Consider the following 56638-nt stretch of genomic DNA (forward strand, 5'->3'; position numbering starts at 1 on the left):
AGGGTCTTACGCTTCACACGGCAATCACGTGACCCATGTTCGTTGCCAACGCTCTTGCGCTGCGCCTCACCCGCTTCATATGTCCGCGTTACAGCACGCCTTGCCAGGTAGTCCACGGCCGCCCAGGTGGCAAACTGTGTGTCGGCCCCTTGTGCTCCACACGCATCACTTCGGACGATAGCGCATGCGTCCCACCCTGTAAGAGCGCAACCCTGTACGCTGCGACAACCTACACACAGTTTGCCACCTGGGCGGCACATACCATTCGCTGCCGCTTGCCCGGGTACGGGTATTCGAAGTGGGTGAGGCATTCATTCAAACCGTTGGCAACCAACGCGAACAGGAACGCTGCCGTGTGAAGTGAGGGACCGGTTGGGGGCCCTCAGGCAGGGAGAAAGGTTGGCGGTGTTAGCCGCTTTCTTTTGCCTACTTTTCTTTGCGGCGGCAAAGAAAAGTAGGTGCCGCCCCGCACAGGGGCGACGCGTGAAGCAAGCTAACGCATCGCGGATGCCAGCGAAAACCCAGGCAAACCAAACCGCTGGCGCAGCAAACACCTCCCTCCGGATGCCAGCGCAATACACAAAACACCGCCCGGCAACGCCTGAATCGCGAAGGCAAACCGCGGATACCAGCGCAAAGGCAAAAAGAAACAAACCAACCGCGCCGCGTAGGCGCCAACGCGGAATGCCGGAAAAAGACCCAAAACCCCGACCAACAACTCTCGCGCCGCACGGCCCCTCTCCGATTCACTTTTGTTATCACCCCATCCAACACTCGAATTGTTCCCGTATCACCCCCCGATTTATATTCCGTACACCGAGGGTCCGTGACCGAACACCAACCCAAACCCAAAAAACAATAAATGCGCGAGCAACATCCCGCGCATCAGGAGCAAAACAAGGAGCGCAGCGATGAATCAGATCGATCTGAAGGGCCGTGTCGTCGTCATTACGGGCGGCGCGCGGGGAATCGGCTATGCGGTAGCGCAGCGCGCGCTGCGCTCGGGCGCGGCCGTCGCGCTCTGGGATGTCGACACCGAGCGGCTCGAGCGCAGCGCGAAAGAGCTAAGCGAACTCGGCAAGGTCGCAGCCGTCACCGTCGATCAAACCAAAGAGGCTGAGATTGACGCCGCCGTCAGCCAGACGCTCGCCGCCCACGGCGCCATCGACGTACTGATCAACTGCGCCGGCATCACGGGCGGCAACGGCACGACGTGGGAACTCGAACCGGACATGTGGCGCCGCGTGATCGACGTCAACCTGATCGGCCCGTATCTCGCGTGCCGCGCGGTCGTGCCGCAGATGCTGAAGCAGGGTTACGGGCGCATCGTCAATATTGCTTCCGTGGCGGGCAAGGAAGGCAATCCGAACGCATCGCATTACAGCGCATCGAAAGCAGGGCTGATCGGCCTGACCAAATCACTAGGCAAGGAACTCGCGACGAAGAACATCCTCGTCAACGCCGTCACGCCCGCAGCCGCGAAAACCGAAATCTTCGATTCGATGAAGCAGGAGCACATCGACTACATGCTGTCGAAGATTCCGATGAACCGCTTCCTGCTGCCGGACGAGGCAGCGTCGCTGATCCTGTGGCTCGCGTCTGAAGACTGCGCGTTCAGCACGGGCGCCGTGTTCGATCTGTCGGGCGGCCGCGCGACGTACTAGACCCGTCGCACCCAACCGATAGCAATCAAGAGCGAAAGCGACGAACGAAGGCGGCACACGCATGCCGCTTGCGCCTTCGCACGAAGGCGACACGGAGACATGATGAACGGGACCTCGTCCGAAACCCGCGACACCCTCGACGGCATCGTCAGCCAGGTCATGCGGCGGCTGTTGCCGTTCCTGCTGCTGATGTACGTGCTCGCGTTCCTCGATCGCGCGAATATCGGCTTTGCACAAAAGGCCTTGCAGCACGACACGGGCATTTCGAACGCCGCGTTCGCGTTCGGCGCGGGCGTGTTCTTCGTCGGCTATGCGCTGTTCGAAGTGCCGAGCAACCTGCTGCTGCATCGCGTCGGCGCGCGGCTATGGATGTGCCGGATCATGGTCACGTGGGGCCTCGTGTCGGCGGCGATGAGTCTCGCGCACACGGCCACCACGTTTTATGCGCTGCGCTTTTTGCTCGGCGTCGCTGAAGCGGGCTTCTTTCCGGGCGTCATCTATTACCTGACACGCTGGTTTCCGCAATCGGCGCGTGCGCGAGCTGTCGGCGTGTTTTATTTCGGCGCGCCGCTTGCCTTCATGTTCGGCAGTCCGCTGTCGGGCTTTCTGCTCGAGCTGCACGGCGCGTTGAATCTCGCGGGCTGGCAGTGGCTGTTTCTGATCGAAGGCGGACTGGCTTCGGTGGTCGGCGTGTGGGCGTTCTTCTATCTCGACGATCGGCCCGAAGACGCCAGCTGGCTCACGCCGCAAGCGCGCAAGAACTTGAGCGCGGCGCTCGACGACGACGCGCGCGCCGCGTCCGCGCACGGCCCGCGCAACCTGCTTGCGGCGCTCGTCGATAAACGCGTGCTGCTGTTCTCCGCGATCTATCTGCTGATCCAGATGAGCGTGTACGGCGTGATCTTCTATCTGCCGCAGCAGGTCGCGGCGCTGATGGGCGAGTCGGTCGGCTTGCGGGTCGGCATGGTGGCGGCCGTGCCGTGGATCTGCGCGCTCTCGCTGACCTGGTTCGTGCCGCGCCGCGCCGACGCGACGGGCACGCACCGGCGCTGGGCTGTCGCGCTGCTGGTGCTCGCCGGATGCGGGATCGGCGTATCGGGCGCGACGCACAGTCCGCTGCTGGCGATGGCCGCGCTGTGCTGCGCGGCAAGCGGCTTCATCGCCGCGCAGCCGCTCTTCTGGACGTTTCCGACGCGCTACCTGACGGGCCCGGCGGCCGCAGGCGGCATCGCGTTGATCAACTCGCTCGGCAGTCTGGGTGGCTTCATCGCGCCGACGCTGCGCACGAGCGCCGAGCATGCGTTCCAGTCGACGTCGGCGGGTCTGCTGCTGCTCGGCGCGGCGAGTCTGCTGGCTGCGCTGCTGATCGGCACGCTGGTGCGCCGCGACGCGACGCGCGACAGGCCCGCTTTCCCGCAACCCATTCATCGCGCCCGCTGACATGCGAGGCGCACGCAACCCACGAACGGAGCTCTAGAACATGGCGATGCCCACTATCCGGCACGTGCGTGCCTTCGTCGTCCGCGGCGGCGGCGCGGACTATCACGATCAGGCCGACGGACACTGGATCGACGATCACATCTCGACGCCGATGGCGCGTTATCCGCAGTACCGGCAAAGCCGGCAGTCGTTCGGCATCAACGTGCTGGGGACGCTGGTTGTCGAAATCGAGGCGAGCGACGGCACGGTCGGCTTCGCGGTGACGACGGGCGGCGAGATCGGCGCGTTCATCGTCGAGAAGCATCTGGCGCGCTTCCTCGAAGGACAACTCGTGACGGACATCGAGAAGATGTGGGATCAGATGTACTTCTCGACGCTCTATTACGGACGCAAGGGCGTGGTGCTCAACACGATTTCGGGCGTCGATCTCGCACTGTGGGATCTGCTCGCGAAAGTGCGCAAGGAGCCCGTGTACCAGCTATTGGGCGGCCCGGTGCGCGACGAACTGCAGTTCTACGCGACGGGCGCGCGGCCTGACCTTGCGAAGGAAATGGGCTTTATCGGCGGCAAGCTGCCGTTGCAGCACAATCCGGCCGAAGGTGAGGAGGGACTCAGAAAGAACATCGACAAGCTCGCGGAAATGCGCAGCCGCGTCGGCGACGATTTCTGGTTGATGTACGACTGCTGGATGAGCCTCGACGTCACGTACGCGACGAAGCTTGCGAAGGCCGCGCACGAATATGGGCTCAAGTGGATCGAAGAAGCGCTGTCACCCGACGACTACTGGGGTTACGCCGAACTGCGCCGCAACGTGCCGCGCGGCATGATGGTGTCGACGGGCGAGCACGAGGCGACGCGCTGGGGCTTCAGGATGCTGCTCGAAATGAACTGCTGCGATCTGATCCAGCCGGACGTCGGCTGGTGCGGGGGCATCACCGAACTCATCAAGATTTCCGCGCTCGCCGATGCGCATAATGTGATGGTCGTGCCGCATGGCTCGTCGGTGTACAGCTATCACTTCGTCGTCACGCGTCACAACTCGCCATTCGCCGAGTTCTTGATGATGGCGCCGAAGGCCGACCAGGTGGTGCCGATGTTCACGCCGTTGCTGCTCGACGAGCCGGTGCCAGTCAATGGCCGCATGAAGGTGCCTGACACGCCGGGCTTCGGTGTGCGGTTGAATCCCGAGTGTGCGCTCGAGCGGCCTTATCAACATTGAACGGAGAAGCCAGTGCTGCTGAAAGACAAGGCGGTGATCGTTACGGGTGGCTCGCGCGGCATTGGTCGGGCGATTGCCGTGGCGTGTGCGAAAGAGGGCGCCGATGTTGCGATCAACTACTGGGGCGACAACGATGCGTCGTATAACCGGCGCTCCGCGGTCGAAGAAGTGGTGGGTGAAATCGAATTGCTTGGGCGGCGGGTGATTGCCGTCGAGGGCAATGTCGCGTTGAAGGAGACGGGGCCTGAGCTTGTGCGGCGTACGGTCGAGGCGTTCGGGAAGGTTGATGTGCTGGCCAGCAATGCGGGCATTTGTCCGTTTCATGCGTTTCTTGATATGCCTGCCGATGTGTTGGAGACGACTGTTGCTGTAAATCTCAATGGGGCGTTCTTTGTCACGCAGGCTGTTGCGCAGCAGATGAAGGCCCAAGGCACTGGCGGTGCGATCGTCGCGACGAGTTCGATCAGTGCGCTCGTTGGGGGTGGGATGCAGACGCATTACACGCCGACGAAAGCGGGTGTGCATTCGCTGATGCAGTCTTGTGCTATTGCGCTTGGGCCTTACGGCATACGGTGTAATTCTGTTATGCCTGGGACGATTGCTACTGATCTGAATGCCGAAGATCTCGGCGATGATGCCAAGAAGGCTTACTTCGAGAAGCGCATTCCGCTTGGACGGCTGGGGCAGCCGGAGGATGTGGCGGATTGTGTTGTGTTTCTTGCTTCTGATCGGGCAAGGTATGTTACTGGCGCGGCGTTGTTGGTGGATGGTGGGTTGTTTGTGAATTTGCAGTGAGGGTTTTTTGGTTGTCTGCGACGCTGGGTGGTTTGCTTGTTTTTGCTGTTGGCATCCGCGATGCGTTAGCGTGCTTCACGCGTCGCCCCTGTGCGGGGCGGCACCTACTTTTCTTTGCCGCCGCAAAGAAAAGTAGGCAAAAGAAAGCGGCTAACACCGCCAGCCCTTGTTCTTGCCTGAGGGCCCCTAACCGGTCTTACGCTTCACACGGCAGTGCCCCGGTTGGTGCTCGTTGCCAACGCTTCGAATGAACGCCTCACCCGCTTCGAATACCCGTACTCGGGCCAGCGGCAGCGAATGGTCTGTGCCGCCCAGGTGGCAAACTGTGTGTAGGTTGTTGCGTCGTATAGCCTGGCGCTCTTACAGGGTGGAACGCGTGCGCTATCGGTCCGGAGTGAGGCGGGTGAGGCACTACGGCCGACACACAGTTTGCCACCTGGGCGGCGGTGGACTATCCAGCACGGCATGCTGTAACGCGGGGGCGTGAAGCGGGTGATGAGCATTGCAAGAGCGCTGGCAACGAGTATGGGTCACTTGATTGCCGTGTGAAGCGTAAGACCCGCTGGGGGCCCTCAGGCAGGAAGAAAAATTGGCGGTGTTAGCCGCTTTCTTTTGCCTACTTTTCTTTGCGGCGGCAAAGAAAAGTAGGTGCCGCCCCGCACAGGGGCGACGCTTGAAGCACGCTAACGCATCGCGGATGCCAGCGGCAAAACAAGCAAACCACCCAGCGTCGCAGACACCCAAAAAACCCTAAACCCCGACCACCAGGTTATCCTCAGTAGCCAGTCGATGCGAATAAACCCGAAGCAAATCGACAAACCGCTGCGCGGGCTCAGCCAGAGCCTCTTCCTTCCGGGTAAGGATTCCAAACCCGGCAAGGCTCTTGCCAATCTCCACAGGCAACGCAACGAGCAACTTGCCGCGCACATGATCGCGCACAACAGACTCAGGCAACATCGCCACAGCATCATAATTCTCAAGCAACTGCAGCGTAGCAAATATAGAAGCACACTCGGTGAGATTAGCCGGCGTCCCAAGCCCCGCCCGGGCGAGTTCCTCTTCAAACAAAACACGAGCCGGACTAGTAATAGGCTGCGCCACCCAAGGCCACTCCATCAACTCGCGAAGCGAAACAGCACTCCGCCCGGCAATGGGATGCACAGCCCGCACAACCAGCACCAAAGTCTCCCGCGCCAGCGGCTCAAAACTGAAATCGTTATGCTGCAACGGATTAGTCAACCGCCCCAGCGCGAGATCGACTTCGCGGCGATGCAGCAATTGCACCACCTGATCGCTGGTTTCCCCGAGAATGCATACATGCAACAACGGCCGTTCGGTCTTCAGCGCGGCGACGGCCATCGCCAGCAGGTCGGGCGCGGCGCCCATGATCGCGCCAACGGTCAGTTGCCCATGCCCGCCCTTGCGCTTCGCGTCCAGGTCTTCGGCAAAACGTGTAAGGTCCGCCAGCGCACGCCGCGCATACGCAAGCGTAACGACGCCCAGCGGCGTCGGCTGCATGCCGCGCGCGTTGCGCTCGAACAGCAAAAAGCCGAGCGCCTCTTCGATGTCGCCGAGCATGCGGCTCGCGCTGGGCTGCGCGACATTGATGGCATCGGCGGCTTGATGAACGTTGCGCGCGTCGTCGAGCGCGACAAGCAGCGCAAGATGCTTGAACTTGAGCCGGTTGACGAGGGGAATGCTGGCAGCGTTCTGGCTCATGGAGGATCAGCGGTGCGATTCGGTTTGAGTATCGCCCAATCCCAACAACGGATTGAGATGCTATCGACGCCCGAATTATAGTCGCATCAAGACGCTACCTTAGAGAGCGGCAAGAACAAGTGATCAAAGACACTGGAGACAAGCCCGGCATGGAGACAATCGCTTTCCGGATGGTGCTGAACCCCGGCATGCGCGACGAGTACGAGCACCGGCATCGGGCAATCTGGCCGGAACTCGTCGATGCGCTGCACAACGCAGGCGTGCGCGATTACCGGATCTTTCTCGACGAAGACACGCACCATCTGTTCGCAATACTGACGCGCAACGCCGATCATTCGATGGAGCGCCTGCCCGAACTCGCCGTGATGCGCAAATGGTGGGATTACATGGCCGACATCATGCAGACGGCGCCCGACCATACGCCGCTCCAGCAAGCGCTGGTTCCAGTATTTGAACTGCAGCATCCCTTCCACTGATTCGCGACGCTCGCCGCGCACGCGCGCCGGCGACGAAGGACGCGCCATGAAAGTTGTCGACCCGCACATTCACCTGTGGGATCTGAAAACGCATCATTACCCTTGGCTCGCCAATCCCGGCGTGTCGTTCGTCGGCGATGCGCGTGTGCTCAAGCACGACTACCTGATCGCCGATCTGCTGAAGGACGCGGGCGATATCGAGTTGCTCAAGTGCGTGCATGTCGAGGCGAATCACGATCCGAAAGATCCCGTCGAAGAAACGCGCTGGCTGCAAAGCGTCGCGGACGCTGCGGGTTCACGCTCGATGCCGAACGGAATCGTCGCCGCCATCGATCTCGCTGCAGATAACGCAGCCGAAGTGCTCGAAGCACACGCCGCATTCGCCAACACGCGCGGCGTGCGGCAAATCCTCAACGTGCATCACGACAAACTGTACGACTACGTAGCCCGCCACTTCATGCGAGACGCGGCCTGGCGCGAGAACTTCCGGCTGCTGCATAAGCACGGCATGTCGTTCGACATGCAGCTTTACCCGTCGCAGATGGAAGAAGCGGCCTCACTCGCGAACGCGCATCACGACACGCAGTTCATCGTCAATCACACGGGCATGTTCGTCGATCGCAACAGCGTTGCCGGATATCGCGCGTGGCGCGACGGGATGAAGACGCTCGCGCAATGTCCGAACGTCGCCGTGAAGATCAGCGGTCTCGCAATGTTCGATCACAAGTGGACCGTCGAAAGCCTGCGGCCTTACGTGCTCGAAACGATCGACACGTTCGGCGTCGAGCGCTCGATGTTCGCATCGAACTTTCCGGTGGACCGGCAGTTCGGCTCGTATGGCGACTTGTGGCGCGCGTATGCGTCGATCGTCGGCGACGCGAGCGATGCGGAGAAAGACGCGCTCTTCGTGCGCAATGCCGAACGCTTCTACCGCATCTGAAGAAGCCTCGAACAACATGCAGTCGCAGCATGAAGGAGAACAGGGTGGAGCAACACACTGAAAGCGTGCCGAGGCTGGAACTGCGGCACGCCAGCAAAACGTTCGGGCGCGTGCGCGCGCTATCGGATGGCGAACTCGTGCTGTGGCCCGGCGAAGTGCATGCGCTGCTCGGCGAGAACGGCGCGGGCAAGTCGACGCTCGTGAAGATACTCGCGGGCGTGCATCAGCCCGATACGGGCGAGCTTCGCATCGATGGCGTCGAGCGCCGTTTCGCCACACCCGCCGAAGCGCGCGACGCGGGCCTCGCCGTCATCTATCAGGAACCGACGCTGTTCTTCGATCTGTCGATTGCCGAGAACATCTTCATGGGACGGCAGCCCGTCGATCGCTTCGGCCGCATTCAGCACGATGCGATGCGCCGCGAAGTCGATGGATTGCTCGCGTCGCTGGGCGTCGATCTGCGCGCGGATCGTCTCGTGCGCGGTCTGTCGATCGCCGATCAGCAGGTCATCGAGATTGCGAAGGCGCTGTCGCTGAACGCGAACGTGCTGATCATGGACGAGCCGACGGCGGCGCTGTCGCTGCCCGAAGTCGAGCGGCTCTTTACGATCGTGCGCAAGCTGCGCGAGCGTGACGTCGCGATCCTGTTCATCACGCATCGGCTCGATGAAGTGTTTGCATTGACGCAACACGTCACGATCATGCGTGACGGCGCGAAGGTGTTCGATGCGCCGACGTCAGAAATGACGACGGAATCGGTGGTCGCGAAGATGGTTGGACGCGATCTGGAAACGTTCTATCCGAAGGCCGATGTGAAGCCCGGCGACGTGCGTCTGTCGGTGCGCAATCTGACGCGTGTCGGCGTGTTCAAGGACGTGTCGTTCGATGTGCGCGCAGGCGAAATCGTCGCGCTCGCGGGTTTGGTCGGCGCGGGCCGCAGCGAAGTGGCGCGCGCGATCTTCGGCATCGACCCGATCGATTCGGGCGAAGTGCAGATCGCGGGCAAGCGTCTCAAGACGGGCAATCCCGCCGCGGCTGTGCGCGCGGGCCTTGCGCTCGTGCCGGAAGATCGCCGCCAACAAGGTCTGGCGCTGGAGTTGAGCATCGCGCGTAATGCGTCGATGACGGTGCTCGGCCGTCTTGTGCGCCACGGTCTGATCTCGACGCGCAGCGAGACCCAACTCGCGACGCGCTGGGGCACGCGGCTGCGCTTGAAGGCAAGTGATCCTTCAGCGCCCGTCGGCACGCTATCCGGCGGCAACCAGCAGAAAGTGGTGCTCGGCAAATGGCTCGCGACGGGCCCGAAAGTGCTGATCATCGACGAGCCGACGCGCGGCATCGATGTCGGCGCGAAAGCGGAAGTGTATGGCGCGCTCTCCGAACTCGTTCAGGAAGGCATGGCTGTGTTGATGATTTCGAGCGAACTCCCCGAAGTGCTCGGCATGGCGGACCGCGTACTCGTGATGCACGAAGGCCGCATCAGTGCCGACATTTCACGCGCCGATGCGAGCGAGGAGCGCATCATGAGCGCGGCACTCGGGCAATCGGCGGCATTACTGGGGCGCGCAGCATGATCCGGCATTCGACTCATTCACACGCGGCGTCGATCGAACATGCGCCGCTGCAACGCACACGCTCCGGCCCCGGCGGCATCGTCGGGACGATCGCGAAGAGCCGCGAGACGACGCTCTTCGTCGTGCTGATCCTGCTGATACTCGGCACGTCACTCGCGCGGCCGCAGTTTCTGAACCTGCAGAATCTGCGCGACGTGCTGCTCAACGTGTCGATCGTGAGCTTGCTGACGGCTGGCATGACGGTCGTGATCCTGATGCGGCACATCGATCTGTCGATTGGCTCGACGGTCGGCATCAGCGCATATGCCGTCGGCAGTCTGTACGTTGCGTTTCCGCAGATGCCCGTGCTGGTCGCGCTGGTTGCGGGCGTCGCGATCGGGCTCGTTGCGGGCGGCATCAATGCGCTGTTGATCGCGGTGGGGCGCGTGCCTTCGCTGGTGGCGACGCTATCGACACTCTATATCTTCCGTGGCGCCGACTACGCGTGGGTGCATGGCGGCCAGATCAACGCGACGAGTTTGCCCGAAGCGTACTCGCGTCTCGCGACGGGCACCGTGCTAGGCATCCCGACGCTTGCGCTGATCGCCGCCGCCGTGCTGTTGGCGCTGTCGTTCTATCTGAAGCACTTCCGTGCGGGCCGCGAGCACTACGCGATCGGTTCGAACCCCGAGGCGGCGCGCCTGGCGGGCGTCAACGTCGAGCGGCGCGTGATGTCGGGCTTCCTGCTGTCGGGCGCGATTGCGGGCTTTGCGGGCGCGCTGTGGCTCGCGCGCTTCGGCACCGTCGACGCGAGCACCGCGAAGGGCATCGAGCTGCAAGTGGTAGCGGCGGCCGTGGTCGGCAGCGTCGCGATCACGGGCGGCGTCGGCACGATACTCGGCGCGGCGCTCGGCGCACTTGTGCTCGGCGTGATCAGCATCGCGCTCGTCGTGCTGCACGTGTCACCGTTCTGGGAACAGGCTATCGAAGGCGCGCTGATCGTCGCGGCAATTGCCGCCGACACGCTGCTGGCCCGCTCCGTCGCCAAACGCATGATGAGGAAACGCGATCATGGCTAAACCCGATTCCGCGCTGCTCACGCGCAAGCGCGAAACGCCGCTGCGCTGGGAAACCTTGCTGGTCGTCGTGCTGATCCTGTCGCTCGGGCTAGGGCGTGTGCTGTCGCCCGTGTTCCTGACGGGCGCGAACCTCAGCAACGTGCTCGCCGACCTCACCGAGATCGCGTTGATGGCGTTGCCGATGACGCTGATCATTGTCGCGGCGGAGATCGATCTGTCCGTGGCGTCGGTGCTCGGCGCGTCGAGCGCGCTGATGGGCGTGCTGTGGCACATGGGCCTGCCGATGCCCGTTGTGATCGTGCTCGTGCTGCTGTTCGGCATGATCGCGGGGCTGTTCAACGGGCTCGTGATCGTCAAGCTGAATCTGCCGTCGCTCGCCGTCACGATCGGCACGCTCGCGCTGTTTCGCGGCTTGTCGTATGTGCTGCTCGGCGATCAGGCAGTCGCGGATTTTCCGGCGGGCTACACGGCCTTCGGTATGGACACGCTGTTCGGCACGTTCATTCCGCTGCCGTTCGTGATCGTCATTGTTTGCGCCGTGCTGTTCACCGTGCTCTTGCAGGCGACGGCGTTCGGCCGCGGCCTCTATGCGATCGGCGCGAACTCGACGGCGGCGGCGTTCTCCGGTATCGAGGTCGCGAAAGTGCGGATGCGTCTTTTCATGCTGTCGGGCTTCATGAGCGCGCTTGCGGGCATCGTCTACACGCTGCGCTTCACGAGCGCGCGTGGCGACAACGGCGAAGGCTTCGAACTGTCGGTGATTGCCGCAGTGCTGTTCGGCGGCGTGAGCATCTTCGGCGGACGCGGGTCGATGGTCGGCGTGCTGCTGTCGCTGCTGATCATCGGCGTGTTGAAGAATGCGCTCACGCTCGATGATGTCTCCAGCGAAACGCTGACCATCGTGACGGGCGCGCTGCTGCTCGCATCGGTGCTGATTCCGAACCTGGTCGCGCGCTGGCGAGCGATGCGCGACCGCAAGCTGATCGCCGCTCAAACGTTGACAAAGCCGAGTGCGTCGTAAGTCATGTGAACCCGCCGTACGTGATGCCGTTTAATTCAACCGGACGCCAAAAGTCCGATCCACCACCAGGAGACAACAGATGAACAAACCACTGCGTCACGCGGGAGCGATGATGCTCTGCGCGGCCTTGCTGGGCGTGAGCGTCGCCGCGTCCGCAGCAGGCATCAAGCCGGATCTGAAGATCGCGTTCGTGCCCAAGCAGATCAACAACCCGTATGAAGTGATTGCCGACGACGGCGGCATGGCCGCGATCAAGGAGTTCAAGGGGCAGGGCAAGGTGGTGGGGCCGTCGGACGCGGGCGCGTCGTCGCAGGTGTCGTACATCAATACGCTGACCACGCAGCGTCAGGATGCCATCGTCATCGCGGCGAATGACGCGAATGCGCTCGTGCCGTATCTGAAGAAGGCGATGTCGCAAGGCATCAAGGTCGTGACGTTCGATTCCGACACGGCGCCCGATGGCCGTCAGCTGTTCGTGAATCAGGCCAACGCGGAGAGCATTGGGCGCGGGCAGATTCAACTCGTGTCGAAGCTGATGGGCGGCGAGGGCGAGTTCGCTATTCTGTCGGCCACGCCGAACGCGACGAACCAGAATACGTGGATCAAGTGGATGCAGGAAGAACTGAAGAAGCCCGAGTATTCGAAGTTGAAGCTCGTGAAGATCGCTTACGGCAACGACGATGACCAGAAGTCGTTCGTCGAGACGCAGGGGCTGTTGCAGGCGTATCCGAACCTGAAGGCGATCGTGGCGCCTACATCCGTCGGCATTGCGGCGGCAGCGCGCTATATCTCGACGTCGTCGAGCAAGGGCAAGGTCGCGGTGACGGGTCTCGGCACGCCCAACCAGATGCGTGCGTTCGTGAAGAACGGCACCGTGAAGGCGTTCCAGTTGTGGGATCCGGGTCAGTTGGGCTATCTCGCGGCATATGCGGCGGCAAGCCTCGCATCGGGCGCGATCACGGGCAAGGAAGGCGAATCGTTCGACGCGGGCAAGCTCGGCAAGCGCACCATCGGCGCGCAAGGCGAAATCATTCTTGGACCGCCGACTACGTTTGACGCAAGCAATATCGATAACTTCAACTTCTGAGGTTCATCAAGTCACTTGCTGGAAGCGGGCCGCTCGCGCGATGCGAGCGGCTTTTTTCTTTCAATGCAAACTGGCGTCGCGCGTCAGACCAGGCCATTGACCTGCGAGTACTTGACGAGATCCGCGTTCGTCTCCAGATGAAGTTTCTTCATTGCGGTGCTTTTTTGCGTCGCTACGGTCGAGACCGAGCGGTTCACCTGTCGCGCGATTTCGGTCAACGACGCGCCGGAAGCGAACAGCCGGATCACGTTCATTTCCTTTTTCGTCAGCGCGGGCTTACCGCCGTTCTTTTCATTGCCGTCAGGCCGATGAAGGCGCGCACGGATCTTCGCGGAGAAATAAGGCCGGCGATGCTGCATGACCTCGCGCGCGGCGATACGGAATTCTTCGATGCCCTCGCGTTTGTCAACGATGCCCGCGACACCTGAACGGGATACGCGGATCAGGACGTCATCGTTAGCGAGCATCGTGAAGACGACGACAGGAATGTCGGGATAGCGCTTGCGAAGTCGCGCAATGAGGTCGAGTCCGTCGATATCGTCCTGCGCCGTTCCCATCGTCAAGTCCGTGATGATCAGATCCCAGGTGCCCTCGGACAGCAGTTGCAGCAGTTCGCTGCCCGACTTGACGGCGGCATCGACGATAAAGCCGGGCATGCCCGTCAACGCGCTGATGACAGCGTGCCGGATAACGGGGTGGTCGTCTGCAATGGCAATCCGGAAATCGCGAATGGCATTCATGATGGGAAGGCTGGACAGCGTCGGTGGAACGCCCATGGGGCGTCGGAACGGGTTGGCGCGATGCACGCCATTTCCGCATTGACGCGGGGTTCGTCCTGCGGGTTGAAGGAAAAATGAACGGAAGACGTAAGGATAACGAACAGACTGGCAATTGAGTTGCGTTTTATGAAACTACTGAATATTTTCGAACAAATCCGACGTAGTACACGTGTGTGATTTGCAACACTTCTTCGCTTCGCAGACCCAATCGCTTTGCAGGTCGTGTTCGACCGGTTGATTCTTTCCGATGCATTTCTTTAAAAAAAGATAAATCTGCGCGCCAGAACTCAGGCGGCAAAAAGGGCAGTGGAGAGGCCGTCATTGATGCGCGAATTGCAGTTCCTGTAAAGAACTGTCAAGAATGAAGATTGCCAGCAGAAACGCGTCAACGCTTCATGAACCTGCGCGTTTAGTGCGATGACCCCTATCAGGTCGGACGGCCAGCGAGCCGTCAGTCAACAACCCAAGGTTTAAGGATTCAAGCAATGAACAAGCACATCATCGCCGCCGCTCTGGCAGGTCTGTTCTCGATCGCCGCATTCGCGCAGGCATCGGCTCCCGCAGCAACGGAAGAGGCGCCCGCAGCAGCATCGGCACCCGCTGCCAAGCACCACGCAAAGAAGCACAGCACGAAGAAGAAGCACGCACACAAGAAGGCAGCGCCCGCAAAGGCAGCCAGCGACGAAGCAGCGTCGGCAGCACAGTAAGGCTTAGCGCTCGACGCTGATGTCGAAGGAGGAAGCGAGGTTGTGAAACCGGCTTCCTCTTTTTTGTTTCAACGGGCCGTGTTGCGCTGATCTGCGAACGGACCCAGCGCCGTGGCAAAACGGCGCGCGCATGACAGACCAAATGCAGTCGGACGCATGCCCCGGTCGTGTGCGACATCGAAACCCATGCGCCACGCCGCGATTCGTTTGCCGTAGCAGGTCAACGCATCGAGCGATTGCATCACGAAGACGATGGATGGCAGGATGCATTCGTAGAGCGCTTGCGCGCTCGCCTGATCGTCTTCGATGAAAGCGCTGTACGTCGCGGCTTGCCAGTCGAATGAATCGGGTGCGACGATCAGGCCCGCGCAACCGGCGCGCAGATTGTCGATCAGTTCCTGGCCGCCGCGCCCATTGAACACGGGTAACGGACTGCCATGCTCGCGCAGCCGTTCGATCGTCGAATGAATGATCGTGGCCGGGCCTTCGCCTTTAAGCCACTGAAACTGCCCGCATTGCGCGGTGAGCGCGACCAGCGATTGAATCGTGAGCCCGACGCCGAGATATTCCGGCGCATTCTGGATACCGACAGGCACGCGTACGCGCTGCATGACGTCGGCGAAAAAATCGAAGTAAAACGATTCGGGCTTGTCGCGAACCGATGGCGGTTGCAGGATCAGCGACGACGCGCCGTGATCGACGGCATGATCTGCCAGCGCAAGTTGCGCATCGGTCGTATCACCCGTGATCGTGACGGCGAACGGCACGCGACCGCCGATGTGCTCGCCTGTCCATTCGATAAAACGCTGCTTCTCTTCAAGCGACAAACGGTTCACTTCCGTCGCCAGACCGAGAATCACGATGCCGCTTGCGCCCGCATCGATCGTTGCGTCGATCTGCGCGTGGATCGCTTGACGGTCGAGCGTGTTGTTCGCGTCGAAGTAAGCGTAGAGCACGGGCCACATGCCGCGCGGCGAGAACGAAGATAGTCGCGTCATGATCAATGCGAATCGCGCGGCACAGGTGCGCCGCTCGCGCCCACCAGGAAGTCGAGATCGGCGCCCTGATCGGCCTGCAACACGTGCTCGACGTAGAGCCGGTAATAGCCGCGTGCAGGCAGTTCGGGTGCGTGCCACGCGGCGCGGCGCCGTTCGAGTTCATCGTCGGATACGTCCAGATGCAAACGCCGCGCGGCGACGTCGAGTTCGATCATGTCGCCCGTCTGCACGAGGGCGAGCGGTCCGCCTGCCGCTGCTTCGGGCGATATGTGCAGCACCACCGCGCCATATGCCGTGCCGCTCATGCGGCCATCGGAGATGCGCACCATGTCGGTAATGCCTTTTTGCAGGACCTTTTTCGGCAGCGGCATGTTGCCGACCTCGGCGAAGCCGGGATAGCCCTTCGGCCCCGCGCCCTTGAGCACCATCACGCAATGCTCGTCGATATCGAGTGAGTCATCGTCGACCTTCGCGTGCAGTTCTTCGACGTTCTCGAACACCACCGCGCGCCCTCGATGCTTCAACAGCGAAGCCGTGGCCGCTGACGGCTTGATGACCGCGCCACTCGGCGCGAGATTGCCGCGCAGCACGGCGATGCCCGCTTGCGGTTTGAACGGCTCGGCGAAAGTGGTGATGACCTTCTGATCGTAGTTGGGTGCATCGCAGACGTTGTCCCAGATGGTCTTGCCATTGACGGTCAACGCGTCACGATGCAGCAGCCCTTGCTCGCCCAGTTGCCGCAGCACGGCGGGCAAGCCGCCCGCGTAGTAGAAATCTTCCATCAGGTACTCGCCCGATGGCTGCAGGTTCACGAGGCACGGCACATCCGAGCCGAGTTCCCAGTCGTCGAGCGCGAGATCCACACCGATGCGCCGCGCGAGCGCGATCAGATGCACGACGGCATTCGTCGATCCGCCGATCGCGGCGTTCGTGCGGATCGCGTTTTCGAAGGCCTGGCGCGTGAGGATCTTGTCCATCGTCACATCGTCGCGGACCATCTCGACGATGCGCCGTCCGGCGAGATGCGCGAGCACCTGGCGGCGCGCATCGACGGCGGGAATCGCCGCGTTGTGCGGCAAACCGATGCCGAGCGATTCGACCATCGACGCCATCGTCGATGCCGTGCCCATCGTCATGCAATGGCCGCGCGAGCGGTTCATGCACGATTCGGCGTCGATGAATTCCTGCTGGCTCATCGTGCCCGCGCGTACCTCCTCGGACATCTGCCATACACCCGTGCCCGAGCCGATCGTGCGGCCGCGAAAGCGGCCATTGAGCATCGGGCCGCCCGACACGGCGAGCGCGGGCAGGTTGCAGGAGGCCGCGCCCATCAACAGCGCCGGCGTGGTCTTGTCACAGCCGACCAGCAGGATCACGCCGTCGAGCGGATTGCCGCGTATCGACTCCTCGACATCCATCGAAGCGAGATTGCGAAACAGCATCGCCGTGGGCCGCAGGTTCGATTCGCCGAGCGACATCACGGGGAATTCGAGCGGCAGGCCGCCGGCCTCGCGCACGCCGCGTTTCACGTACTCGGCAAGCTCGCGGAAGTGCGCGTTGCAGGGCGTCAGCTCCGACCATGTATTGCAGATGCCGACCACGGGACGGCCGTCGAATTCATCGTGCGGAATGCCCTGGTTTTTCATCCACGAACGATGGATGAAGCCGTCCTTGTCGTTGCGGCCGAACCAGCTTTGCGAGCGGAGTTTGCGCATGAGGTCTCCTGTTTTGGTGTCGTTTTTCGTGCATCGGTGCAGATCAGCTTAGCCCATTCGTTGCACGAGATGGCGTTCGTCGGAAGCGCTGCGAGGATCACGACGCGACGCGGTTGCAGTGCAACAGACGCGATGGAAGGACGAGTTTGCGCGGCACGGCAGGCAGAACCCTTGACGGCGCTTGTGGAAACGCGCCGCGAATGTGTCATTCGTTGAACGCCGACCTTCCAATAAGCGACACGCGCAGTCGCTCATCACGCACTGCAGCATCCTCATAAAGCCTTGCTGCACAAGGGCTGCAAGCATCCGCTAACGCCCGTTCGTTTTTCCTCGTGTCGCATTTCCGCAAGCGTCTGTCGCAATTAGTCGGCTAGGCGGGGTTTTTTCTGGCAACTATGTAGTCACACATGTGCAGGCCGGCGCCTGCACCACGAGGAGATGGACTCGATGAAATCCCCAAAGGTCGTGGTCGAAGGATTATGTAAGGTTTTCGGGCCTAACCCGAAGTTGGCGCAGGACATGCTCTCGCGAGGCGCGTCGAAGGACGAGGTATTCGCCAAGACGGGGCATGTGGTGGGCGTCCACAATGTCTCCTTCGATGTGCAGGAAGGCGAGATTTTCGTGCTGATGGGCCTGTCCGGCTCCGGCAAGTCCACGCTGATCCGTCTCATCAACCGGCTCGTCGAACCGACGGCGGGCAAGGTGATTATCGATGGCCGCGATGTCGCCGCCATCAAGCGCTCGGAGTTGACGTCGCTGCGTCGCACCGACATGAGCATGGTGTTCCAGTCGTTCGCGCTGATGCCGCAACGCACGGTGCTGTCGAATGCGGCGTTCGGCCTCGAAGTCGGCGGCATGGGACGCAAGCAACGCGAGAAGCGCGCGCTCGAAGTGCTCGAACAGGTGGGCCTCGCGACGTTCGCGGGCAAGCTGCCTTCCGAGCTGTCGGGCGGCATGCAGCAGCGCGTAGGTCTCGCGCGTGCGCTCGCGGTGAACCCCTCGCTGATGATCATGGACGAGGCTTTCTCGGCGCTCGACCCGCTCAAGCGCAAGGAAATGCAGAACGTGCTGCTCGAACTGCAGAAGAACCAGCAGCGCACGATTCTGTTCGTGTCCCACGATCTGGAAGAGGCACTGCGTATCGGCACTCGCATCGCGATCATGGAAGGCGGGCGCGTTGTGCAGATCGGCACGCCGCAGGACATCATCGCGAACCCGGCGGACGACTACGTGCGCGCGTTCTTCGAAGGCGTCGATACGAGCCGCTATCTGACGGCGGGCGATCTGATGCAGGCGAACGGCGTGCCGCTGGTGCGCAATCTCGATCAGACGAGCGTTGCCGAGTCGCTGAACGGCAGCGCTGAATACGCGTTCGTGCTGGATGCCGAGCGCCGCATCCGCGGCTTCGTCACACGCGAGGCGATCGGCAACTCGACGCCGTCACTGAACAAGGTCGAATGCATTTCGCGCGGCGCGCCGCTCGAACATGTCGTGTCGCGCGTGTGCGCGAGCGCGACGGCTCTGCCCGTGGTCGACGACGAGGACCGCTATTGCGGTTCCGTCGATCAGGCCGCGGTCCTGAAGGTCATTACGCGTAACAGAGGTGGCGCCCATGTCTGAGATGATTCCACTCGGCCGCTGGGTCGATCAGTCCGTTCACTATCTGCTCGATCACGATGCGAGCACGTTCGATTCGATCGGCAAGGCGATCGAGAGCTTCGCCGCGATGATCGAGCATGGCCTGCAGGCCATTCCGATGTGGGCGCTGATGGCGTTCTTTATCGGCATCGGCTTGTGGCGCGTGGGCTGGCGTTTTGCAATTTTCGCCACCGCTTCGCTATTGCTGATTTACGCAACCGGCTTCTGGGACCAAACGGTCATCACGCTTGGCCTCACGCTGTCCTCGACGCTGATCAGTCTCGTGTTGGGCATTCCACTCGGCATCTGGACCGCGAAGAACAAGCATGTGCATATGATCGTGCGCCCGATTCTCGATCTGATGCAGACGATGCCCGCCTTCGTCTACCTGATTCCCGCTGCGATGCTGTTCGGGCTTGGCCGCGTGCCGGGGATTCTCTCCACGGTGATCTTCGCGATGCCGCCTGCCGTGCGTCTGACGAGCCTCGGCATCAAGCATGTGAACCGCGAGATCGTCGAAGCGGGGCAGGCCTTCGGCTGCACGCCGTGGCAGCTGCTGTACAAGGTGCAATTCCCGAACGCCTTGCCGTCGATCATGCAGGGCGTGAACCAGACCATCATGATGGCGCTGTCGATGGTGATCATCGCGTCGATGGTGGGCGCGGGCGGTCTCGGCAACGATGTGCTTGCGAGTATTCAGCGCCTCGATATCGGGCTGGGTTTCGAAAGCGGTCTGTCCGTCGTGTTGCTGGCGATTATTCTGGACCGCATTACCGAGAGCTTCGGCCGCTCTCCTGGTTCGGCCACCGCGCCGCGCTTTGCGGGCCTGCGCAATGTGATGCGCGTGCGCCGCGAGCAGCAGGCTGTCGCGCAAAGCTAGGTCTCTGTCGTTTTCACTCAAGCGCCGTATTTCCGGCGCGTCTGAAATAGAACCAATAGTGGTTGCCCCGCGAGAGCCTTTGGGCTTTCGCGGTGGCCAAACACATTCTTCTTTGTGCATCACGGAGCGCGACGTGACGTCTATCAGGGCTGAAGCGCCGTTGTCGAATCTTGCGCATGTGGGCTTTCTGACCTTGCCCAGTTTTTCGATGATCGCGTTTACGAGCGCGGTCGAGGTGCTGCGGATGGCGAACTACGTTTCGCGCGCGCAGCACTATCGCTGGTCTGTGATCACGACGGACGGCGTGCCCGTGCGGGCGAGTAACGGTCTTACCGTCAAGCCGACACGCACGCTCGAAGAGGCGGGCATGCCGGATGTGCTGATCGTGTGCGGCGGCACGCAGATACGAAATGCAGTCGATAGCAACGTGAAGACGCTGCTCGCGGATGCCGCGTCGCAGGGCGTGCCGCTGGGCGGTATTTGCACGGGCGCTTATGCGTTGATGGCGGCGGGAATGCTCGACGGTTATCGCTGTTCGGTGCATTGGGAAGACCTGTCGGCGCTGCACAAGGAATATCCGCATGTGCAATTCGCCGACGAGCTGTTCGTGATCGATCGCGATCGGCTGACGTGTACGGGTGGCACCGCGCCGCTCGATCTGATGCTCGATCTCGTCAGTTCCCGCTTCGGGCAGAACCTCGCGGCGCAAGTGTCCGAGCAGTTCATTCTCGAGCGCATTCGCAGTGCAAGCGATCCGCAACCGATTCCCGTCGATGCGCGCGTCGGTTTCTCGCGTGCCGAACTGATCGAAGTGGTGCGGCTGATGGAAGCGAATATTGAAGAGCCTTTGTCGCTCGAAGAACTCGCGCGGCTCGTGCAATTGTCGCAACGCCATTTGCAGCGGATGTTCAAGGTTTATCTGAGCGTGTCGCCGACGCATTACTACCTGTCGCTGCGATTGCGGCGAGCGCGCGATCTGCTGCGCACGACGGACGCATCGATTGCGCGCGTGACGGCTGTGTGCGGATTTCATTCGCCGTGTCATTTCAGCAAGGCCTATCGCGCTCAGTTCGGACATGCGCCGAGTGTCGAGCGCCGCCATGCGAACTAGCGAGTCGGACCGAAGCAAAATTATTCCGAGGAGAATCTGATGAAACGCAAGCTGATGATGGTGGCCGCGCTGTGCGCGACGGCTGCCGCGACCGCGCACGCCGCCGATCCCGCCGTGTGCCGCAACGTCCGATTCGCCGACGTCGGCTGGACCGACATTGCGGCGACGACGGGGCTGGCATCGACGATCTTCCAGGGTCTTGGCTATAACCCGACGAAGACGATTGCTTCCGTGCCGATTACGTTTGCGGGCATCAAGAGCAAGCAGATCGACGTGTTCCTGGGTTATTGGGCGCCGACGATGGACCCGATCATCCAGCCGTTCGTGAAGTCCGGCACGATCAAGGTGTTGGCGACGCCGAACCTGACGGGCGCGAAGTATACGCTTGCTGTGCCGGAGTATGTGTACAACGGCGGGCTGAAGAACTTTAGCGATATTGCGAAGTACGCGGACAAGCTCGATGGAAAGATCTATGGCATCGAGCCGGGTAATGATGGCAATGCGTTGATCAAGAAGATGATCGATGGCAATCAGTTTGGGCTTGGCAAGTTCAAGCTGGTTGAGTCGAGCGAGGCGGGCATGCTGGTGGAAGTGAACCGTGCGGTTCGGGACAAGAAGTGGATTGTGTTTCTCGGCTGGGAGCCGCATCCGATGAACGTGCAGATGAAGATCGATTATCTGTCTGGCGGGGATGATGTGTTCGGGCCTAATTATGGCGAGGCTAAGGTGTTTACGGCTACGCCGCCCGATTACGCTGCGCGGTGTCCGAATGCGGCGAAGTTTGTGTCGAACTTGCAGTTCACGACGGCTATCGAGAATCATGTGATGGTGCCTATCATGAACAAGGAAGATGCAAATAAGGCTGCGCTGGCATGGTTGAAGGCTAATCCGCAGGCTTTGGATAAGTGGCTGGCAGGGGTGCAGACAATTGATGGCAAGGACGGCTTGCCGGCCGTTAAGGCTTATATTGCGGGGCATTGAGGGGCTTGTTTTTTTGTCTGCGACGGCTCTTTTTGTTTTTGACTTTGCGCTGGCATCCGCGCTATGCCTTCGTGCTTCAAGCGTCGCCCCTGTGCGGGGCGGCACCTACTTTTCTTTGCCGCCGCAAAGAAAAGTAGGCAAAAGAAAGCGGCTAACACCGCCAGTTCTTGTGTTTGCCTGAGGGCCCCCAACCGGTCTTACGCTTCACACGGCAACGCGCTGATTTTATGTTAGTTGCCAACGCTATAAATGAACGCCTCACCCGCTTCGAGTACCCGTACTCAGGCAAGCGGCAGCGAATGGTATGTGCCGCCCAGGTGGCAAACTGTGTGTAGGTTGTCGCGTCGTATGCGTAAGCGCTCTTACAAGGTGGGACGCGTGTGCTATTGGTCCGAAGTGAGGCGCGCGAGGCACTACGGCCTACACACAGTTTGCCACCTGGGCGGCGGTGGAATATCTGGAACGGTGTGCCGTAACGCGGGAGCGTGAAGCCGGTGAGGCGCAGCGCAAGAGCGCTGGCAACGAACATGGGTCACGTGATTGCCGTGCGAAGTGTAAGACCCTGTGGGGGCCCTCAGGCAAGAAGAAATGTTGGCGGTGTTAGCCGCTTTCTTTTGCCTACTTTTCTTTGCGGTGTGGGGGCCCTCAGGCAAGAAGAAATGTTGGCGGTGTTAGCCGCTTTCTTTTGCCTACTTTTCTTTGCGGCGGCAAAGAAAAGTAGGTGTGTAGTGGTCAAGCCTCTTTGGACACCCCCAAAGGGGCTTTTCGATAAATCGAAGTTTCGTACCGCACTGGCGGCAGACCGCTTGCCGCTGAATGTATGCGCCTGTAGTTATAAAAATCAGCAATGTAGTCTGCGATATCACGTTCGGCGTGTTCGTGACTGGCGTACTCCTGCTCGCCGATCCATTCACTCTTCAGGCTTCTGAAGAAGCGCTCGACCACCGCGTTGTCCCAGCAATTTCCCTTTCTGCTCATACTCTGGACGATCCCGTTTGCCTTCAGATCGTTCACGAAGCGCTCGCTGGTGTACTGGCAGCCCTGATCTGAATGGAACATCAGTCCCGCTGCCGGGCGCCGGCTGCGTCGGGCCTGTTCCAGCGCCAGGATGACCAGGTCGGTGTCTGCCTGCGTGGCAAACGCCCAACCGACGATTCGACGCGAGTGCAGATCCATCACGATAGCCAGATAAGACCAGCCCTGCCGCGTTCTGATGTACGTGATATCGCCTGCCCACACCCGGTTCACAGCGCCCGGTGCAAACTGCCGATCAAGCCGGTTCGGCGCGACCAGTGCATCGCCTTCGGCCTTGCGGTACCGGTGTGTGCGTCGACGCGTAACCACCAGTTGCGCCTCGCGCATCAGCGAGCGCGCCCGGTGCCGTCCGATCGCATGGCCTTGCTGCTGCAACGCCTGCGCCATCCTGCGGCTGCCGTAACTGCGCCGGGTTTCAATGTGAATCTGGCGCATGGCCTTGAGCACAGTAGGTGATGTTCCGGGCCTGACGCGTCGGCCCGCAAAGGCGTAATAGCTGCTTCGCGGCACCTCCAGCAACCGGCACATCAGACTCACTGGCCAGGCCTTCTTCAGCGAACGGATCACTTCGAGAAGCGATCCATTTCCTTGACGAAGAAGGCCGTGGACTTTTTTAGTATCTCGCGCTCCCTTTCGAGCTCTGTCACGCGCGCTTCGAGTTCACGGATACGGCGCTGGTCGGCCATGACCTCCAGCTCACTACGCGGCGGCTCGGCCTGCTGGGCACGCCATTGCGCCACCCAGCGTCGCAGCGCCGTATCGCCGACACCCATCGCTTCACAGGCCTTCGAATATGAATAGCCTTGTGTCACAACCAGCTTTATCGCATCAGCCTTGAATTCTTCTGTCAGCTTCCGTCTGCTCATCTCTCACCTCAGTTGGGGATTATCCCCTTTAGAGGTGTCCAGGAGTATTGGACCACTGCAGTGCCGCCCCGCACAGGGGCGACGCGTGAAGCGCGAAGGCATAGCGCGGATGCCAGCGCAGAGGCCCAAAACACCGAACGGCAACGCATGAAACACGAAGCCAAACCGCGACTGCCAGAGCAAGAACAAAAACCTTAACAGCGTCGCAGACGAAAAAAAACCTTCAGGCCCTGATCGAAAACCCCTGCATATAAGCCTGATCGGCCTTCCCATCCCAAACCCGCCCATCAACAAGCACTGCCGACGGCGTATCGGCATACACGCTCACACCAACATTACCGGCAGCCTGGCAATAAAGCTCAACCTGATTAACCTCACCCGCAATCCGCGCAAAATCATCCCGCCACTCGGCCATCCCCCACCGCGCATACTGCGCAAAAAACCAAACCCCTTCCGCAGGATGCGGAAAATTCACCGCACCGCCAGCAAAAAACTTCACAGCCCGCCGCTTCTCATCAGAACCCGCAGCAATCAACCGTGGCGCAATCAACCCGGCGGGCACGCCAACAAACTCATCCGCAGCGAGCCGCGCCGAAATCTCCACCCGATGCACGTCATCATCGAGCCATCGACACGCCTCGAGCATCGTCTGCACGAGCGCCCGAGCAGTATTTGGATATCGCGTAACAAAATCGCGCCGGCTCGCCAGCACCTTCTCGGGATGATCGGGCCACACCTCACTCGTATAGGCAATCGTTCTGCCAACACCGCGCTCCTGCGCAACCGCATTCCACGGCTCGCCAACACACAGCCCGTCGAGCCGGTCCTGCGCAAGCGCATCGACCATCTGCGGCGGCGGAATCACCACGCCCTCGATATCGCGCAAAGGATGCACGCCCTGCGAAGCGAGCCAGTAATACAGCCACATCGCATGCGTACCCGTCGGAAAAGTCTGTGCGAACACGGGCTTGCGCCCGAGCGTCGCCAGCGCGGCAGGCAGCGTCTTGTGCTCGTCGAGCGCAGCAGCAAGACGGTTCGATACCGTGATCGCCTGGCCGTTGCGGTTCAGCACCATCAGCACGGCCATATCGGTTTGCGGGCCGCCTATGCCGAGCTGCACGCCATACACGAGGCCGTAAAGCGAATGCGCGGCGTCGAGATCGCCCGACAACAGCTTGTCGCGTATCGCGGCCCACGACGGCTGCTTCAGCAGTTCGATCGTCAGTCCGTGCGCATGGCCGAATTCGAGCAGCTTCGCCGCGACCAGCGGCGCGGCATCGCTGAGCGCGACGAACCCGAGGCGCAAGTGCGTCTTCTCGAGCTTGCCGGATTCGTCGGAGGAAGAGGTGTAGGCAGGTGAGTTCATGGGCAACGCATCAATCTGGCAAGTCGGCTGCGGCGACGATCTGGCGCGCGACTTCGGCGAGCTTCACGCCCTGGTTCATCGCGCGCTTGCGCATCGTCGCGTAGGCGGCATGTTCGGTCATCTTTTGAGAATCCATCAGCATCCGCTTCGCGCGGTCGATCAGCTTGCGCTCGGCCAGTTCGTTCTCGGCCTGCGCGAGCCGCTCGCGCAGTTGCGATTCCTGCGCGAAACGCGCCAGCGCCACTTCAAGGATCGGCGCGAGGCGTTCCGTCGCCAGACCTTCGACGAGATACGCCGTCACGCCCGCGCCGACGGCGTCGCGTATCAGTTGCTGATTCGCGTCGTTGCTGAACATCAGCACCGGGCGCGGCGCCGTCGCGTTCATCACGGCCAGCTGTTCGAGCGTGTCGCGCGAAGGCGATTCCGTGTCGACGATGATCACGTCGGGTCGTTCGCTCTCGACAGCTTTGTGCAACGCTTGCGGCGACGCCGTGGCGGCGAGCATCTCGTAGCCGAGCCGCGCAAGCGTATCGCGCAACTCGCCGATCGGCTTGTCGGTATCGGTTACGAGCAAAACACGCAGCATGGATTGCCCGGTATGGAGTAGGGGGAGTTACGCAGCTTCATTCGTCGGATTGCGGGTTCTGCATTGCGCTTCGCGGCGGACTGTTGACCTGTCGGAAAGCATGCAGTAACACTGCAACTTGTATGCCATCAATCGACAATCGCTGTCACGTTTGCTGCGCACAGCTTCGAGCCGTCAGGGCAGCATGCCGCCGTTGCACCGTGGCAGTGCGTGCTCCGGTGTGCTGCACCTGTTTGGCGCGAAGAAGTGAATGCGGAGCCAGTCGTGAATGACCGGCTCGCGTAGAGCGCTTACCGCGCGCCGAGCCAGCGCGCGTAACTGTGCGGCGAGAAAGCGAAGGTCAAGGCGATCATCGCGGCGATGCAAGCCGCGAGCATGATCCACGCGGCCGTGAAGCTGCCCGTCAGGTCGCGCAAGCGTCCGGCGATGATCGGCGAGATCGCCGCCACGATGAAACCGACGCCCTGCACGAACGCAACGAGCCTTCCGGCGAGTCGATGATCGTCGGCATGATCGAGTGCCGTCACGAGCGTCAGCGAGAACGTGCCGCCGAGTCCCGCGCCTGCAATCGCGACCCACGCGAGCGGCAACGCATCCGGATACGCAAGCAGCCCGACTATGCCGATGAGTTGCGCGGACAGGCCGGCGACGAGCCACGGCCGGCGGTCGCGGAACGACGCTGCCGCGAGCGGCAGCAGCAGCGCCGACGCGGCCTGGAAGACGGTCATCGCGGCGAGCAGCGAGCCGCTGTGTGCAACGCTCGCGCCGCGCTGCTGGTAGTAAGCGGGCAGCCACGCAACCAGCGTGGTGTAGCCGCCATTGACGAGGCCGAAGTGCAGGCCCAAGGCCCATGCGCGGCGCTTCTTCCAGATCGGCACAGGCGGGTGCGTCGGGATCGCCGCAAGGTGTGCGGAGGCTCGTCCATCGAACGCCGATGCACGCCGTTGCAACGCGAGCCAGCACGCGCAGGCGAGCGCGGCAGGCACGGCCCACATCGCGAGGCCCGCGTGCCACGAACCGGATGCTTTCGCGACATAGGGGCTCAGACTCGCGCCCAGCCCGCCGCCACCCATGATCGACGCGGAGAACAGGCCCATCGCAAGCGGCACGCGTGCATGAAAGCGCTGCTTCATCACGCCCGGCAGCAGCGCCTGAATGACGGCGACGCCCATGCCCGCCACGAGCGCCGTCATCAGCAACGCCGTGCCGCTCGACGCCGCCAGCCGCGCGCTGCACGCGACGGCAATCGCCAGCAGCCCCAGCGCGACGCCGCGCGCTTCGCCGGCCACGCGCGTCAGCAGGCCGGCGCCGAACGCGCCGAATCCCATCGCGACGACGGGCAGGCTCGTCAGCAGCGAGGCGCCCGAGAAACTGAGGCCCGTGGCCGCGCGGATCGTCCCCATCAACGGGCTCACGGACGTCAGCAGCGGCCGCAAATTGACGCCGATCGCGACGATGACCGCGAGCCAGAGCCCGTCCTGCCACGATAAAGCCGAGGATGTCGTGCGACGCGCAATGCGCGGGGAATCGATGCCGGGAGTCTGGTTCACGGGGTGTCCTGCGGATGGATCGAAAGCTTTTGGTTAACCATAATAACGTAAAATGGTTAACCATTCGATGGGAATCCGCTATCGCCGGTATTTGGAGGATGCTGTCGACGCTTCATGCGTACAAGGCCGCGCGCCGCTAAAATACGGCCGCCGCCGCAACCTTCTCAATCGCAAAACATGGCCACACGCCCGAACACACCGCCGCCCGCTTCGGAAGAAGACAACGTCGAGGACCGCATCTACGCGTCGATTACCACGGCGCTGCTCGAAGGCCGCCTGCGCCCGGGCGCGCAGCTCGTCGAGCGCGATCTCGCGGCCGCGTTCAACTGCACGCGCGGCGCGCTGCGCAAGGTGTTGGCGCGGCTCGGGTTCGAAGGCAAGCTGGTGCTGGAAGCGAATCGCGGCGCGTTCGTGCCGGCGCCATCGGAAGAGGATGTGCGGCAGGTTTATCGCGCGCGGCAAATCGTCGAGGCGGGCATCGTGACCGCGCTATGCGGCGCGCTGACGTCGCAGGACAGGCGTGTGCTGAAGGCGCATATCGCCAGCGAGAAAAAGGCGCTGAAGGATGGGCGCGTCGATGAGCAGGTGCGGCTCGCGGGGCACTTTCATGTGCTGCTGACGCAGATTGCGGGGAGCGCGGAGTTGCAGGGCTTCGTCGCGCAACTGGTCGCGAAGACGGAGCTGTACAAGGCGCTTTACGACCCTTCGAAAGGCACGACATGCTCCGCCGACGAACACGCGCAGCTCATCGAGGCTCTGGATGATGGTGACTTGAGCGCGGCGCTCGAAGCGATGCGCGCGCATCTCGCGGAACTGGAAGAGCGCGTCGTGACGCGCATGCAGACCAGTGCGAGCGACGATCCGCGTGCGGTGTTTCGCGGATGAATCGATCGGCATGCGTTGCACATGCCGCATCTTTTGCTGTGATCGACGACTGCCCTGTACGTCGATTCACGATTGCGTCGCGCCGGTTTCAGGCGCGGGACGCTTCAGTGGATTGCCGCTACATTAGCGGCGGCGCATTGGTGCGCTACGCGGGCCGCTGCTACGTTCGTCCTTGTGACGGAAATTGATGCGCCCTTTGGTCAGGTCATAGACCGACAGTTCGAGCGTGACGCGGTCGCCCGCGAGGATACGGATGTGATTCTTGCGCATGCGTCCCGACGCGTACGCGCCCACGACCACGCCGTTATCCAGCGTGACGCGATAGCGGCTATCGGGTAGTACTTCGTCGACGATGCCGTCCAGTTCAAGCAGTTCTTCTTTCGCCATGCATTACTCCTGGTCGATGAGGGAAGGGTGCCGCGCGTGCCGCGCAGCGTAACTTTTGCGCGGCAGCGCGAAGGCTGCCGCGGCGATGCGGTGAGACAGTAATACGCGCCTTTTGCGGCGCGCGTGTGATCAGAGATCGGAGACGGTCTGTCCGTCAATCCGGCCGTCGATCACTTGTGCTGCATGCTCCATGCAGGCCATGCGTGCCTTGCCCGCGCCTTCGAACGGACGGAAATACGACAGGCGGAACACGCGGCCATCGGCGGCGGCGTTCGCGCCGACGCGGCAGATGCGTACCGACGCGTCGTAGCCGCTGTCGATCGAATTGCGGTGCGCCACGCCGTTCGCCGTGCGGCGCGGATAGATCAGCGGATGAATTTCGTAGCCCTTGTAGGTCTTGGTGCCTTGAGTCGTCATATACAAAGTCCTGTGATGCGGCTGCCGGCGCGCGTCACTGCAACGGGCAGGCGCGGCGAATAGGCAGCGGGCGGCGCAGCGCCATCGGGCGCGCCGCAATGGAAAAAGTCTCGCGCGAGCCGTATGCGCTGGCTCGAACGCAACCGCGATCAACGCGGAACGGATGGAGAAAAATACGCTGATGCCGCGCGGGCAACGAACGTAGCGAATGTCACCCCGTCGGGTTCAGGCGTGCAGCGCGTGGCCGGAGTGACGAAGACCGCCGGGTTGCCGCTGCATGATGTTGCGCGATAACGGGACGGCTGGGATGCAATGCAACGCGGCGAAGACGTTGACGCGTTACGGTGAAGAAGTTGACGGGTGGTGCGGGCAGAGCGCTGCGTTAAATATATTATGCCCTAAAAACAGGGCTTTGGGTAGCAGAAACTTTCCCTCCACCGCTTTCGTGGAGCATGCTCGTCTGGCGCGCGGCGCCCGTGCATGGCCGCTGCTCGAGCTCAGTCCGTCGTCTGCGTCAGGCGTTTTTGCAGCTCCCGGCTGGCGGCGAGCGGTATGCGCGCGTCGTCCCACTTCGCGAGCCATTCGACTTCCTTCGACGTGAAAACCTGGCCATGGTTGCGCAGCGCGTACTGCAGCGAATCGATGATGTGATTGCGGATGATCTCGGGCGTGCGTGCATCGTCGAGCACGGTACGAAACGCTTCGAGCGTAGCCATCGGTTGCCTCTTTTCAGTGAAAGCTGGTGAAAGACCTGACTCTTATCGCACATCAAAAAACCCGGTGCCACGCGGTCAAAATTCACGTCGCTTCACCTCAGCGGGCCGTGCTGGGTATGCGCTTTGCAACGCGCATAAGGCTCCATGAGGCCCGCCATTCCAGACGACACGAGGTTCACCATGACACTCAGAACAATCGCGCCGCTCGCGCTATGGACCGTCGCGCAACTGGCGATCGCGGCAACGGGCGATGCGTCCTGCGGCGTGCTGGCGGCCGCGGGTGGCGGGGCTGGCGTGTCGGGAGCGTCGGGGGCATCGAGCGTGTCGGCCGCGAGCGGCTTCGCGTTGCGCGACGGCGAGCCCGTCGATTTCATCGCGGGCGGCAAAACGGTTCCCGGCACGCTGCATGTGTTGAAGGACGACGGCATCTATCGCGCGTATTGGCAGCCGCAAGGCCGCCCCGAGCGCTACGTACTCGCGAACGCGGGAACGGATGCCGTGCGCCTGATCGCGACGCCGGCGCAGGGCACGCCCGCCACCGATGGCATGCCGGGCACGACGCTCAATCCGCAGCAGGTGTTGTCGTGTCCGACGCTGTGAGCGCGCGTGGGCGTCTCAGGTTTGACGGTCAGGCGGCGGGCCACCACGCCCAGCCGCGCTCGCTACGTTGCAGCTCGACGACGGAAAGGGGCGGAACCTCGATGCGCGCGAATGTCGCGGACGGCGCTTGCAGCACATGCATGAGCGCCGCGCGGATCACGCTCGCATGGGTGACGGCGATGACCGTGCCGCGATGCTCGAACGCATCGAGCCAGCCGCCGACGCGCAAGGTCAGCGCATCGAACGATTCGCCGCCATGCGGCGCGGATGACGGATCGCGCGTCCACGTGTCGAGCGCGTCCGTTTCTTCGTTTGCCACGTCGAGCAAACGGCGGCCACGCCAGCGGCCGAAATCGGCATCGGCGAGATCCGGCACGGTCGTCGCCACGAGTCCAAGTGCCTGCGCCGTTTCCAGCGCGCACGCAGCGGGGCTGCTGAGCGCGGCATCGGCGTTCAGCAGGGCGGCATGCGATGCGCGGAACGCGGTCACTTCTTCGGCCGCGCGCGCATCGAGGGGATCGTCGGCGGGGAACGTGCCCTTACGCTGCGCGGCCGTCGCCGGGTGGCTGATCAACAACAGGCGTGTGCGCATCGAAGGCCTTGGGTCCGGGAAATGGGAAGAAAGAAGAGAGCGTTCCGCAGTTTAGCCGTAGAATAGTCGCCACTCGAAGCGCGGAAGCCGGTGCAAGCCCGGCGCGGTCGCGCCACTGTAATCGGCAGCAAATGCGTACACAACAGGCTGTACACAAGCCGGAAGCCAGACCCAAGCTTCGACCTCTCTTATCATTCGACTATCGGGGCGCGTAACCCCCAGGAGATGTCCGTCATGAACGACGCTGTTCTCGACCAGGCCGGTCAGACCGATCAACCCGCTATCACCCCAATCCCGCTGCGCGAGCTGATGCCGTGGATCGTCTTCGGCGGTCTGCTGATGCTGCTTGCGCTCTATTTCGTCGGTGCCGAAGAAGGCGCGACGTCGCTGATTCCCGGCATGTACGTGCATGAATTCGTGCATGACGGCCGTCATCTGCTCGGCTTTCCTTGCCACTGATCGCGTAAGGGAGTCATCACCATGGTTGGTAAGTTATTGATGCGAGGGATGCTCGCAGGCATTGTCGCGGGTCTGCTCACGTTCGCGTTCGCGCGGGTCGCAGGCGAGCCGCTCGTCGATACGGCAATCTCGTTCGAAGAAAAGATGCAGGCCGCGCACGATCACGGCGACGCGAGCGGCGGTCACGATCACGAAGAGGAACTCGTCAGCCGCGGCACCCAGGCGGGCCTCGGTCTGCTGACGGGCGTCGTCGCGTATGGCATGGCGTTCGGCGGGCTGTTCGCGCTGACGTTCGCGTATCTGCACGGACGCGTCGGCCGGCTCGGCGCGCGTGCGTTGTCGGCGTGGCTCGCGGTGGGCGCCTATGTCGCCGTCGTGCTGGTGCCGACCATCAAGTACCCTGCGAATCCGCCTTCTGTCGGCGATCCGGATACGATCGGCATGCGCACCGGGCTGTTCTTCCTGATGATCGTCACGTCGCTCGTCGTGGCGGTGTTCTCGATGAAAGTCCGCAAGCACCTGATACCGCGGCTCGGGCTGTGGAACGCGTCGATCGTGGGTGGCATCGTGTTCTTCGCGATCATCAGCGCGATCCAGATCGCGCTGCCGACGGTCAACGAAGTGCCCGAAGCGTTCCCGGCCGTCGTGCTGTGGAAGTTCCGCTTCACGGCGCTCGGCATGCAGGCAATCATGTGGGCCACGATCGGCCTGCTGTTCGGCGCGCTGGTCGAGCGCAGCGAACGCATCGCGCGCGCGTCGGCTGCAGCGGCGCGCAACTCGGCTTATCTGTAACGCTGCTTTCCCGCGCCTGCGCTCGAATGCGCAGGCGCGCGGTTCTCTTCTTCATTTCGTTCAGTTCGCCGCTTCCCGGCAATTTCCAGAAACCGCGCCAGACATGGGTTGCGGTTCAATGGCGACCAGACGAGCATCTGCGAAATCGTCGGCGCGTCGGCGAGTGGTCTGAACACGACGCCCGCCAGTTGCGCCTTGCGCATCGACTCCGGCACCAGCGCGATCCCGACGCCTTCGTCGACGAGACTCAACACCGTCTGCTGCAACTGCACCTCGAAGCGCACGTCGGGCGCGAAACCGCCCTGCGCGCAATGATCGACGATGGTCGCGCGCAGACTCGGCGACACGGCTTGCGACGCCATCACAAACGGCTCGTGCGCGAGCTGCCCGATTTTCAATTGACGCGCGCGAGCGGATGCTCGCGCGACAGCGCGACGCACAGCGGCTCGGTGAAGATCGCGCGGGTATCGAGATCTTTGCTTTGAGCGCCCGGAAACATGATCGCGGCGTCGATCTGACCACTCAGAACCTGCGACGCCAGATCGTTCGATACGACTTCGCGCAGGTTCAGCGTTACGTCGGGCCAGGCATCGCCGTACGCGCGGGCATAGCTGGGCAGCACGCTGTACGCGGCGCACATCGTGAAGCCGATGGTCAACTGGCCGCTGTCGCCGATGGCCGCCGCGCGAGCATTTTTCTCCGCCTGCTCGATCGACGCGAGAATCGCCTTCGCGTCCTGATAAAAGCGCTCGCCCGCTGCCGTGAGCACGACGCTGCGCGGATTGCGCTCGATCAGCGTGACGCCGAGCGACGCTTCGAGCGCGGCCAGTTGCCGGCTCAGTGGTGGTTGCGACAGATTCAGCCGCGCGGCCGCGCGCCCGAAATGGCGCGTTTCGGCGAGCGTGACGAAGTAGCGAAGCGGCTTGACGTCGAGCATGATGCAAAAAAAGTATCGTCGCAGGTTTGATTCGGCATTGGATTGTATAGGTGTAAACGCTTACCCTTGCGCGTTTCTGTCGTCTTTACCTTCGGTGCCGCAACTTCATGCTGTCTACGCTCGAAATCCTGCTGCCTGTCTTCGCGCTGATCTTCGCGGGCTTTTTCTGCCGCCGCCGCAATCTGCTCGGCCCCACGGCCGCTTCCGAACTGAACCGCTTCGTCGTGTGGCTCGCGCTGCCCGCGCTGCTGTTCGACACGATGGCCCATTCGACCTGGCATCAGCTCGATCAGCCGGCCTTCATCGCGACGTTCTCGATTGCCTGCGCAGGCGTGTTCGTGGTCGTGCTGCTGGCGCGGCTCGCGAGCGGAAGGCATCTTGCCGATGCGAGCGTCGACGCGATTGCCGCGTCGTATCCGAACACGGGCTACATCGGCTTTCCGCTCGGGCTGCTCGCGTTCGGCAACGCGAGCCTCACGCCGACCACCATCGCGACGATCATCGTCGCCTGTGTGCTGTTCGCGCTCGCGATCGTGCTGATCGAGATCGGCTTGCAGACCGAGCGCACGCCGCACAAGCTCGGCGCGAAAGTGGTGTGGCGGCTGTTGAGGAATCCGCTGATCGCGTCGCCGATCCTCGGTGTGCTGGCGGCGAGCGCGGATGTGACGCTGCCGCATAGCGTCGAGACATTCCTGAAACTGCTGAGCGGCGCGGCAAGCCCGTGCGCGCTGGTGAGCCTCGGACTGTTCCTCGCGGAAAAGCGCACGCCGGCGGAGGAAGCGGCCGAGCCGGTCACGTCGTTCGTGCTGACGGCCATCAAACTGATCGCGCAGCCTGCGCTCGCATGGTGGATCGCCGCGCGCGTGTTCGCGCTGCCCGGGCCGATGGTCGACATGGCCGTGCTGCTCGCCGCGCTGCCGACGGGCACAGGCCCTTACATGCTTGCCGAGTTCTATGAGCGCGAGGCGCACATCACGTCGCAGACCATTTTGCTGTCGACGCTCGGCTCGCTCGTTTCGCTGTCGCTGCTGCTGTTCTATATGCACGCGCCGGGGTAATGACGGCCAGTTGATCCGTTGTCGCGGGCTCGCAACGCGCGCTGAATGAGCAGTGGTCTGCTCATTTTTTTCGCCTTACACTCGCTTGAAGTTCCATATAAGGATATGTGTTTTATATATGGAACAAAAGCGACCGAAATATCGGCGAAAAACAGGCAGACAGCTAGAGACCAGACAACATGAAAAGCTTGACCATCAACGCCCGGATCGCGACGACGATCGCGTTCCTCGGCGTGCTGCTGATCGCGACGGGCGCGCTCGGCATCTTCGGCATGGCGAAAAGCAACCAGGCGCAGCGCGACGGGTATGAGGTGAATTTCGCGTCGGTGGTTGCGCTGGGACGCTCGGGGACGGCGATGTCGCGGGCGCGCTTCGGCCTCGACTGGGCGATGAGCAATCCGCACTCGCCGCAGCTCGGCGAGCAGTTGAACCGCGCGAAGCGTCTGCTCGGCGACTCCGACAAGGCATGGGCCGAATTCCGCGCGTTGCCGAAGACGCCCGAATTGCAAAGCCTCACCGACGATCTCGACGCCAAACGCACGGCTGTCTTGCGCGACGGCATCGACCAGTTGATCCAGGCGATCGGCAGCGGCGACACGAGCTGGATGGATGAGAGCCGCGTGAATCATCTGATCGGCCTGTATTCGGCGATGAACGCGAGCCAGGGCGCGCTAGAAAAGTATCTCGACGATGCCGCGCAGGCCGACGCCGACCATTCTTCCGCGACGTTCCGGACGCTGCTGACGGCGTGCATCGCGAGCATTGGCGTCGGGCTGGGTGTCGCGTTCCTCAGTTGGCGAGCGTTGCGTCGCGCAATCATGTCGCCGATGCGCGACGCGCTCGGCCAGTTCGACGCGATCGCATCGGGCGAATTGCGCACGCGCGTCGATATCCGTTCCGAGGACGAAATGGGGACGCTGCTGCACGGCCTCGCGACGATGCAGGACAAACTCGGCGCGACGATCACGACGGTGCGCAAGGGTTCCGATTCGATCGCGGCCGCGACGCAGCAGATCGCGGCGGGCAATCTCGATCTGTCGCAGCGCACGGAGGAGCAGGCCGCGTCGCTCGAACAGACGGCTGCGGCGATGGACGAACTGACGTCGACCGTGCAACTGAACGCCGAGAACGCGCAGCACGCGAGCAAGCTGGCTGAGGACGCATCGTCGATGACGGCGCATGGGCGGGAAGCCGTCGGCAGCCTCGTCGAGACGATGCATCTGATCGACGCCGGTTCGTCGAAGATGACGGGCATCATCACGGCGATCGAAGGGATCGCGTTTCAGACCAATATTCTGGCGTTGAACGCGGCCGTCGAGGCGGCGCGCGCGGGCGAGGAAGGGCGCGGTTTTGCCGTCGTCGCGGGCGAGGTGCGCAGTCTCGCGCAACGGTCCGCTGCTGCGGCGAAAGAGATCGGCTTGCTGATCGCGGATTCGACGGCGCGTGTCGCGCATGGGGCGCAGATTGCGACGGGGGCGGGCGATACCATTCGCGGTATCGAGACCGCGATTTCTCGGGTGGCGAAGATTGTTGGCGAGATTGCGACGGCGTCGCAGCAGCAAAGTGATGGCATCAAGGAGGTGAGCCTCGCCGTTACGCAGATGGATGAAGTGACGCAGCAGAACGCGGCGCTGGTCGAGGAGAACGCGGCGACGGCGGCCGCGCTGGCGGATGAGGCGAAACGGTTGAGTGAGTTGACGGCGGCGTTTAGGGTAGAGGTGGGGTGAAGGCTAATATGTGGTGTGCTCGTGGTTTCGTTGGCATCCGCGATTTGTTAGCGTGCTTCAAGCGTCGCCCCTGTGCGGGGCGGCACCTACTTTTCTTTGCCGCCGCAAAGAAAAGTAGGCAAAAGAAAGCGGCTAACACCGCCAATCCTTGTGTTTGCCTGAGGGCCCCTACAGGGTCTTACGCTTCACACGGCAGCCTTTCTGTTTGCGTGCGTTGCCAACGCTTCGAATGAATGCCTCACCCGCTTCACACACCCACAAGAGCTAGCGGCAGCGAATGGTATGTGCCGCCCAGGTGGCAAACTGTGTGTAGGTCATCGCGGCGTATAGCCTGGCGCTCTTACAGGGTGGAACGCGCGCGCTATCGGTCCGAAGTGAGGCGTATGTCGGTCTACGGCCGACACACAGTTTGCCACCTGGGCGGCCGTGGACTACCTGGCACGGCATGATGCAACGCGGGTGCGTGAAGCGGGTGAGGCGCAGCGCAAGAGCGCTGGCAACGAACGTGGGTCACGTGGTTGCCGTGCGAAGCGTAAGAACCTGTGGGGGCCCTCAGGCAAAAACAAGAGTTGGCGGTGTTAGCCGCTTTCTTTTGCCTACTTTTCTTTGCGGCGGCAAAGAAAAGTAGGTGCCGCCCCGCACAGGGGCGACGCGTGAAGCACGCTAACAAATCGCGGATGCCAGCGAAAACCCATAAAAACCAAACCGCCCGCGCCACGAAGGCAAATCGCGGATGCCAGCAAAAAACCACAACGCGGATACCGACGCAAAGGCCGAAGCACCAAAACCGAACCGCCCCCTCACCCAAACCGTTCCACCCGAAACGGCCTCGGATCGGCAAACGGCGTCTCCCCAGTCATCATCTCAGCGAGCAGCCGCCCGGTAACAGGCCCAAGCGTCAGCCCATGATGGTTATGCCCAAACGCGAACCACAACCCACGATGACGCGGCGCCGGCCCGATCACAGGCCGCATATCCGGCGTACAAGGCCGCATCCCCAGCCACGGCTTGTCATCAACGCGCTCACCCAGCCCAAACGTCACACGCGCTAGCGGCTCGACGCGTTCAAGCTGAATGCCCGTCGGCGGCGCACCGCGCTCCGCAATCTCGACGCCCGTCGTCAGCCGCAGGCGATTGCCTTCCATCGGCGCGATCACATACCCGCGCTCCGTATCGACGATAGGCACGGACAGCATCTGCCGCGCCGGCCGATAGTGCATGTGATAGCCACGCTTAGCGCGCAGCGGAATGCGATAACCGAGCGGCTCGAACACGGTATCGGACCACGGCCCAAGCGCGAGCACGACTTCTTTCGCGCTGAGCGTGCCGTGTTGCGTCTCGACAGTCCACGCATCGCCCGATGAACGCAAGCTCGCCGCATCGCCAGTGACGAAGGTCCCGCCGTTCGCTTCAAAAAGCCGCGCATAGCCTTTCACCAGCGCGCCCGGATTCAGCACGCTCTTCGGGTCCTTCCAGTGAATCGCGCCGCAGATGCCTTCGCCCACCGACGGTTCTTGCACATGCAGCGCAGCCGCATCGAGTACGCTCACGTGCAGTCCATGTTCGCGGATCGCGTCTTCCGATGCTCTCGCTTCGCTGTCGAACGCGGCGCGCGTGCGGAACGCCTCGATCCAGCCGCCGTCATGCACGAGCTCGCCGACACCCGCGCGCGCGATCAGCTTGTCATGTTCATCGACACATGCGGCGATCAACGGCATCAGATCGCGCGCGGCAGTGGCGAGCCGCTGCGGCGACGATTCCCACCAGAAACGCGCGAGCCACGCCGCGTAAGCGGGCAGCGCCTTGTAGTCCCAGTAGAGATCGGTCGACTGGTTGCGCGCGTAGCGCAGCAGCGTGCCAAGCTTGCGCGGAAAGCCGTACGGCACGAGCGACGAGCGCTCGATCAGCCCGGCGTTGCCGAAGCTCGTCTCCTCGCCGGGTGCGCGCCGGTCGACCAGCGCGACGCGCCGCCCGCGATCCTGCAGATGCAATGCCGACGACACGCCGACGATGCCCGCGCCCAGCACGATGACGTCGAAATCCATAACGTTTGAAATGATGTTGAGTAATGCGTCAGAAGCGCAACGAGCGCGTGTCGCCACGCGCTCGCGCATAGAGTCGACGGGGCCGCCTTATGCGGCCAGCTTCGGCTCAGCAGCGTATCACTTCGCGATGATGTCGCGCTTGAAGTACTTCTGCGACAGCGCCGTCAGCGTGCCGTCCTTCTTCAGTTCGGCGAGCGCGGCATCGACTTTCGCCTGCAGTGCCTTGTCGCCCTTGCGCAGACCGAAGCCCGTGCCTTCGCCGAGCGTCGACGAATCTTTCAGCGGCTCTCCGACCATGTCGAAGCCCGCGCCCGCCGGCTTGCTCAGGAAACCATCTTGTGCCGTCTGCGCTTCCTGCACGGCGGCGTCCAGACGTCCCGCAGCGAGGTCCGCGTACACCTGATCCTGGTCCTGATACGACACGATCTGCACGCCCGCATTCGCCCAGTGCTTCTTCAGGAAGTCTTCCTGCGACGAGCCTTGCAGCACGCCGACGTGCTTGCCTTGCAGGCTCTTCACATCCGGCAGCAGATTGGAGCCGCGCTTCGCGATCATCACGATGGGCACGACGTAAATGGGCGGCGTAAACGCGATGCTTTCCTTGCGTTTGGACGTGATGTTCATCGCCGAGTTGATCACGTCGAACTTGCGCGCCTGCAACGCCGGAATCAGCCCGTCGAATGCGTTCTCGACCCACACGCATTTCACCTTCATCTTCGCGCAGACCGCGTTGCCGACGTCCACGTCGAAGCCTTCGAGCTGGCCCGACGCGGTCTTGCTTTCGAACGGAGGGTAGGCGGCTTCGATGCCGAAGCGCAACGTGTCGGACGATTGCGCACAGGCGGCGCCCGCCGTCACGGCAAGGACGGCGGCGGCGAAGGAGAGCTTCAGGTTCATGACGGTTCCTGTCGTTGATGATCGGACCACACGCGACTAGCGGCGGCGCAGTTGAAATATAGACTGAAAGTCCAGTATGGACTATAGGGAATACGATAGTCCAGTGATCAAAAATACCGTTCTGTTTGTTCCGGAGCCTTGCACAGAAAGGGTGAGAGCCGCGAAAAGTCTATCTATACGGGTCACCTTGCGCACGTTGCACACGTCCAAAACGAGACTTTTCTGTCCAAATTGGCAAAGTCTCAAGTAGACTATAAGTCTACGTTTCGGTCGGATCGTCGATCGGAAAGGAATTGCAATTGACGCATCACGCGTCGCCTGAGGAGATGATTTCGATGATGACCGCCTTGCCACTCGCCGTTGACGAACAGGCCGTCCGTGCCGCGCTGCCCGCGCTCGACGTGCGCCGCGCGCTGACCGCGATGTTTCGCGCGCTCGCTTCCGCCGAGGCGGTACAACCGCCGCAAACGCTGACGCTGTTCCCGAACGGCGCCGGCGACTTCATTACCTATCTTGGCGTACTCGCCGACGCGAAGGTGTTCGGCGCGAAGCTGTCGCCGTATATCGTGACGGGTGGCAAGCCGGTGATCACGGCCTGGACCGCGCTGATGTCGATGGAAACGGGTCAGCCGCTGATGTGGTGCGACGCGGGTCTGCTTACCACCGAGCGCACGGCGGGCACCACGGCGCTCGCCGTCGACCAGCTTGCGCGCACCGATGCGAAGCGGCTTGCGATCATCGGCGCAGGCGCGGTCGGCCTCGCGCATCTGCGGCATGTCGCGCCGCTGCGCGCGTGGGAATCGATTCGCGTGTATTCGCCCGATCTCGCCGCCAGCGACGCGAAGCGCGCCGCCGTCCAGGCCGTCGATGCGCGCGCCGAAGCCAGCGCGAGTATCGAAGCGTGCGTGAAGGAGGCGGACGTGGTGATGCTGTGTACATCGTCGGGCACGCCCGTGCTGCCGCGCCACGCGCTGACGAAGCCCGCGCTCATCACGTCGATCAGCACGAATGCCGTGAACGCGCACGAAATCGATCCGGCCTGGCTGCCGGAGATGGACGTCTACTGCGACTATCGCGCGACGACGCCCGCGAGCGCCGGTGAGATGAAGCTCGCCGCGCAGCACGGCTGGTCGCCGCAGAAAGTGAAGGGCGATCTGCCGTCGCTGCTGGCGGGCACGTGCGAGAAGCCCGCGTACGCGCGGCACGCGTTCTTCCGCTCGATCGGCCTCGGCCTCGAAGACGTCGCGATCGCCAGCGAGCTTTACCGCCATCTGACGGATCGTGGAGACCAGGCACAATAGCTACAATGGCGATCAGCCGCCGCTGCGGGTCGAGCGTAACAACCGCAGCGGCATCATGAATACCCCGCGAAGACTGCCCCTGCCCGCCGATGCGCAAGAAGAATACGTCCCCCGTCAAGGATCTGCTGCTGACCCGCTATGCGCCCATCGCGGACGGCATCGCCGCACTGTTCTTCCCGTACGCGGAAGTCGTGATCCACGATCTGCATGATCAGACCGTGCTGTATCTCGCGAACAATCTGTCGAAGCGGGAAATCGGCGACGATTCCGCACTCGAGGAAACCGAGCATTCGGCGCGCGAGCGCGTGATCGGCCCGTACGAGAAGCTCAACTGGGACGGCCGCCGGATGCGCTGCGTCAGCAACGTGCTGTTCGACGACAACGGCCAGCCAGCGGGCATGCTGTGCATCAATTTCAACATCGCCGTGTTCGACGACGTGCGCTCGACGCTCGATCTGTTCATCAAGGGCGCGGGCGTCGTTGCGCAGCCGGAAGAGCTGTTCCGCGACGACTGGCAGGAGCGTATCAACACGTTCCTGCATGGGTGGCTGCGCGAGCGGCAGATCGGTCTCAACGGACTCACGCGCGAGCACCGGCGCGAACTGGTCGAAGCGCTCTATGCGGAAGGCGCGTTTCGCGGCAAAAGCTCGGCGAACTATGTCGCGAACGTGCTTGGCATGGGGCGTGCAACAGTCTATAAGCACCTGAAGCAGATGAAAGAGGGCGCGAGCTGACGCATGCGGCTGCGTGCCGCTCGCGCTGCTTTGTCCAATCATGCATCAGGGAGGAAGCGACTGTGACCGTACGTTATCGACACTACAAGGGCGGCATTTACGAGTTCATCTGCGAGGCGACGCTCGAATCGGACCCGAGCGTCACGATGATCGTCTATCGCGCCGACAACGGCACCATCTGGACGCGGCCGGCGTCGGTATTCTTCGAGATGATCGAGCACGAAGGGCAGACCGTGCCGCGTTTTGCACCCATCAACTAGCGCCGATCGACTAGAAGCGCCTGATGGGCGGCGTAGTCGGCGCGGATGGAATGTCGGTGGCGTCGGGCGCGTCGAGCACGAGATCGCTCTGCGCGACGGCCACGCACGGCAGGATATAGCCCTGTGCCTTTTCTTCGGCGCTGACGCCGGGCCATTCGACCGTGTAGCGCACGCTGCCTGATTCCAGCTTGCACAGGCATGTCCTGCAGGTGCCGTTGCGGCACATGCGCGGCAGATGCAGATTCGCGAAACCCGCGGCTTCGAGAACGGTGAGCGATTCGGGTGCATCGAACGTGCGGCCGAGCGGCTCGACACGCACCGTGAAGGTCCGCTCTTCATTCGATTCATGCAGCGGCTCGCTGCGGGATGGTTCTTCGCTGGACATCGCACTCACGAAATGGATACGCCGAGAAGCCGCCCGACGCCGAACGTAAAGGCGGCCGCGATCAACCCGATCACGATCTGACGGAAGGCCGAGAACGCGGCGCCGCGTCCGTTGAAGAGCGACGTGAAGACGCCGACCGCGGCGAGGCCGAATGCGCTCAACGCGACGCACTGCGCGATGGCCGCTGTGCCGTGCGTCCAAAGAAAGGGCATCGCCGGAAAAATCGCGCCCAGCGAGAACAGACAGAACGACACGCCCGCTGCCGTCCACGGATTGCCGCCCAGTTCCGCCGGATCGAGGCCGAGTTCTTCGCGCGTCAGCGTGTCGAGCGCTTTTTGCTTGTCGCGCATGATCTGCGCGGCGACGCGCTTCGCTTCGTCGGCATCGATTCCCTTCGACTGGTAGATCAGCGCCAGTTCGTGCTGCTCGGCTTCGGGCGTGTGCTCGATTTCGTCGGCCTCTTTCGCGATCTGCGTGCGCGCGAGTTCGCGCGCATTCGTCACCGACAGCCACTCGCCGAGCGCCATCGAGCACGCGCCCGCGATCAGCCCGGCCAGCCCCGTCAGCAGGATTGCCTTGTTGCCCGTGCCCGCGCCCGCGACGCCCATGATCAGACAGAAGTTCGACACCAGACCGTCGTTCGCGCCGAGCACGGCGGCGCGCAGGTCGTTGCCCGACGTCACGTTCCTGTGCCACGACTCGGCGGCCGCGATCTGCGCGCCTTTCGACGGCGGTGCTTTCTGAGCTTTAACGTCGGCGACCATCTGTTGCATCACGGCGGCGTGATGCTGCTCGTCCTTCGATAGCTGCGCGGCGTCGGGCTGGTTCGCGTACTTGTCGCGGTCCGCATACTCGGCGGCGGCGAGCGACGGCAGCACGAATTTCGGCCCGAACGTATGAATCAGGCCGCGCATCAGATGCGTCTTGACGCTGTGGCGGTGCGGCGGCACGCGCGCGCCGTTAGCGTGCAGCTTGTCCGCCCAGAGGTTCGCATGCACGCGCTCCGCGCTCGCGAGTTGCGTGAACAGCGTGCGGCGCTGCGGATCTTTTTCGACGCGCGACAGCGTTTCGTACAGCGCGGCGCTGTCGAGTTCGTCGGCGAGATTCGTGCGATAGCGTTTGAGTTCGTGCCGGGTGGCCATCCGTCGATGCGCGACCGGAGTCGGTCGGTATTGGTGGGGTCAGGACGAAGCTTAACGCAGCGCGGGTCGGCGCGCTGCGGCAGGGGGGCGGAAGGGGCGTTCAGTGGGTCGTGCGGATGCGCATGTAGCGGTACACCGTGTTGCGCGCGAGACCAAGCTCACGCGCGGCCGCCGAAATGTTGCCGTTGTTGCGCGCGAGCGTCTGCTCGATCAGCGTCGCCTGCAACTCTTCCATGCGCGCGGGCGGCGACGGTGCGGACGGCGCGGACGACTCGACGGCAGGCGGCGCACGCAACGGCTCGTCGCTTGCTGGCTCGCAGTCGTGCAGGAAATCGTCGGGCAGATGCTCGACGTCGATTTCGGCGGCGCCTTCGGCCATGATGCCCGCCGTGCGCAGCACGTTTGCCAGTTGGCGCAGATTGCCCGGCCAGCGGCATCGCGCGAAGTATTCGAGCACGTCCTGCGACACGCGCGTGGGCATCCGTTCGCTGTCGGGCTCGTCGCTGCGCAGCCGCGTCAGAATTCGCTCGACCAGCACGGGTAGATCTGTCCGCTCGGCGAGCGCGGGCAGCGTGACGACGAGGCCGTTGATACGGTAATAGAGGTCTTCGCGGAACGTGCCTTCTTCGATCATCGCGCGCAGGTTGCGGTGCGTCGCGCAGACGATGCGCACATCGACGGGCACCGCGCGCGTGCCGCCGAGCGGCACGACGCAGCGTTCCTGCAGCACGCGCATCAGACGCACCTGCTGCGCGAGCGGCATGTCGCCGATTTCGTCGAGAAAGAGCGTGCCGCCGTCGGCCTGCACGATCTTGCCGACGTTGCCGCGCTTTCGCGCGCCCGTGAAGGCGCCGTCCTCATAGCCGAACAGTTCCGCTTCGATCAGCGTATCGGGCAGCGATGCGCAATTGACGGCGACGAACGGCGCGTCGCGGCGCGGCGATTCTTCGTGCATGGCGCGCGCGAGCCATTCCTTGCCGGTGCCCGTTTTGCCGAGCACGAGCAGCGCAATGTCGCGGCCACGCACTTTCTCGACGCGATCGAGGACGGCGGCCATGCGCGCGTCGCCCGTGTCGAGCGTGGCGAAGGTGATGGCGGCAGCGCGCGGCTTGCCCGACGTCGGCGCAACGGACGACGACGGCGTGACCGTGCGTGGGCCGCCTGAATCTGCGGAAAACGCGGGGCGCGCCGCGTATTCGGCGCGCGCGAGCACGCGAACCCCGCTCGGCAGCATCAGCGTCAGGCATTCACCGGGCGCGCGCAGCGCTTTCTGGAGCGCGGCTGGAAATGCCGTGCCGAACAACATCTCGAAGGGCTGGCCGAGCAGCGTGTCGAGCGGGCGGCCGAACTGGAACAGCGCGCTGCGGTTCGCGGCGAGCAGCGCGCCGTCGGCGCCGAACGCGGCGAGCCCTTCGAACAGCGTGCCGATGAACTCGCTGCGCGCATGGAAGCGCACGCGCACGGCATCGCCGAACTGGTTCGCGAACAGCTGGTTTTCGATGATCTGCGCCGACATGCGCACGAGCGCCAGTGTGTGCTTGTGAAAGCCGCGCGGGTCGCCGCTCACGTCGAGTGCGCCGATGGTGCGGCCGTACGGATCGGCGATCGGCGCGCACGAGCAGGTCAGGATGCGATTGGCCTGCAGAAAATGCTCGCCGCCATGCACGGCGGTTGGCTGGCCTTCGGCGAGCGCGGTGCCGACGGCATTCGTGCCGCGATGCGCCTCGGACCACGACACGCCCGGACACAGCGCGACGCGCTCCGCTTTCTCGACGAAATCGCTGTCGCCGAGACTGTGCAGGATCACGCCGTTGCTGTCGGTGAGCAGCACCATGCTGTCGGTATCGACGATTTGCGCATGCAGCGTTTCCATCACGGGCAAGGCGTGCGCATACAGCGAGCGGTTGCAGTCGACGAGATCGCGCAAGGCGAGTGGACGCAGCGGATGAAAGTCGGGCGCCTCGGACGCGCGCAGGCCGAAATCTCGCGAGCGCGCATGCGCCTGCGCGAGCACATCGGCGCGGCCCGTGACGGACGGCGTGACGGAACGTTGGGTCACTGCATGTCTCCGATGTTGTGCATTCTGCGTGCTGCTTCGTGCAGACGAATCGAGCGAGTGGTCGCTTTTGCACTGCAGCACCGCATGCCTGATGAAAGCTGCGCAGTCAGGCTGCGCCAGCCGGGGAGGCCGTCGGTCTGTGCCGACTCATGCCGGTCCATCTTACAGGAGGACGCGCGGCGCGTGTTCCGCTTGCCTTCTGGTACAGAAGTGCAATGATCGTAGACAGGCATGCGTTCGCGCCGCGTGCCGACACTGGGACCACGTTTGTTGGTCCCGGACAGCGCCATTTCGAGGAGAACGTCATGGTGCGCATGGAGTTGAGAGTCGTCCTCGCCACGCTTGCGATCTTCATCGCACTGGGCGGCATTGGACTGTCGATCCACGGTTCGCTGTACTACCTGAATGACGAGATCTGGACGGGCGTGATCGCGATTGTGATCGGCATCGTGGGATGCGTGACGATGCTTACGCTGTGGCCCCGGGATCTTCCCGGCAAGACGCCGCCCGAGCATCCCGCCGACGATGTCGGACCGCACGAACATCATCCGCATCTGCCGACTCAGTTTTAGGTTTTGGACGCGGTGTTACGCTGCGCTGCCGCATTTTTGAGCGTTGTCGCGCGGGCGATAGTTCGGGGTTGGTGACGCCTTTTTGTTTGGGTTTGGTGCCGTTTGGCAGTGCATGGCGGCACCATGCTGGCGTGTGGCGAAACAAAACTTGCGGCGCGCCGGAAGTCGTCTACAGTGTTGAGATCAACTGCCGGCGCGCGCGGTAAAGGCGTGTGTTCGCGGTTGACAGCCCGCGCTGCGATCCATAACGGAGGCTTGAACAGGGGCATGCGCGGTCCTCGGCGGTGTGTCGTTCGACCAAGGTGTTCCCATGCAGATCATTTTCCCGAAAGAAGTCCCTGAGTACTCGGGGCGCGAGCTGACTCTGGCGTTTCCGGCTATGGTCGATGGGCAAAGGGTGGAATGCACGATCACCGCCGAGGCTCTCGAAGATCACTTTGGGGCCGCGTCGCCGCGGCTCGAAGATATGATGGGTGCGTTTTCGACGCATCGCGAGAGGATTGAGGCCGCTACGCGGCGGTTGTTGTCCGAGACGCGGGCTCAATGTGTTGTGCTGCGCAGTGGGTATGTCAGGTTTTATGAGGCTAATTGGCGGAATTAGGGCGCCTTTGCGGCGCTAGTGTTTGCCGCTGAGTGCTTGCCGTTTCGCTGGCATCCGCGTTGCGCCTTCGCGGCGCGCGCGGTTTGTTTTTTTGCCTTTGCGCTGGCATCCGAGTTTTACCTTCGTGGCGTGGGCGGTTTGGTTTTTATGGGTTTTCGCTGGCATCCGCGATTTGTTATCTAGCTTCACGCGTCGCCCCTGTGCGGGGCGGCACCTACTTTTCTTTGCCGCCGCAAAGAAAAGTAGGCAAAAGAAAGCGGCTCACACCGCCAGTTCTAGTGTTTGCCTGAGGGCCCCCAACCGGTCCCTCGCTTCACACGGCAATCACGTGACCCATGTTCGTTGCCAGCGCTCTTGCGCTGCGCCTCACCCGCTTCACGCTCCCGCGTTTCAGCATGCCTTGCCAGATAGTCCACGGCCGCCCAGGTGGCAAACTGTGTGTAGGCCGTAGCACTACACATGCCTCACTCCGGACCGATAACGCATGCGTTCCACCCTGTAAGAACGCCAGGCTGTACGCCGCGACAACCTACACACAGTTTGCCACCTGGGCGGCACATACCGTTCGCCGCCGCCAGCTCAAGTTCGGGTGTTTGAAGTGGGTGAGGCGTTCATTCGAAGCGTTGGCAACGCACGCAAACAGAAAGGCTGCCGTGTGAAGTGTAAGACCCTGTGGGGGCCCTCAGGCAAACACAAGAGTTGGCGGTGTTAGCCGCTTTCTTTTGCCTACTTTTCTTTGCGGCGGCAAAGAAAAGTAGGTGCCGCCCCGCACAGGGGCGACGCTTGAAGCAGGCTAACAAATCGCGGATGCCAGCAAAAACACGAGCAAACCAAACCAAACCAAACCGCGCGCCACGAAGGCAAAACACAGATGCCAGCGCAGACCCCAACGCCCCGCGCAGCGGCAAAAACTCAAACCATCACAACCTTATCCAAAGTAACAGGCAAATCCCTAACCCTCACGCCGGTGGCGTGATAAACAGCATTCCCAATAGCCGCCACCACGCCAGTGATACCAATTTCCCCAATCCCCCGAGACCCAAGCGAATTAATAAAAGGATCAGGCTCATCGAGCACCACAACATCGAGCGCCCCAACATCCGCATTCACAGGCACGTGATACTCAGCGAGATTGGCGTTAATAAACCGCCCATACTGCTTATCGAGCGTCGTCGCCTCTTCGAGCGCAGCACCGATCCCCCAAACAAGCCCCCCCATCAATTGACTGCGCGCAGTCTTCACATTGAGCATCCGCCCAACGTTATAAACGCCGGTGAGCCTGGCCACACGAATCGACCCAAGATCGGCATCGACATGCACTTCGGCGAACACAGCGCCCCAGGAATGAAACGAGTAACGCTGCTTCTCGTCGCCGGGTTTCGTGCTGGTCGTCGCTTCAATCGGCTGCCCGCCGGCACGCGCAAGCACCGCCGCGATCGGATCGCGCCTTGAAGGATCGGCACGGCTCGTGACCCAACCGTTCTGCACGACAACATCATCGGGCGACACACCGAACACGGGCGAACCACGATCGGCCAGCGCCATCGCCACCAGCTTGCCACGCGCCTGATCGCACGCGTCGCGCACAACCGGCGACACGCTCGCGACCGACTGCGAACCGCCCGACACAGGCGCCTTCGGCAGTGACGAATCACCGAGCCCAAAGCGGATATTCTCCGGCGCAATGCCGAGCGCATCCGACGCGACTTGTGTCATCACTGTGTACGTGCCCGTGCCGAGATCCTGCGTGCCGGAAACTACCATCGCCGTGCCGTCCGGCAGAATGCGCGCAAGCGCCGCCGCTTCGCTGCGATTGGCGGGATAGGTCGCCGTTCCCATCCCAAGTCCGATCAGCGTATTGCCGTCGCGCATCGAACGCGGCTGGGGCTTGCGGCGCGACCACCCAAAGCGTTCCGCGCCGACGCTATAGCATTGGCGCAAGGCCTTGCTCGACCACGGCTTGTTTTCCTGCGGGTCGCTCTCCGCGTAGTTCTTCAGGCGCAGCGCAATGGGGTCCATCTTCAGCTGATACGACAGTTCGTCCATCGCTGTTTCGAGCGCCCAAGAACCCGTCGTTTCGCCCGGCGCGCGCATGAAGGTCGGCGTGCCGACGTTCAACTGAACGAGACGATGCGTCGTCACTTGGTTCGGCACCGCGTACATCATCCGCGAGACCATGCAGCAGGTCTCCGTCCAGTCCTCGATCATCGATGTGTTCGAGAAGCTGTCATGCCGCATCGCGGTCAAGGTGCCGTCGCGCTTCGCGGCGATCACCATGCGCTGCTCGGTGAAGGGCCGCCCGCCGACAGAGCCGAACATCTGCGGACGCTCCAGCGCGAGACGCACGGGCCGCCCCGTCTGTTTCGCGGCCATCGCGCACAGCACCACGTGCGACCACGCCGAGCCCTTGCAGCCAAAGCCGCCGCCGACGAAAGGCGAGATCACGCGCACGTCGTCGGGCGACATGCCAAGCGTCTTCGCGACGGAGGTGCGCGTGCCCGTCACGCCTTGCGTCGAATCGTAGAGCGTCAGGTGCGGGCCGTCCCATACGGCCATCGTCGCGTGTGGCTCCATCGGGTTGTGATGCTCCATCGGCGTCGTGTAGACGGCGTCGACGCGCACCACGCCCGCTGCCAGCCCCGCGTCGTAATCGCCGCGCGAGGTGTCGGTCTGCCGGCCTTGCGGCTTGTCGGGCGCATGCGCGCTGGACTTGGCCTGCGTGAAATCGAGCGCCGCCGGTTGCGCTGCATAGGTAACGCGCAACTGGCGCGCGGCATCGGTTGCATGTTCGAGCGTATCCGCGACCACCACTGCGATCGGCTCGTTGCTGTAATGGATCTGGTTGTCCTGCAACAGCGACAGATGCCGGCCCGCTGGCGGCGCGAGCGCGGGCCGGCCGCCGTTGGGCAGGCGCGGCGCGTTCTGGTACGTCATCACGAGCAGCACGCCGGGCAACGCCGACGAGCGGCTCGAGTCGATCGACGCGATCGCGCCTTTTGCAATCGTGCTCGTCACGAGCACGCCATGCGCCAGACGCGCTTCGGGAAACTCGGCCGCGTAGCGCGCTTCGCCCGTCACCTTCAGCAAGCCATCCGTGCGATCGAGCGGATGTCCGATCATCGTATTCATGCGACACCTCCCGCTGCCTGGTTCACCGCGCGCACGATCGCGTTCTGCGCGAGCCGCACCTTGAACGCGTTGTCGTGCAGCGGCTTCGCGTCGTTCAGTGCCGCGGCGGCGGCGTTTTTCAATGTGGCGTTATCGAGCGGCTTGCCCGCGATCATCTGCTCGGCCGCCGTCGCGCGCCACGGCTTGTGCGCGACGCCGCCCAACGCGATACGCGCGCTGCGCACCATGTTGCCGTCCATCTGCAGCGCGGCCGCGACGGACACCAGCGCGAACGCATAGCTCGCGCGGTCGCGCACCTTCAGGTAATACGCGTGCTCGCTAAAGATGGGCGGCGGCAGATCGACGGACGTGATGAGTTCTCCTGGACGCAGCGTGGTGTCGAGATCGGCGCGTTCGCCCGGCAGACGATGAAACTCGCCGAACGCAATCACGCGCTCGCCTTGCGGGCCGCTCACGCGCACGTTCGCATCGAGTGCGGCGAGCGCGACGCTCATATCGGAAGGATTCACGGCGATGCATTGCGCGCTCGCGCCGAGAATCGCATGCGTGCGGTTGTGGCCGTTGATCGCGGCGCAGCCGCTGCCGGGCTCGCGCTTGTTGCAGGCGGTGAACGCGGTGTCGTAGAAGTACGGGCAACGCGTGCGCTGCATCAGGTTGCCGCCGACAGTCGCCATGTTGCGCAATTGCGCCGATGCGCCCGCGAGCAGCGCCTGCGACAGCAGCGGATAGCGCTCGCGCACCAGCGCATGATTCGCGGCGTCGCTATTGCGTACGAGCGCGCCGATGCGCAGGCCGCCATCGGGCAGCGTCGATACGCTATCGAGCCCTTGTATGCGCGTGATGTCGACGAGTCTGACGGGTCGTGTCACGCCGCCTTTCATCAGGTCGAGCAGATTGGTGCCGCCGCCGATGAACATCGTGCCCGGCTGCTGCGCGGCGCGCACGGCACTGGTGATATCGGCGGCGCGTTCGTAGGAGATGGCATCCATGATGGTCTCCTCGTTACGCGACGTCGCTCGTCTTGATGACGAACGTCGAGTAGGTGTAGTCGGTGCCGCTGCCGACCGTGCCGCGATGCGCGGACTGCACGGCCGCGACGATATTCACGTACGCGCCGCAGCGGCAGATGTTGCCGCTCATGCGCTCGCGGATTTCTTCATCCGTCAGTTGCGGCGGACGGCGGCGGACATCCGCTGTGACCGTGCTGGCCGTGCCGGCGTCGAATTCCGTGAGCAAAGCCGTCGCCGAACAGATTTGCCCCGGCGTACAGTAGCCGCACTGGAACGCGTCCTGTTCGATGAACGCGCGTTGCACCGGGTTCAGCGTGCCGTTGCTCGCGAGTCCCTCGACCGTTGTGATCGTTTCGCCTTCATGCATCACGGCCAGCGTGAGACATGAGTTGATGCGGCGTCCGTTGGCGAGCACCGTGCAGGCACCGCATTGCCCGCGGTCGCAGCCTTTCTTCGTGCCCGTGAGGCCGGCGTATTCGCGTAGCGCGTCGAGCAGCGTCACGCGCGGCTCGAGTTGCAACGTGTAGTCGCGTCCGTTGATGTTGAGCTTCACTGCGCGCGGCGGCACCGTTGTGCGTGCAACGGGCTGTGCCGCGGGCGGCGTTTGTGTCTGCGCGTGCGTGTAGGGAGCAGTGGTAACTGCGGCCGCTGCGGCGGCAGATTGAAGGAAGCGGCGGCGTGAAGTGCTGGATGGCGAGACGTCATGCTCGTCCTGGCGGGTCGTGTGCGCATCGTGTTGTGGGCACGAACCCTGACAGTCGTTGTGGTGGGACATGATGTTCTGCTTGCTCCGTGGAAGTTCGATGCAAGCTTGCGCCGCATCGAACCCGAAGCGGGCGCCCGGTGCATGACAAGCCTTGTCAATGAGCAATTTCGATGCCGCCGGTGCAGAACATCACAGACGACCGCACACGCGGCGAACTGCCTTCTCAAACGACTTCACGCCGCACTCGGCGCGGCGCAATGCAAAGATTGCGGCGTGTTCGTGCAGCGTTGAAAACAAGTGTTGATCGTGGCACATCCGGCGTGGCGCAGCCGTGACGGATAGATGGCGCGAAGATGGCGGGAGGATGGCGGCGGTGCCATGCGCCGAGCGACTTCAGGCGCGCTGCAAAAACAAAAACGCGCGTCGAACCTCAACGCGCGTTTTGCATGAACCAGCAGTGACTCAGCCTGTGAGCCGATCAATCGATGCCATGAAACACCGCATCGTCCGGTCCGAGGTACGCGGGCGGACGCCACGCGGCATCGCGCATCGAATGTTGAACCAGCTTCTCGACGCCGAGCAGCACCGCGAAGATCGCCATCCGCACGGGAATCCCGTTGTCCGTCTGGCGGAAGATCGCGAGGCGCGAATCGTGGTTCAGATCGGTGCTCAGATCGTTCGCGCCGGGGCGGCTGTCGCGCGGCAGCGGGTGCATGATCAGTGTGTCCTGGCCGCACACGGTATCGACGAGCGCCTGATTGATCTGGAAGTCGGGCGTATAGCCTTCGAACGACTCATCGGCGAAGCGCTCCTTCTGGATGCGCGTCGCATAGACGACGTCCGCGCCGCGCAGGCCGTTGGTGAGATCGTGCGTCTGCTCGACCACGTGACCGTTGCGCGAGATCTGATCGACGATATACGCGGGCATTTCCAGCGTGGGCGGCGAAATCAGCGTGAACTTGATGCCGCGATACAGCGCAAGCAGCTTGACGAGCGAATGCACGGTGCGCCCGTACTTCAGGTCGCCGACCATCGCGATATGGGCGCCGTCGACGATCTTGCCGAGACGCGAGAACTCGCGCTGGATCGTGTACAGGTCGAGCAGCGCCTGGCTCGGGTGCTCGCCGGGTCCGTCGCCGCCGTTGATCACGGGAATGTTGGTGGCGCGCGCGAATTCGGCCACGGAGCCCTGATCCGGATGGCGGATCACGAGGGCATCGACGTAGCCGGACATCACGCGGCTCGTGTCGTAGATCGATTCGCCCTTGGCCATCGACGAAAACGTGAAGCCCGTCGTGTCGCAGACCGAGCCGCCCAGGCGGCAAAACGCCGCGCCGAAGCTGACGCGGGTACGCGTGCTGGCCTCGAAGAACAGGTTGCCGAGCACCGCGCCTTCGAGCACGCGCGAGATTTTCCGGCGGCGCGCGATGGGCTGCATGATGTCGGCGACGCGGAACAACGCTTCGACGGCGTCGCGCGAGAACTGATCGACGGACAGCAGCTGCGGCTTGCCTTCGAACAGCATCTGGCTGGCCAGCGACTGCGAATCTACGCTCTGCGTATGCTTTTCGGCGGGTGCGCCGTTGACGACGATTTCCGATACGAAGCGCTCGACGATTTCCGGCATTGCGCGCGATTCCTGCGAATCGTCGGGCAGCAGCCACGTGTCGAGCGCGCGCTTCGACACGCCGATACGCGTCGCGAAGCCGTCACGGGTGAGATTCAGACGCCGCATCGCGTCACGGAGAAATGCTTGTTGCGGGACGGTCATGGGCTGCCTCTCTTTTCGTCAGGAGATCGGGTGGATATACGCTGTGCGTATATTAATTCGCTGGACGAGGAAGTCAAGGAATTTCGTGCATCCATTCGTCCGGGCGGCTGATTTCGCCCGTGCTGGCGAAACGCTCGCGGCGGCAAGCGCAGTTTTGCGGTTACACTGCCGGACATGGAAAACGGCTCATTGCTTCGTGATCGTGTGGAAACGGGTACGCCTCTGCGTGCCGTGCTCACACGCGCCGCTTCCAAAGCCAAAAAACAGTTGCTCATCTGACCGGAGCTGCTGTTCCGTCAGATGTGCGACGGAACAGCCTCGATCAACGGTCCTCGAAACTCCCGCTTCCGATCCTGCTTCCTCGCCACTGAACGGTTCCCGTACGGTCGCGTTTGAGGAAAGTCATGTTCAATTTTTCGGGTATCTGGATTCCCCTTGTCACGCCGTTTTCCGCAAACGGTGCCGTCGATCACGATGCGTTGCGCTGCCTGATCAGGCTCTACGCCGACGCAGGCGTCGCGGGCGTGGTCGCGCTCGGCACGACGGGCGAGCCGTCTTCGCTCGAGCCCGGCGAGCAGGAAGCCGTGCTCGCGACCACGCTCGACGCGGCGGGCGGCGCGCTGCCGGTGATCGTCGGCGTGTCGGGCAACAACGCGCGCGCCGTGCGGGAGCGCGTGTTGCGTCTGAACGCGTTGCCGCTCGCGGGCGTGCTGATTTCGGCGCCGTACTATGTGCGGCCGTCGCAAGCGGGCATCGCCGCGCACTTCACGATGCTCGCCGACGCAAGCGAGCATCCCGTCGTGATGTACGACATTCCCGCGCGCACCGGCGTGCGCATCGAGCTGGCGACATTGCTCTCACTCGCCGCGCACCCGCGCATTCAGGCGATCAAGGACTGCGCGGGCTCGCTCGATACCACGCACGCGCTGATTCTCGACGGCCGGCTGCAAGTGCTCGCCGGCGACGACATCCGCATCTTCGACACGCTCTGCATGGGCGGCAGCGGCGCGATCGCGGCGTCGGCGCATGTGTGGCCGGAGCGTTTCGTCGCGCTCGATCGCGCGTTGAAGGCGGGGCGTCTTGACGAAGGGCGGGCGCTTTTCCATTCGCTTGTGCTGTTGATCGGCGCACTGACGGCCGAGTCGAACCCCGCGCCTGTGAAGGCGGCGCTCGCCGTGCAAGGCCTGATGGAAGGCGACTTGCGCGCGCCGATGACGCAAGCGAGCGAAATGTTGCGCGAGCGTTTGCAGCAACTGCTTGGAGTCTGACGTTTGCTCGACGGTTTGCGATCTCCGTCTGCGTCGACCGCGCGCAGTCTCTCGCGGTCTGGTGCGACGGCGAGAGCGCACTGAACCTCATGCGGACATGCGACGAATCCGATGTCGTCCAATTTGAGATGCGGGCCCGGCGGATGGCGTGATAATTCGCGCCACCGATTTTCCCCATCAACGAGATCGATTCGTCATCCTGCGTATGCTGGTTCACCGCAACACCGCGCAGTCCGCCGCGCTTACAACGACACTTGCCGCATCTTCGTCTCTCGCATGCATGCCCCGGCGCATCGTCACGATCAGGGCGCAGGGCGGCTGCTGATGTCGCTGATCTGGGGCACCAGCAAGAGTCTGACGAACGGCTCGGTGCGCTTCGTCACGCGGCACACCGCGCTGACCATCGCCGCGCTCGTCGCCTGCGGCAGTTCTGCGCTGGCGTTGACGGCGGGCATCGTGATCGGCCGCGATCATCCGAAGCGCGACGCGGCCGCGCAAGCCAGCGACAACCGCGTCGCGCGCGACTACACCATCACTGAACTCGGCAAGCTGAATGCGGCAATCGAGCAGATGGAGCCGCGCCTGACGCAGCTCGCCTCGCAGGTCGCGACGCTGCACGATTTCGAAACGCGTCTGAAGACGATCAAGACCTTGCCGCGCCCGGTGTTCGCGCCGCCCGTGCTGTCGGCGAGCGACGTGCTCGGCGACGACGCGGGCGACGACGTGACTGACGGCGCGCAGCAGAAGAGGGACAAGGCGAGGCCGACGGCGAAGGGTGGCGCACGCGCCGCTGCGAAGCGCGATGCGAGCGACCATGAAAGTCCGTCGACGGGGAAGCCCGCCGAACAGCCAATCGACAAAGCCAGCGAAACCGCAGCGGAAAACGGCGAAGGCGGCCCGTCGCTGCCGCCGCGCCGTTGCGACGAACTGACCGGCCACCCGGCGCGCGACGCGCTTGCGATTCACGAACAGATCGCCTGCCTCGTCACGACGCTGTCGGCGCTCGAACAGGAAGCGACGCTGCACGTCGCGAATTGGGAGTCGTTCCCGGGCCGCATGCCCGTCGACGGCGCGCGTTTCGGCTCGCCGTTCGGCAATCGCGTCGATCCTTTCACGCATCACCTTAGCTTTCATCCGGGCGTGGATCTCGTCGCGCTGCCAGGCACGTCGATTCTCGCCGCAGCGGGCGGCCGCGTGATTCACGCGGGACCGCAGGGCGGCTACGGCAATGCCGTCGAGATCGACCACGGCAACGGCCTGATCACGCGCTATGGGCATGCGTCGAAGATCGTCGTGCAGGAGGGCGATCTCGTGCTGCCGCGCCAGCATATTGCCGATGTCGGCTCCACGGGCCGCTCGACGGGGCCGCATCTGCACTTCGAAGTGCTCGTCAACGGCGCGCCCGTCGATCCAACCGACTATCTCGCACTTTTCATGGGGCCGTCTCATGGCTGATTTACTTCGCCCGGGCAGGCGGCGCGGGCGTGTCCGCGGCCATGTCCGCGGCAATGTCGTTACGCAGCGCACGTATGCATTGCAGCCCGTGCGTTCGCTCGCGGTGCGCATCGGCGTGTGGGCGCTCGTTTGCATCGCGTGCATGGCGGCGGGCGCGGCGGCGATGCATGGCTACGCGCGGCCCGATGTTTCAGCGGGCCCGTCGTGCGTTGCGCCCGCAGCGCACGACGAGTTGCAAGACGCGCTCGCACGCGCGCAGCTCGCGCTGAAGCAGGAAGCGGCGTCGCGCGCGAGCGTGCAGAAATCCGCCGAAGCGCTCACCGTCGAAGTGCGCCGGCTCCAGGCGCAAGTGCTGTTTCTGCAGGGCCAAAGCCGTTCATGCCGCTGAGGCGCGGCGCGTTTTCAACTTCATCCCGGTATCGATTATGTTCAGCAAGAAGAAGTCACCCGGCGTCTCCCAGAACAAACTGGCGACCCTCATTGCACACGACGTGACCATCACAGGCGACATCGAATTCAGCGACGGCCTGCGCATGGATGGCCACATAAAAGGCAACGTCGCGGGTAAGACGGGGTGCGAGACGCTGCTGGTGCTGAGCAATCGCGGCTCGATCACCGGCAACGTGTACGGCTACGACGTGATCATCAACGGCAGGATCACGGGCGACGTGATCGCCGATCACTTCGTCGAGTTGCAGGAGAACGCGCACATCACGGGCAACATCTACTACCAGCAGTTGCGGATGGATGTGGGCGCGTCGGTGGATGGCAAGCTGACGCGGCGCGATGTGACGCCTGCGCCCGCGAGCCCGCATATCGAGCCCGCGACGTTCCCGCTGCAAAAGGCCGATGTGTCGACGGTAGATCAGTGAGGGCCTGGACGGCGGCTCACCTCACGTCGTCGGCATGCGCTCCTGGAGCAACTCGCTGAATGCGTCGGCCGTGAGCGGCTTGCCGAGCAGGAAGCCCTGCATTTCATCGCATTGCAGGTTTTTGAGCTTGTCGAGCTGCGATGTCGTTTCGACGCCTTCCGCCACCACGTCCATTTCCAGCGAATGCGCGAGCGCGATGATCGCCTGCACGATCGCGCTGCCTTCGTGGCCGTCGGCATCGAGTCCGCTCGTGAAGAAGCGGTCGATTTTCAACTGCTTCACGCGAAAGCGCTGCAGATAGGCGAGGCTCGAATAGCCGGTGCCGAAGTCGTCGATTGAAATTTCGAAGCCGCTGTTCTGGAACTCGCGGATCATTTCAGTCGTCTTGGCGGCGTCCTGCATCGCGACCGTTTCGGTGATCTCGAACATGATCTGGCTGCAAACCACGCCTTCCGAGTGGACGATCTCCAGCATCTTCGTGACCAGATCCGGCTGCCCCATCTGGCGCGGAGACAGGTTGATCGCGATTTTCATCGACGGCAGGCCGGCGCTTTCCCAGCGGCGAATCTGGCGGCACGTCTCGCGCACGACCCAATAGCCGATCTCCACGATCTGCCCGGAGCGCTCGGCGATCGGGATGAAATCCATCGGCGCGA

General features: G+C 63.0%; 51 protein-coding genes and 2 pseudogenes (1 of these 53 cut by a window edge). 30 read left to right on the top strand and 23 right to left on the bottom strand.

Features of this window, described 5'->3' with window-relative positions:
* Positions 1 to 911 precede the first annotated feature (911 nt).
* The 4 genes from BLT65_RS39560 (at position 912) to lra1 (ending at position 5118) form a co-directional block, all read left to right on the top strand.
* Positions 912 to 1664: an SDR family NAD(P)-dependent oxidoreductase gene (locus BLT65_RS39560; protein ID WP_091788909.1), complete on the top strand. Its 753-nt coding sequence runs from the start codon at positions 912 to 914 to the stop codon at positions 1662 to 1664.
* Between the two features lie 99 nt (positions 1665 to 1763).
* Positions 1764 to 3104, top strand: coding sequence for an MFS transporter (locus tag BLT65_RS39565; protein WP_208545878.1), 1341 nt, complete (start codon positions 1764 to 1766; stop codon positions 3102 to 3104).
* Positions 3105 to 3144: 40 nt separating this feature from the next.
* Positions 3145 to 4323: an L-rhamnonate dehydratase gene (gene rhmD / locus BLT65_RS39570; RefSeq protein WP_035988586.1), complete on the top strand. Its 1179-nt coding sequence runs from the start codon at positions 3145 to 3147 to the stop codon at positions 4321 to 4323.
* A gap of 12 nt (positions 4324 to 4335) precedes the next feature.
* Entirely contained in the window at positions 4336 to 5118 is a 783-nt protein-coding gene (gene lra1, locus BLT65_RS39575; protein ID WP_042312425.1) for an L-rhamnose 1-dehydrogenase Lra1, read from the top strand.
* A 750-nt stretch (positions 5119 to 5868) separates the two neighbouring features.
* Here the strand turns inward: lra1 and BLT65_RS39580 are convergent.
* Positions 5869 to 6837, bottom strand: coding sequence for a LysR family transcriptional regulator (locus tag BLT65_RS39580; RefSeq protein ID WP_091788912.1), 969 nt, complete (start codon positions 6835 to 6837; stop codon positions 5869 to 5871).
* Between the two features lie 149 nt (positions 6838 to 6986).
* Here BLT65_RS39580 and BLT65_RS39585 point away from each other — a divergent pair, with 149 nt between their 5' ends.
* The 6 genes from BLT65_RS39585 to rhaS all read left to right on the top strand — a co-directional run bounded on the left by BLT65_RS39585 (position 6987) and on the right by rhaS (position 12993).
* Positions 6987 to 7313: an L-rhamnose mutarotase gene (locus BLT65_RS39585; RefSeq protein ID WP_091788914.1), complete on the top strand. Its 327-nt coding sequence runs from the start codon at positions 6987 to 6989 to the stop codon at positions 7311 to 7313.
* Between the two features lie 46 nt (positions 7314 to 7359).
* Positions 7360 to 8253, top strand: a complete 894-nt coding sequence (locus BLT65_RS39590; RefSeq protein WP_091788917.1) for an amidohydrolase family protein — start codon at positions 7360 to 7362, stop codon at positions 8251 to 8253.
* A gap of 29 nt (positions 8254 to 8282) precedes the next feature.
* Positions 8283 to 9827, top strand: a complete 1545-nt coding sequence (locus tag BLT65_RS39595; RefSeq protein WP_091788920.1) for a sugar ABC transporter ATP-binding protein — start codon at positions 8283 to 8285, stop codon at positions 9825 to 9827.
* Positions 9824 to 10885 (top strand): ABC transporter permease, encoded by a 1062-nt coding sequence (locus tag BLT65_RS39600; protein WP_091788923.1) that lies wholly within the window; start codon positions 9824 to 9826, stop codon positions 10883 to 10885. Before BLT65_RS39595 ends, BLT65_RS39600 begins: the two co-directional genes overlap by 4 nt.
* The gene (locus BLT65_RS39605; RefSeq protein WP_091788926.1) at positions 10878 to 11906 is read left to right on the top strand and encodes an ABC transporter permease; all 1029 of its coding nucleotides are present in this window, start codon (positions 10878 to 10880) and stop codon (positions 11904 to 11906) included. Before BLT65_RS39600 ends, BLT65_RS39605 begins: the two co-directional genes overlap by 8 nt.
* A 79-nt stretch (positions 11907 to 11985) precedes the next feature.
* Positions 11986 to 12993 (top strand): rhamnose ABC transporter substrate-binding protein, encoded by a 1008-nt coding sequence (gene rhaS / locus BLT65_RS39610; RefSeq protein ID WP_035988574.1) that lies wholly within the window; start codon positions 11986 to 11988, stop codon positions 12991 to 12993.
* Positions 12994 to 13076: 83 nt separating this feature from the next.
* On the opposite strand, the gene BLT65_RS39615 is transcribed toward rhaS, so the two are convergent.
* Positions 13077 to 13733, bottom strand: a complete 657-nt coding sequence (locus BLT65_RS39615; RefSeq protein WP_244186967.1) for a response regulator transcription factor — start codon at positions 13731 to 13733, stop codon at positions 13077 to 13079.
* 524 nt (positions 13734 to 14257) lie between these two features.
* Between BLT65_RS39615 and BLT65_RS39620 the strand changes: the two genes are divergently transcribed.
* Positions 14258 to 14479 carry a hypothetical protein gene (locus BLT65_RS39620; protein ID WP_007745791.1) on the top strand — a complete coding sequence of 74 codons (222 nt, stop codon included), beginning with the start codon at positions 14258 to 14260 and terminating at the stop codon, positions 14477 to 14479.
* A gap of 68 nt (positions 14480 to 14547) precedes the next feature.
* Here the strand turns inward: BLT65_RS39620 and BLT65_RS39625 are convergent, their stop codons facing one another.
* Positions 14548 to 15477: a dihydrodipicolinate synthase family protein gene (locus BLT65_RS39625; RefSeq protein WP_244186968.1), complete on the bottom strand. Its 930-nt coding sequence runs from the start codon at positions 15475 to 15477 to the stop codon at positions 14548 to 14550.
* Between the two features lie 2 nt (positions 15478 to 15479).
* Positions 15480 to 17192, bottom strand: coding sequence for an IlvD/Edd family dehydratase (locus BLT65_RS39630; protein ID WP_091788932.1), 1713 nt, complete (start codon positions 17190 to 17192; stop codon positions 15480 to 15482).
* Between the two features lie 330 nt (positions 17193 to 17522).
* Here BLT65_RS39630 and BLT65_RS39635 point away from each other — a divergent pair.
* The 4 genes and pseudogenes from BLT65_RS39635 to BLT65_RS39650 form a co-directional block, all read left to right on the top strand.
* Positions 17523 to 18812, top strand: a pseudogene (locus tag BLT65_RS39635) (quaternary amine ABC transporter ATP-binding protein); the annotation flags it as partial.
* Positions 18805 to 19710 (top strand): choline ABC transporter permease subunit, encoded by a 906-nt coding sequence (gene choW / locus BLT65_RS39640; protein WP_091788935.1) that lies wholly within the window; start codon positions 18805 to 18807, stop codon positions 19708 to 19710. The pseudogene BLT65_RS39635 and the gene choW, both read left to right, overlap by 8 nt.
* Before the next feature lie 133 nt (positions 19711 to 19843).
* A complete protein-coding gene (locus tag BLT65_RS39645) occupies positions 19844 to 20821 on the top strand; it encodes a GlxA family transcriptional regulator (RefSeq protein WP_233446538.1) in 978 nt (325 codons plus the stop codon).
* A gap of 39 nt (positions 20822 to 20860) precedes the next feature.
* Positions 20861 to 21802 carry a choline ABC transporter substrate-binding protein gene (locus BLT65_RS39650; RefSeq protein ID WP_091788938.1) on the top strand — a complete coding sequence of 314 codons (942 nt, stop codon included), beginning with the start codon at positions 20861 to 20863 and terminating at the stop codon, positions 21800 to 21802.
* Between the two features lie 732 nt (positions 21803 to 22534).
* Here BLT65_RS39650 and BLT65_RS39655 read toward each other — a convergent pair.
* The 4 genes from BLT65_RS39655 to BLT65_RS39670 form a co-directional block, all read right to left on the bottom strand.
* Positions 22535 to 23703 (bottom strand): IS3 family transposase gene (locus BLT65_RS39655; RefSeq protein WP_229511679.1). Its coding sequence is split into 2 segments (ribosomal slippage): positions 22535 to 23445 and positions 23445 to 23703, totalling 1170 coding nucleotides; the frame shifts between segments, so codons are not numbered across the junction.
* A gap of 223 nt (positions 23704 to 23926) precedes the next feature.
* On the bottom strand, positions 23927 to 25069 hold the full coding sequence (locus BLT65_RS39660) for a CmpA/NrtA family ABC transporter substrate-binding protein (RefSeq protein WP_091788941.1): 1143 nt from the start codon (positions 25067 to 25069) through the stop codon (positions 23927 to 23929).
* Between the two features lie 10 nt (positions 25070 to 25079).
* Complete coding sequence (locus BLT65_RS39665; protein WP_009769675.1) at positions 25080 to 25655, bottom strand: ANTAR domain-containing response regulator; 576 nt, start codon at positions 25653 to 25655, stop codon at positions 25080 to 25082.
* 290 nt (positions 25656 to 25945) lie between these two features.
* Positions 25946 to 27205 carry a cyanate transporter gene (locus tag BLT65_RS39670; RefSeq protein ID WP_091788945.1) on the bottom strand — a complete coding sequence of 420 codons (1260 nt, stop codon included), beginning with the start codon at positions 27203 to 27205 and terminating at the stop codon, positions 25946 to 25948.
* A gap of 177 nt (positions 27206 to 27382) precedes the next feature.
* On the opposite strand from BLT65_RS39670, the gene BLT65_RS39675 reads away from it, so the two are divergent.
* The gene (locus tag BLT65_RS39675; RefSeq protein WP_042316589.1) at positions 27383 to 28090 is read left to right on the top strand and encodes a GntR family transcriptional regulator; all 708 of its coding nucleotides are present in this window, start codon (positions 27383 to 27385) and stop codon (positions 28088 to 28090) included.
* A gap of 123 nt (positions 28091 to 28213) precedes the next feature.
* On the opposite strand, the gene infA is transcribed toward BLT65_RS39675, so the two are convergent.
* The 3 genes from infA to BLT65_RS39690 form a co-directional block, all read right to left on the bottom strand.
* Positions 28214 to 28477: a translation initiation factor IF-1 gene (infA, locus tag BLT65_RS39680; RefSeq protein WP_007743365.1), complete on the bottom strand. Its 264-nt coding sequence runs from the start codon at positions 28475 to 28477 to the stop codon at positions 28214 to 28216.
* A gap of 129 nt (positions 28478 to 28606) precedes the next feature.
* Complete coding sequence (locus tag BLT65_RS39685; RefSeq protein WP_042316585.1) at positions 28607 to 28894, bottom strand: hypothetical protein; 288 nt, start codon at positions 28892 to 28894, stop codon at positions 28607 to 28609.
* Between the two features lie 497 nt (positions 28895 to 29391).
* Positions 29392 to 29610 carry a hypothetical protein gene (locus BLT65_RS39690; RefSeq protein ID WP_007743363.1) on the bottom strand — a complete coding sequence of 73 codons (219 nt, stop codon included), beginning with the start codon at positions 29608 to 29610 and terminating at the stop codon, positions 29392 to 29394.
* Positions 29611 to 29790: 180 nt separating this feature from the next.
* Here BLT65_RS39690 and BLT65_RS39695 point away from each other — a divergent pair, with 180 nt between their 5' ends.
* Positions 29791 to 30210 (top strand): hypothetical protein, encoded by a 420-nt coding sequence (locus BLT65_RS39695; protein WP_091788948.1) that lies wholly within the window; start codon positions 29791 to 29793, stop codon positions 30208 to 30210.
* 28 nt (positions 30211 to 30238) lie between these two features.
* Here the strand turns inward: BLT65_RS39695 and BLT65_RS39700 are convergent, their stop codons facing one another.
* Positions 30239 to 30802, bottom strand: a complete 564-nt coding sequence (locus BLT65_RS39700) for a histidine phosphatase family protein (protein WP_143036647.1) — start codon at positions 30800 to 30802, stop codon at positions 30239 to 30241.
* Between the two features lie 234 nt (positions 30803 to 31036).
* On the opposite strand from BLT65_RS39700, the gene BLT65_RS39705 reads away from it, so the two are divergent.
* Both BLT65_RS39705 and BLT65_RS39710 read left to right on the top strand, forming a co-directional pair.
* Positions 31037 to 31261 carry a CbtB domain-containing protein gene (locus BLT65_RS39705; protein WP_042316598.1) on the top strand — a complete coding sequence of 75 codons (225 nt, stop codon included), beginning with the start codon at positions 31037 to 31039 and terminating at the stop codon, positions 31259 to 31261.
* 21 nt (positions 31262 to 31282) lie between these two features.
* Positions 31283 to 32053, top strand: a complete 771-nt coding sequence (locus BLT65_RS39710; RefSeq protein WP_091788951.1) for a CbtA family protein — start codon at positions 31283 to 31285, stop codon at positions 32051 to 32053.
* On the opposite strand, the pseudogene BLT65_RS39715 reads toward BLT65_RS39710, so the two are convergent.
* Positions 32044 to 32990 (bottom strand): annotated as a pseudogene (locus tag BLT65_RS39715) (LysR family transcriptional regulator). The gene BLT65_RS39710 and the pseudogene BLT65_RS39715 overlap by 10 nt on opposite strands.
* Before the next feature lie 107 nt (positions 32991 to 33097).
* Between BLT65_RS39715 and BLT65_RS39720 the strand changes: the two are divergent.
* Positions 33098 to 34048: an AEC family transporter gene (locus tag BLT65_RS39720; RefSeq protein ID WP_091788954.1), complete on the top strand. Its 951-nt coding sequence runs from the start codon at positions 33098 to 33100 to the stop codon at positions 34046 to 34048.
* 179 nt (positions 34049 to 34227) lie between these two features.
* Positions 34228 to 35775, top strand: coding sequence for a methyl-accepting chemotaxis protein (locus tag BLT65_RS39725; RefSeq protein WP_091788957.1), 1548 nt, complete (start codon positions 34228 to 34230; stop codon positions 35773 to 35775).
* A gap of 800 nt (positions 35776 to 36575) precedes the next feature.
* Here BLT65_RS39725 and BLT65_RS39730 read toward each other — a convergent pair.
* Positions 36576 to 37820: an NAD(P)/FAD-dependent oxidoreductase gene (locus BLT65_RS39730; protein ID WP_091788960.1), complete on the bottom strand. Its 1245-nt coding sequence runs from the start codon at positions 37818 to 37820 to the stop codon at positions 36576 to 36578.
* 117 nt (positions 37821 to 37937) lie between these two features.
* Positions 37938 to 38717 carry an ABC transporter substrate-binding protein gene (locus BLT65_RS39735; RefSeq protein WP_091788962.1) on the bottom strand — a complete coding sequence of 260 codons (780 nt, stop codon included), beginning with the start codon at positions 38715 to 38717 and terminating at the stop codon, positions 37938 to 37940.
* 335 nt (positions 38718 to 39052) lie between these two features.
* Between BLT65_RS39735 and BLT65_RS39740 the strand changes: the two genes are divergently transcribed.
* From BLT65_RS39740 to BLT65_RS39750, 3 genes are all read left to right on the top strand, one after another.
* The gene (locus BLT65_RS39740) at positions 39053 to 40018 is read left to right on the top strand and encodes an ornithine cyclodeaminase family protein (RefSeq protein ID WP_091789059.1); all 966 of its coding nucleotides are present in this window, start codon (positions 39053 to 39055) and stop codon (positions 40016 to 40018) included.
* 89 nt (positions 40019 to 40107) lie between these two features.
* The gene (locus tag BLT65_RS39745; protein ID WP_042317040.1) at positions 40108 to 40752 is read left to right on the top strand and encodes a helix-turn-helix transcriptional regulator; all 645 of its coding nucleotides are present in this window, start codon (positions 40108 to 40110) and stop codon (positions 40750 to 40752) included.
* Between the two features lie 62 nt (positions 40753 to 40814).
* The gene (locus tag BLT65_RS39750; protein WP_007745778.1) at positions 40815 to 41012 is read left to right on the top strand and encodes a DUF1653 domain-containing protein; all 198 of its coding nucleotides are present in this window, start codon (positions 40815 to 40817) and stop codon (positions 41010 to 41012) included.
* Positions 41013 to 41022: 10 nt separating this feature from the next.
* Here BLT65_RS39750 and BLT65_RS39755 read toward each other — a convergent pair whose 3' ends face one another.
* From BLT65_RS39755 to BLT65_RS39765, 3 genes are all read right to left on the bottom strand, one after another.
* The gene (locus BLT65_RS39755; protein WP_091788965.1) at positions 41023 to 41397 is read right to left on the bottom strand and encodes a 2Fe-2S iron-sulfur cluster-binding protein; all 375 of its coding nucleotides are present in this window, start codon (positions 41395 to 41397) and stop codon (positions 41023 to 41025) included.
* A 5-nt stretch (positions 41398 to 41402) separates the two neighbouring features.
* A complete protein-coding gene (locus tag BLT65_RS39760; RefSeq protein WP_091788969.1) occupies positions 41403 to 42539 on the bottom strand; it encodes a VIT1/CCC1 transporter family protein in 1137 nt (378 codons plus the stop codon).
* 100 nt (positions 42540 to 42639) lie between these two features.
* Positions 42640 to 44598 (bottom strand): sigma-54-dependent Fis family transcriptional regulator, encoded by a 1959-nt coding sequence (locus BLT65_RS39765; RefSeq protein WP_091788972.1) that lies wholly within the window; start codon positions 44596 to 44598, stop codon positions 42640 to 42642.
* 215 nt (positions 44599 to 44813) lie between these two features.
* On the opposite strand from BLT65_RS39765, the gene BLT65_RS39770 reads away from it, so the two are divergent.
* Entirely contained in the window at positions 44814 to 45170 is a 357-nt protein-coding gene (locus BLT65_RS39770; protein ID WP_244186969.1) for a DUF2964 domain-containing protein, read from the top strand.
* A gap of 310 nt (positions 45171 to 45480) precedes the next feature.
* Positions 45481 to 45771: a DUF1488 family protein gene (locus BLT65_RS39775; RefSeq protein ID WP_007745759.1), complete on the top strand. Its 291-nt coding sequence runs from the start codon at positions 45481 to 45483 to the stop codon at positions 45769 to 45771.
* Positions 45772 to 46683: 912 nt separating this feature from the next.
* Here BLT65_RS39775 and BLT65_RS39780 read toward each other — a convergent pair.
* The 4 genes from BLT65_RS39780 to BLT65_RS39795 all read right to left on the bottom strand — a co-directional run bounded on the left by BLT65_RS39780 (position 46684) and on the right by BLT65_RS39795 (position 52387).
* On the bottom strand, positions 46684 to 48900 hold the full coding sequence (locus BLT65_RS39780) for a xanthine dehydrogenase family protein molybdopterin-binding subunit (RefSeq protein ID WP_091788978.1): 2217 nt from the start codon (positions 48898 to 48900) through the stop codon (positions 46684 to 46686).
* On the bottom strand, positions 48897 to 49889 hold the full coding sequence (locus BLT65_RS39785; RefSeq protein ID WP_091788981.1) for an FAD binding domain-containing protein: 993 nt from the start codon (positions 49887 to 49889) through the stop codon (positions 48897 to 48899). The genes BLT65_RS39780 and BLT65_RS39785 overlap by 4 nt, the downstream gene beginning before the upstream one ends.
* Positions 49890 to 49902: 13 nt before the next feature.
* Positions 49903 to 50685 (bottom strand): (2Fe-2S)-binding protein, encoded by a 783-nt coding sequence (locus BLT65_RS39790; RefSeq protein ID WP_042310913.1) that lies wholly within the window; start codon positions 50683 to 50685, stop codon positions 49903 to 49905.
* Positions 50686 to 51094: 409 nt separating this feature from the next.
* Positions 51095 to 52387, bottom strand: coding sequence for an aspartate carbamoyltransferase (locus BLT65_RS39795; RefSeq protein ID WP_042310749.1), 1293 nt, complete (start codon positions 52385 to 52387; stop codon positions 51095 to 51097).
* Between the two features lie 404 nt (positions 52388 to 52791).
* Between BLT65_RS39795 and dapA the strand changes: the two genes are divergently transcribed.
* From dapA to BLT65_RS39815, 4 genes are all read left to right on the top strand, one after another.
* Positions 52792 to 53655 (top strand): 4-hydroxy-tetrahydrodipicolinate synthase, encoded by an 864-nt coding sequence (gene dapA, locus BLT65_RS39800; protein ID WP_091788984.1) that lies wholly within the window; start codon positions 52792 to 52794, stop codon positions 53653 to 53655.
* Positions 53656 to 53979: 324 nt separating this feature from the next.
* Positions 53980 to 55110 carry a M23 family metallopeptidase gene (locus tag BLT65_RS39805; RefSeq protein ID WP_091789062.1) on the top strand — a complete coding sequence of 377 codons (1131 nt, stop codon included), beginning with the start codon at positions 53980 to 53982 and terminating at the stop codon, positions 55108 to 55110.
* The gene (locus BLT65_RS39810) at positions 55103 to 55498 is read left to right on the top strand and encodes a hypothetical protein (RefSeq protein WP_091788987.1); all 396 of its coding nucleotides are present in this window, start codon (positions 55103 to 55105) and stop codon (positions 55496 to 55498) included. Before BLT65_RS39805 ends, BLT65_RS39810 begins: the two co-directional genes overlap by 8 nt.
* 37 nt (positions 55499 to 55535) lie before the next feature.
* Positions 55536 to 55982, top strand: coding sequence for a bactofilin family protein (locus BLT65_RS39815; RefSeq protein WP_042310754.1), 447 nt, complete (start codon positions 55536 to 55538; stop codon positions 55980 to 55982).
* Between the two features lie 21 nt (positions 55983 to 56003).
* Here the strand turns inward: BLT65_RS39815 and BLT65_RS39820 are convergent, their stop codons facing one another.
* Positions 56004 to 56638: the 3' portion of a putative bifunctional diguanylate cyclase/phosphodiesterase gene (locus BLT65_RS39820; protein ID WP_091788990.1), read on the bottom strand. Its footprint extends 1435 nt past the window's final position; the window shows 635 of its 2070 coding nt (coding positions 1436-2070); its start codon lies off the right edge, out of view; it ends in the stop codon at positions 56004 to 56006.

The organism is Paraburkholderia steynii (genome assembly GCF_900100565.1).
GTDB classification, from domain to species: Bacteria; Pseudomonadota; Gammaproteobacteria; order Burkholderiales; family Burkholderiaceae; genus Paraburkholderia; species Paraburkholderia terrae.

What these genes read in the sequence shown, in the direction of transcription:
- BLT65_RS39790 (WP_042310913.1), bottom strand. Translation starts at nt 50,685, where the DNA reads ATGTCCCACCACAACGACTGTCAGGGTTCGTGCCCACAACACGATGCG.
- BLT65_RS39755 (WP_091788965.1), bottom strand. Translation starts at nt 41,397, where the DNA reads ATGTCCAGCGAAGAACCATCCCGCAGCGAGCCGCTGCATGAATCGAAT.
- BLT65_RS39695 (WP_091788948.1), top strand. Translation starts at nt 29,791, where the DNA reads ATGACACTCAGAACAATCGCGCCGCTCGCGCTATGGACCGTCGCGCAA.
- BLT65_RS39590 (WP_091788917.1), top strand. Translation starts at nt 7,360, where the DNA reads ATGAAAGTTGTCGACCCGCACATTCACCTGTGGGATCTGAAAACGCAT.
- BLT65_RS39620 (WP_007745791.1), top strand. Translation starts at nt 14,258, where the DNA reads ATGAACAAGCACATCATCGCCGCCGCTCTGGCAGGTCTGTTCTCGATC.
- BLT65_RS39660 (WP_091788941.1), bottom strand. Translation starts at nt 25,069, where the DNA reads ATGAACTCACCTGCCTACACCTCTTCCTCCGACGAATCCGGCAAGCTC.
- BLT65_RS39585 (WP_091788914.1), top strand. Translation starts at nt 6,987, where the DNA reads ATGGAGACAATCGCTTTCCGGATGGTGCTGAACCCCGGCATGCGCGAC.
- BLT65_RS39785 (WP_091788981.1), bottom strand. Translation starts at nt 49,889, where the DNA reads ATGGATGCCATCTCCTACGAACGCGCCGCCGATATCACCAGTGCCGTG.
- BLT65_RS39710 (WP_091788951.1), top strand. Translation starts at nt 31,283, where the DNA reads ATGGTTGGTAAGTTATTGATGCGAGGGATGCTCGCAGGCATTGTCGCG.
- rhmD (WP_035988586.1), top strand. Translation starts at nt 3,145, where the DNA reads ATGGCGATGCCCACTATCCGGCACGTGCGTGCCTTCGTCGTCCGCGGC.
- BLT65_RS39595 (WP_091788920.1), top strand. Translation starts at nt 8,283, where the DNA reads ATGAAGGAGAACAGGGTGGAGCAACACACTGAAAGCGTGCCGAGGCTG.
- dapA (WP_091788984.1), top strand. Translation starts at nt 52,792, where the DNA reads ATGTTCAATTTTTCGGGTATCTGGATTCCCCTTGTCACGCCGTTTTCC.
- BLT65_RS39745 (WP_042317040.1), top strand. Translation starts at nt 40,108, where the DNA reads ATGCGCAAGAAGAATACGTCCCCCGTCAAGGATCTGCTGCTGACCCGC.
- BLT65_RS39665 (WP_009769675.1), bottom strand. Translation starts at nt 25,655, where the DNA reads ATGCTGCGTGTTTTGCTCGTAACCGATACCGACAAGCCGATCGGCGAG.
- BLT65_RS39605 (WP_091788926.1), top strand. Translation starts at nt 10,878, where the DNA reads ATGGCTAAACCCGATTCCGCGCTGCTCACGCGCAAGCGCGAAACGCCG.
- BLT65_RS39810 (WP_091788987.1), top strand. Translation starts at nt 55,103, where the DNA reads ATGGCTGATTTACTTCGCCCGGGCAGGCGGCGCGGGCGTGTCCGCGGC.
- BLT65_RS39675 (WP_042316589.1), top strand. Translation starts at nt 27,383, where the DNA reads ATGGCCACACGCCCGAACACACCGCCGCCCGCTTCGGAAGAAGACAAC.
- BLT65_RS39735 (WP_091788962.1), bottom strand. Translation starts at nt 38,717, where the DNA reads ATGAACCTGAAGCTCTCCTTCGCCGCCGCCGTCCTTGCCGTGACGGCG.
- BLT65_RS39615 (WP_244186967.1), bottom strand. Translation starts at nt 13,733, where the DNA reads ATGAATGCCATTCGCGATTTCCGGATTGCCATTGCAGACGACCACCCC.
- BLT65_RS39560 (WP_091788909.1), top strand. Translation starts at nt 912, where the DNA reads ATGAATCAGATCGATCTGAAGGGCCGTGTCGTCGTCATTACGGGCGGC.
- BLT65_RS39580 (WP_091788912.1), bottom strand. Translation starts at nt 6,837, where the DNA reads ATGAGCCAGAACGCTGCCAGCATTCCCCTCGTCAACCGGCTCAAGTTC.
- BLT65_RS39730 (WP_091788960.1), bottom strand. Translation starts at nt 37,820, where the DNA reads ATGGATTTCGACGTCATCGTGCTGGGCGCGGGCATCGTCGGCGTGTCG.
- BLT65_RS39650 (WP_091788938.1), top strand. Translation starts at nt 20,861, where the DNA reads ATGAAACGCAAGCTGATGATGGTGGCCGCGCTGTGCGCGACGGCTGCC.
- BLT65_RS39815 (WP_042310754.1), top strand. Translation starts at nt 55,536, where the DNA reads ATGTTCAGCAAGAAGAAGTCACCCGGCGTCTCCCAGAACAAACTGGCG.
- BLT65_RS39775 (WP_007745759.1), top strand. Translation starts at nt 45,481, where the DNA reads ATGCAGATCATTTTCCCGAAAGAAGTCCCTGAGTACTCGGGGCGCGAG.
- choW (WP_091788935.1), top strand. Translation starts at nt 18,805, where the DNA reads ATGTCTGAGATGATTCCACTCGGCCGCTGGGTCGATCAGTCCGTTCAC.
- BLT65_RS39795 (WP_042310749.1), bottom strand. Translation starts at nt 52,387, where the DNA reads ATGACCGTCCCGCAACAAGCATTTCTCCGTGACGCGATGCGGCGTCTG.
- BLT65_RS39685 (WP_042316585.1), bottom strand. Translation starts at nt 28,894, where the DNA reads ATGACGACTCAAGGCACCAAGACCTACAAGGGCTACGAAATTCATCCG.
- BLT65_RS39700 (WP_143036647.1), bottom strand. Translation starts at nt 30,802, where the DNA reads ATGCGCACACGCCTGTTGTTGATCAGCCACCCGGCGACGGCCGCGCAG.
- BLT65_RS39740 (WP_091789059.1), top strand. Translation starts at nt 39,053, where the DNA reads ATGATGACCGCCTTGCCACTCGCCGTTGACGAACAGGCCGTCCGTGCC.
- BLT65_RS39720 (WP_091788954.1), top strand. Translation starts at nt 33,098, where the DNA reads ATGCTGTCTACGCTCGAAATCCTGCTGCCTGTCTTCGCGCTGATCTTC.
- BLT65_RS39780 (WP_091788978.1), bottom strand. Translation starts at nt 48,900, where the DNA reads ATGAATACGATGATCGGACATCCGCTCGATCGCACGGATGGCTTGCTG.
- BLT65_RS39600 (WP_091788923.1), top strand. Translation starts at nt 9,824, where the DNA reads ATGATCCGGCATTCGACTCATTCACACGCGGCGTCGATCGAACATGCG.
- rhaS (WP_035988574.1), top strand. Translation starts at nt 11,986, where the DNA reads ATGAACAAACCACTGCGTCACGCGGGAGCGATGATGCTCTGCGCGGCC.
- BLT65_RS39705 (WP_042316598.1), top strand. Translation starts at nt 31,037, where the DNA reads ATGAACGACGCTGTTCTCGACCAGGCCGGTCAGACCGATCAACCCGCT.
- BLT65_RS39625 (WP_244186968.1), bottom strand. Translation starts at nt 15,477, where the DNA reads ATGACGCGACTATCTTCGTTCTCGCCGCGCGGCATGTGGCCCGTGCTC.
- BLT65_RS39770 (WP_244186969.1), top strand. Translation starts at nt 44,814, where the DNA reads ATGATCGTAGACAGGCATGCGTTCGCGCCGCGTGCCGACACTGGGACC.
- BLT65_RS39630 (WP_091788932.1), bottom strand. Translation starts at nt 17,192, where the DNA reads ATGCGCAAACTCCGCTCGCAAAGCTGGTTCGGCCGCAACGACAAGGAC.
- BLT65_RS39725 (WP_091788957.1), top strand. Translation starts at nt 34,228, where the DNA reads ATGAAAAGCTTGACCATCAACGCCCGGATCGCGACGACGATCGCGTTC.
- BLT65_RS39760 (WP_091788969.1), bottom strand. Translation starts at nt 42,539, where the DNA reads ATGGCCACCCGGCACGAACTCAAACGCTATCGCACGAATCTCGCCGAC.
- BLT65_RS39805 (WP_091789062.1), top strand. Translation starts at nt 53,980, where the DNA reads ATGTCGCTGATCTGGGGCACCAGCAAGAGTCTGACGAACGGCTCGGTG.
- infA (WP_007743365.1), bottom strand. Translation starts at nt 28,477, where the DNA reads ATGGCGAAAGAAGAACTGCTTGAACTGGACGGCATCGTCGACGAAGTA.
- BLT65_RS39565 (WP_208545878.1), top strand. Translation starts at nt 1,764, where the DNA reads ATGATGAACGGGACCTCGTCCGAAACCCGCGACACCCTCGACGGCATC.
- BLT65_RS39690 (WP_007743363.1), bottom strand. Translation starts at nt 29,610, where the DNA reads ATGGCTACGCTCGAAGCGTTTCGTACCGTGCTCGACGATGCACGCACG.